Below are 57,671 nucleotides of genomic sequence, written 5' to 3'. Positions count from 1 at the left end.
TTATGTGATGGGGACGCGTGTGGTGTCTTCAGCAGATTTGAAAGAAGCTAATCCATTGGGTCTGCCTTTACCTGCACCGATTTCGAAGATATTAACTGAAGCGATTGAATTAGTATTTCCTGCAAAATGGGTAGAGCAGAAACCAAAATTGGTGACCGCCGCTCAGATAGAAGAGATCGAAAAAGTATCGGTTGCATCTTGATATAGCGTGAAGAGGGTGTTTTGACAAAACATGATGCTAGTCGCGTGCTTCTGTCGTGAATTGTCAATAAAATTGGTTTTTAATGTCAATATTTTTGCTGAATATCTCGCTAATTTAGACCAAGCCTTTTTGTTGCTTGATATTTATTCAAATTTATTGTTTTTCGTTTACCCTCTAGCGTTGTATAAACGCATTTCATATACCTTGCTGAGCAAGGTATTTTTTTGACTAAAATTTGCCGAATAAAAAACCTCTCAAGCAATCGCATTGAGAGGTTTGGATCTTGCTATTTTTTATTGCTCAAAGGCGCATTTCAATACCTTGCTCAGCTAAATATTTTTTCGCTTCAGGAATCGTATGTTGACCAAAGTGGAAAATGGAAGCGGCAAGTACAGCATCTGCGCCACCTTTCAAAATACCATCTGCCAAATGTTGTAAATTTCCTACACCACCTGAAGCAATCGTTGGAATCGTTACACGATCATTGATTTGACGCATTAAAGCGATGTCATAGCCTGCTTTGGTTCCATCGGCATCCATACTGGTAATCAGTAATTCACCTGCACCAAAGTCTGCCATTTTGACAGCCCATTCTATTGCATCAATACCTGTTGGCTTGCGTCCACCGTGGGTAAAGATTTCCCACTTATTTTCACCAGTTTTTTTCGCATCAATTGCAACCACGATACATTGAGCACCAAAACGTTGGGATGCTTCTTGAACAAATTCAGGGTTGAACACCGCTGCCGAGTTGATACTGACTTTGTCTGCACCGGCATTCAGGAGTAAACGGATATCTTCGACTTTACGTACACCACCGCCTACGGTTAAAGGGACAAAGACACTCTCAGCCATGCGCTCAACAGTACGGTAAGTCGTATCGCGTCCATGATGGGTAGCAGTAATATCTAAAAAGGTAATTTCATCGGCACCTTGTTCGTTATAACGACGTGCAACTTCGACAGGATCACCTGCATCACGAATATCAAGGAATTGAACGCCTTTGACGACTCGACCATTATCAACATCTAAGCAAGGGATAATACGTTTTGCGAGCATAAAATTTTCCAAAAAATCGCCAATAGAGAAAGGAGACCGACTCTGGTGCTACACCTTCATGGAGGGAAAGGGTATTCTATCAAACTTCACAGCTATTTTTTGCAGGTTTTCCATGTCGGTTTATACCCCGTTGAGTTTAGAAGATGTTCAAGCTTTTGCTGAACCTTATGGTTTGGTAGTGATTGACCTGATTCCAATCCAAGGCGGTATTCAAAACACCAACTATTTTTTGGTGGATCAAACTCAAAAACATTACGTTCTTACTGTTTTTGAAGAGCTTGATGCTGAAGGAGCTGGTGAGCTTGTTCCCGTACTAGACTGTTTGGGAGAGGCAGGGGTTGCCGTTGCTGTACCATTGAAACACCATGGTCAAGCCATTCATAGCATCGCAGATAAACCTGCACAAATTGCCCCACGCTTGATGGGTGAACATCCAGAAGAAGCAACATTATTACAAATCCAAGCGATTGCTCAGGCTCAAGCAAAAATTCATGTGGCGTTGAAAGATTTTCCTTTAAAGCGTGATTTTAATCGTAATCATCAGTATTGGTCAGATGTAGCAGAGCAACTTAGACCCAATATGAATGACGATGATCAATCCCTATTGGATCAAGTTTTTCAGCAATTTGCCAAAATTACACAGCAATATCCTGATCGTCCTGTCGGTTTTATTCATTCTGATCTATTTAGAGACAATACATTATTTGAAGGTGATCAATTACGAGGGATTCTTGATTTTTATGAGTTAAATCAAGATGAATTTTTATTTGATATTGCGATTAGTATCAATGATTTCTGTACTGCTTATCCAAACGCTCATATAGACCAAGCCAAGGCAGAGGCTTTCCTTGCAGCGTATCAAAGCATTCGTCAACTCACAGCTGATGAGCTAGCGTGTTTAAATATTTTCTTGGCAATGGCTGCATGTCGTTTCTGGAGTATGCGTCTCCAAGTTGCACAAAAAAATGCGGAACAGGGTCGTACTGGTGAAGACATTTCACAAAAAGACCCGATGGAAATGCGGATGATGCTGCAAGATCGTTTACAAAAAGTTCAAGCTTAAGGAAAAAGCATGCGAGACCAAGGTCGTTTAGTAGAATGGTTTGATGATAAAGGCTATGGTTTTATTCAACCGAATGATAAGCACAAAGATCGGGTCTTTTTACACATCAAGGACTTTGCTCGCACAGGTCCTCGACCTCTTGTAGGTTGTGCTTTGGAGTACTTGGTGATCTTAGATGAGAGTGGTCGTTATCGCGCTCAGCAAGTCAGTTATCTAAAAGCAGCCCAAGTATTTGAACATAAGCCGAAACCTTCAGCTGCGAAGCCTGCTAAACGTTGGACAGCGATGCAAATTGCCATTGTGATTTATATTGTATTCATGGTCATCGCGAGCTTTAGTAAATTATTACCGCCTTATACTTTATTGTTCGTCAGTTTGATGAATGTCTTGAGTTATTGGCTATATGCTCAAGACAAAGAGGCGGCACAATTGGGGAATCGCCGTATTCCTGAGCAAACCTTACATATCGTGGATTCGCTTGGAGGATGGTGTGCAGGTTGGTTAGCACAACAAAAACTGAGACATAAAACACAAAAACAACCGTTTCGTAAGATTTATTTCTGTACCATAGTCTTCCATATATTATTGATATGTTGGTTAATTTCTCCACTCAATGTGTTCTATTGAGGGAGTTCGTTTCTGGAGATAAATAAAATGAATTATTCCGTTGATCAAGACCCGAACCGTACTTTGACTTTGGTCCTTTACGTACTTTATATCATTGCGATTTTTACAGGTGGATTATTGGCAGTGATTGCCTTAATTATTAACTATGTAAAACGTAGCGATGTAAGAGGCTCTATTTTTGAAAGTCATTTTACTTGGCAGATTCGGACATTTTGGTGGTATCTCGCTTGGAATATCATTGCCTTTATTCCATTCTTCTTCTTGTTTTTTACAGGCGATAATCCGAATGCGTTTGCGGGTGTTGCATTATCAGGAACGGTTTTCTGTGTAGCGGTGATTTTCGCTGCTTGGGTTTGGATTGTATATCGTGCAATACGTGGGTTGATTGCTCTCAATGACAATAAACCTATGTATTCGTAAACGATGGGGTTGATCACTGTTATATGATGGTGATCAACTTTATTTTAAACCTGTATTTATATGCAAAATAGCAATGTTATCTAAGTAAATATTTACACATTAAAATTCAAATTTTTCAAATAATTTTCCACATGAGTGGGTGAGGGAGATAGATCAATATGAGTCATGCAGTTGATCAAAAAGCAAATCGTACATTGACCTATATTTTGTATATTTTTTATATTGTTGCATGTTTAACTGGTGGTGTGCTTGCTATCGTTGCTGTAGTGCTAAATTACATTAAGCGTAAAGATGTGAAAGGAACAATCTTAGAAAGTCATTTCAAATGGCAAATTCGCACGTTTTGGTGGTATCTCTTTTGGAATTTATCAGCATTATTCTTATTTGGATTCCTTTTGTGGTTTGGACATGATTCTCTGTCAGATAGTCTAGCCTCAGGTTTTTTTGGGGGTTTCTTGAGTGTTATTGCTTTTTCATTGGCTTGGGTCGTATACCGTGGGATTAATGGTTTACTGTGTTTATATGATAATGTTCCAATGTATAAATCAGTAGAATGAAATATGATCATAGAACATGTGCATTTAACAATTAAACCCAATCAAAGTCAGGCATTTGAGGCAGCATTTCAAAAAGCCAAAGCGATTATTTATCCGATGGTGGGATTAAATGCAGTACAGCTGATCAAAAATGTTCAAGATGATCATCGCTATATTCTGATGATATTTTGGGATCATATTGAAGATCACACAGAAGGGTTTAGAAAGTCTGCTGCTTATCAAGAATGAAAAGCTTTATTACATCCCTTCTATGATCCAATGCCAATCGTTGAATATTATCAACCTCAGATGCTACTGAAGAAGAATGAGCCGCCAATAAAAGAAAAGTAAGCTAAGCATCTTTATTGTTTTGAGGAGAGTTGAGGATTTTGAGTTTGAGCTCACTCACCAAAACACCTAATACCACCAGTAATCCGCCAAATAATGCGAGTAAGGGCAAACGCTCACCTGCAATTCTTCCAATCAAACCTGCCCAAACAGGTTCACCTGCATAAATGATCGCTGCACGACTTGGATCAACCATGCTTTGTGCCCAGTTCATAACAAACTGAATTAAAGCACTGGCGAGCCCCAATCCAGTTGCGATTAATAGGAGAGGCCATGAAAATGCTGGTAGCTGATGTTCACCAACCAAAGGCATACTAGCGAAAGAGAGTAGGGCGGCAACCATAAGTTGAATCACAGTAACGCGTCGTAAATTTACTCGTCCTGCAAAATAACCAATCAAAATAATCTCTAATGCAATCACTAAAGCACAGATCAGGGTAAGTACTTGTCCATAAGAGAGCGTGATATTGGAAAAACCATTTCCAGTCAGTAGGACTAAGCCTGTAAATGCTAATGCTGAGCCGATCCATGTCATGAGTGATGGTGATTTTTGAAAAATAACCCACATGAGAATAGGTACTAAAGGAACATAAAGCGCAGTAAGAAAAGCCGATTCGCTACTTAAAATACTTTGTAGACCAATCGTTTGTGTGCCATAACCAATCGCAATCATGATACCGATAGCAGTTCCAGCCAGCGTTTCTTTGAGCGTTAAACCCGACATGGATTTTAATGAAAGTAGGAAAATTACAGCCGCAGCAACTGCAAAACGACAACCGACAAAAAACATCGGTGTACTAAAGTTGAGTGCATATTGCACTGCTAGAAAAGTCCCACCCCAAATCATGGTGATAAAAATCAATGCAAATTGTGCTGCTCTAGGTGATTGCGAGAAAGCTGTCAAAACCAAATTCCAAATCAACGTGCAATATACTGCACATGTTGCATTAATTTATGCATTTGTGCAATATATTGCGCATAATTAAATGAGAGTGAAACTGCATGAATCATCCTGATGCGGTATTGCAATATGTAGGGCAGAATATTCGATTTTATCGAAACCAGCATCAACTGAGTCAGCAAGAGCTGGCAGAGCGGGCTGGCGTGAGTCGACGTACCATTGCATCTTTAGAAACAGGAATGGTAAATATTAGTCTGACCAAACTTGATGCAATCGCAAATGCTTTAGATGTGAATTTCAAGCAACTTGTGACAGCACCAGAGCTTGTGGATTCTGCGATCGTTAAGACTTTGGCATGGCAGGGCTCTCATCTTGAGAGTCAGGCAACTTTACAGGCATCCATCCCTGCACGTACTCAAGTCGAATTATGGACATGGACATTGGCTGTTGGAGAGACCTATGTTGCTGAACCTGATCAACAAGGGTGGCAGGAGTTGATCTATGTCATTGAAGGTGAACTGAGTCTAGAATTTGCTTCTGGAACACATTTAGTTGCAGCGGGTACATCGTTTTTATTTGATAGTTCTGTTCCTTACCGTTATAGCAATCAAGGTACTGACATACTTCGCTTTATTCGAAATGTGATTTATTGATCTGAAAAAGCCAAACATGAAAGTTTGGCTTTTTTATGTTTAATGGTGTTAGTGTGTTGAACTAAATTGCATCAAACTGATGTTTAGTATGTGTTCCATATTTATCAATCATGATTGAGCTGGCTTCATTCAACCCACGTACCGTGACATTGACCCCATTTCTTTGGAACTTATTCACCACAGAATCTAGCATTGCCACTGAAGTTACATCCCAAATATGTGAATGAGTTAAATCAATAATGACCTTAGAAATTGGTTCTTGGAAATTAAAACTCTGCATGAATTTTTCTGAGGAGCTGAAAAAGATTTGACCTTTTAAATCGTAGACTCGTGCATCATTTTCTATATAGCTTTCAACACGAATATCATTTTCTAATTTATTGGCAAGGAATAAAGCGGATAGTAATACACCTGTGAGTACACCGAGTGCCAAGTTATGGGTTGCTACAACTACAATAACAGTGACAATCATAACCACGTTACTACTTTTGGGATTAGATTTAAAACCTGTCAGTGATTTCCACTCAAATGTGCTAATCGAGACCATAATCATCACGGCAACCAATGCTGCCATAGGAATAACTTTGAGCCAGTCACTAATAAAGACGACTAAGATCAGCAAAAATACGCCTGCTGAAAATGTTGATAATCGGGTTAGACCACCTGATTTTACATTAATCATGGATTGACCAATCATGGCACACCCCGCCATCCCACCCATAAAACCAGATGCGATATTAGCTATCCCTTGACCTTTACATTCTTGGAATTTATCACTTGGCGTATCGGTCATTTCATCAATAATCGTGGCTGTCATCATGGATTCAAGTAAGCCCACGGCTGCGAGTGCAATCGAATAAGGTAAAATGATTTGTAGCGTTTCTAGGTTAAGAGGAATATCGGGTAATAAGAATACAGGCAGTGTATCTGGCAATTCACCCATATCTCCCACAGTGCGAATATCAATTCCGAAACCTACTGCGATCAGGCTAATAACGATAATACAGACCAAAGGAGAGGGAATAAGTTTTCCAATTTTAGGGAGTAAAGGGAAGAGATAAATAATGGCTAAACCCAAGCCAACTAATGCATATACATGCCATGTTACATTGATCAATTCAGGTAATTGCGCCATAAAAATGAGGATAGCAAGCGCGTTGACGAAGCCAATCACCACAGATTTAGAAACAAATCGCATGAGTTTTGCGAGTTTTAAATAGCCCGCCAGAATTTGCAGTACACCTGTTAATAATGTTGCTGCAAGTAGATATTGTAATCCATGTTCTTTCACCAGACTTGCCATGACCAAAGCCATTGCGCCAGTCGCTGCTGAAATCATGGCAGGACGCCCACCAACAAAAGAAATCACGACTGCAATACAGAAGGACGCATATAAACCAACTTTGGGATCAACCCCCGCGATGATAGAAAATGCAATCGCCTCAGGAATCAGCGCTAAGCCGACCACAAGACCCGCCAGCACATCGGCACGGATATTAGAGAACCATTGTTCTCGTACATTGGAAAACATAGAAATAGCCTATTTTTGAAAAATATTTTAAAGGCTAGTGATGTGATATAAAAATGCACACGACTACACCACATCACTAGACAGTGATGAGTTATTTACAAGAGGGGGCTGTAAAAACTAGGGTGGCGTAAGTGACATTATAGAATTGAAGATCGAGATAAAAATCAGGATGAGGATAACATTTAAGCGAAAAAAGCTCTAGCCATTATTCAAATCGCTAGAGCTAAACACAATTAAAGTGATTGTTCATCCAGTAAAAGTTGAGCTTCACGAAGGCTTAAAGTGCCCTCATAAATTGCTCGACCTGTGATAGCACCTAAAATACCTGATTGACCTTTCAAGTTGCGTACATCATCAAGATTGGTGACACCACCAGATGCAATAACAGGTAATCCTGAATATTGAGCTAAGTGAACAGTTTGCTCAACGTTGACACCTTGCATCATGCCATCACGTGCAATATCAGTGTAGACGATGCTAGATACACCAGCGTCAGCGAAACGTTTAGCAAGATCTGTCGCTTTAACATCAGTGACATTTGCCCAACCGTCAGTTGCAACCATGCCATTGATCGCATCGATACCAACAATAATATGACCTGCAAACTGTTTACATGCTTCTTCAACAAACTCAGGTTCTTTGACTGCTTTGGTACCGATAATGACAAACGATACGCCAGCATCTAAGTAGTGCTCGATGGTTTCAAGTGAACGGATGCCACCACCAATTTGGATTGGTAATTCAGGTTGTGCTCGCGCAATAGCTTCAACCACTGGTTTGTGAATTGGCGTACCAGCGAAAGCACCATTTAAATCAACTAAATGTAAACGACGTGCGCCTTCATCAACCCAATGTTGTGCAGTTGCCACAGGATCATCAGAGAAAACAGTATCGTCTTCCATGCGTCCTTGTTTTAAACGTACACATTTACCATCTTTCAGGTCAATTGCAGGGATGATTAGCATGCTTTCGCTCCTAGCTTCATCGTAAATTAAAATTGGCTACATATTAACAAAGTATTGATCAATCTCTAAGTCTTGGATTGAGAACCTGTGAGTATTTTTTCGATTTGTTGTTGAAGTGGTGACGTGAAACTTTGATGCTGGTAGAGATATTCAAAAATAATACGCGCGGCATAAGCATCTGCCGCAGCATAATTGATTTGTTGAGGGCTGAGTTGTTTAACAGACCAGTTAGAGGTGCTAATTTTTTTACTTTTAGGAAAATAACGCTGAAATAACAAAGCAATTGCCGTTTGTACACCGACTTGGGTGTTATATCCAAAATTTGAAAAGCATTTTGCTAAATCAATCAGACCGTTTGGATGAATCCCTTTGCGTCTAAAACCACTGGCATCATTTTTTAAACCAAAACCAACTTTGAGTTGTTGTTCATTTTCTAAAATAGGTTTTAAGAAAGCCAATATTTCTGGATTCACCTGAAAAAGATAAGCATTTTCTAAGCTAGACAACTGGATAAGGTGAGGGCCTGTTGATTTTTCACCGACTTTGAAGGTCGGTTTGGATTCTGTATCAAAGCCGAACACTTGCACAAATTTAAGCTCAGCTTCAATTTGTAAACACTGATTAAGTGTATGGATGACATAAATTCGATCTGGATTTAAGTTTTGAAATGCAGGGAAGGTGCGTATTTGTTCTTTGCTTAAAAGCGCAGTTTGTTGTTGCATTTCCATGAAATGAGCTCAAATCGTTTCACTCAGCTTAAACCGTTTTGATCAAATGAAAAAGCCAAGTTTTCCCACTTGGCTTTGAAAAATAGACTTGGTTTATTCTGCATATCTATTCATTTGTTCCATCTGGAGCTGTTGGCTTTTTTGAATATAGTTTTGGTAAGCAGGAATTGCGGATGCTGCTATGGCTAAAATGCAGAGTGGAAGGATAATAATGTATATCCAAGCTAAGACTTTTTCCCAACCCTGAGTAATACGAGGTGAGCCATAGTTATTTGTATTTTCATCACCCTTTGCACAACTCAAGTAAATAAAAAATAAGAAATTGATGAAAGGAATAATCATCACTAATGACAACCAACCTGTTTGATTTCGATCATGTAAACGGCGGATTGAGAAAATAAAGCTGAAGTAGATCATTGCAATATAAACAATGATAAAGAGTCCACCAAATACATACATCGATGAACTTGTCGTTGAAGGACTCAAAGCTGGAACAAAAAACGCTGCGATAATACCCAAAATGAATACGAAGACCACGAGTAACATATTCCAGCCTAAGTAAGAAAGTCTGCCAAAACGCCCATTTGCACTAAAACCTGAATCATTTGTTTGAAGCTGAGAAGACATATTATTTTCCTGTAGTCTCTGATTTTTAAATTTAATTTTGAAATTATCTGTTGTTTGATTTTTATTCAAAGTGTTTGCATGATATGCAAAAAATAATGAGAAATAAATAGATAAGGCAATTAAAAAAATAAAGCCAATTTAAAATTGGCTTTATTATCAGGAGCTAAACTTGTTCAAATGCTTAGATTTTCCATTCCACAAAGTTTTTTAACAACTGTAAACCAGCAGTATGACTTTTCTCTGGATGGAATTGGGTCGCGAATAAATTGTCTTTGTGAATCGCTGTGCAGAAGTTCACACCATAATCACAAGTTGCCGCTGTAACTGTAGAATCTTTTGGTTCGACATAGTAGCTATGTACGAAATAAAAACGAGCATCTTGCTCGATGTTGTTCCACATTGGATGACTTGGATCAAGTTGATGTACTTGGTTCCAACCCATGTGCGGAACTTTTAAATTCGGAATTTCAGGGAAGTGTTTGACCACACCCTCAAAAATACCCAAAGCTTCTACGCCACCATTCTCTTCAGAGCTTTGTAGCAATGCTTGCATGCCAACACAAATCGCGAGTACAGGTTTGTTAAAAGCCGCTTGACGAACGACTTCATCAATTCCTGCCTCATGCATGCCTTGCATACAGTCACGCATGGCACCTACGCCTGGGAACACGATTTTATCCGCTTGGGCAATCAGCTTAGGATCATTAGTCACATCAACTGTTGCACCTACATGCTCTAGCGCTTTGGCTGCTGAGTGTAAGTTGCCCATGCCATAATCAAGTAAAGCAATACGCGTCATTACAAGCTACCTTTCGTTGATGCAATCATGCCTTCGGCACGAGGATCAACCTCACACGCCATACGTAAAGCACGTGCCAAAGCTTTGAATACACTTTCGATCTGGTGATGGCTATTTTTGCCTTTTAAATTGTCGATATGTAAGGTCATCAACGCATGGTTGACAAAACCTTGGAAAAATTCTGAAAATAAATCGACATCGAATGTTCCGATACGGGCACGTGTGAATGGAATATCCATAAACAAGCCTGGACGACCAGAGAGATCAACGACAACACGCGAAAGTGCTTCATCGAGTGGTGCATAGAAATGACCGTAACGACGTAAGCCCTTTTTATCGCCTAAAGCTTGCGCAAAGGCTTGTCCCAAGGTGATTCCACAGTCTTCGACGGTATGGTGATCATCGATTTCCAAGTCACCATCGCAATGAATATCGATATCAAATAGACCATGGCGCTTGATTTGATCAATCATATGGTCTAAAAATGGAACTCCAGTGTTGAGTGTGCCTTGACCAGTACCATCGAGATTGAGACGAACTCGAATTTTTGTTTCGTTGGTATTTCTTACCACTTCACTGATACGTTGCGTCATGGACACGTTCCTCAAAAAACGTCAAAAATGATTGAATTAAAAACCAAAGTTTCGCTGTGACGAAAAAGTGACAGCATCATAGTTTGCTCAGGAGGGTTAATCAATGCCTATTACCGTACATGCTTACAGTTCACTAGAAAATCTAGGAATTCGTACCCAGCTAGAGCGACTTTATGACACCAGTCCAGAGTTTGGTGATGGGCAAGATGCAATGCAGCAACTTGAACAAGATCTACAGCAATATACCACAGTTTATACCGCTGAATTTAACACCAAAATTATAGGTGCAATCTGGGTCACAGGACAAGGTGAGAGCCGTGTTTTGGAATATATTGTTGTACATCCATCCAATCGCGGTCGCGGTGTGGCAGAACGCCTCGTTGAGGAAGTTTGCCGTATCGAAGAAGAGCAGGGCGTAAAACAGTTTGAACCTGGATGTGGCGCGATTCATCGTTGTCTATCACATCTTGGAAAAATCTAATCGCGAGCTAAATATGGGTTCTAATTGGAGTTAAATTAAACACTTAATCTAAAAATCCTTAAATTAACTTGACGGATTTTGACAAACATTGTTTAATACGCCCACTTTGGCGCGATAGCTCAGTAGGTAGAGCAACGGATTGAAAATCCGTGTGTCCCCAGTTCGATCCTGGGTCACGCCACCATAGATTCGAAATTTCAATCCCTGATCCCATCAGGGATTTTTTTTATCTGGACTTTTTTGCCTGAAAAATGGGCAATCAAATCAAAAGCTCAGGATAATTGTTGACTATTTGCTGTAGATGCGGCTTAATACACGCCATTGGCGCGATAGCTCAGTAGGTAGAGCAACGGATTGAAAATCCGTGTGTCCCCAGTTCGATCCTGGGTCACGCCACCATATTCAAAAACCCCAAACTAATGTTTGGGGTTTTTTTATGGGTTAAATTATGCGTAATTCATATTTAAGTCTTTCTAAGTTCTATATTAAAAACTCTTTATGAATAAAAAGAATATGCATCTCAATTTTACTTAGTTATATGAATAAAAGAAAAACAATATACTTGTGAATATATTATTTTTGTTGAAGATAAGTTATGCAAAAGTTTATCGGGGTAGCTCTTCCAGTTGTTCTTTTATCGGGTATAGCACAGCACGCATCTGCGACTACAGGCTATTTTATGCATGGTTATGGCGTGAAAGCCCAAGGTCAAGCTGGTGCCTCTATCGCTGCATTTAACGATGCGCTCACTATAGCGAGTAATCCATCAGGTTTGAGCTGGATTGATAGCCGTGTAGATGTTGGTGCGACCCTATTTAATCCTAAACGCTCTGCTGAGATTGAGGGGAACTTAGCCGGTGCCAATGGACAATACAGCGGTAATGGTCGTGAATACTTTGTACTGCCTGAATTTGCGATCAATAAGAAAGTAAATGATAGCGTTGCTTTAGGCTTAGCGATTTATGGCAATGGTGGTATGAATACGACCTATAAACGCAATCCTTATGCTGAATTTGGTAATACAGGCGAAGCGGGTGTTGATTTATCTCAGATATTTGTCTCTCCAACGGTTGCATGGCGCTATAGTGAAAATCAATCAATCGGGATTGCGACAAATTTTCTTTATCAACGTTTTGAAGCGAAAGGAATTTCTGGTTTTGCCCCATTTTCAAATGATGGAAAAAATCTAAGCAATAAAGGTAAAGACTCTGCTACAGGGATTGGGGTGCGAGTGGGCTGGAGTGCGAAATTAAATGATGTCGTTACTGTCGGAGCAAACTATGCGTCAAAAATTGATGCAGATAAATTTGATAAGTATCGCGGTTTATTTGCTGAATCGGGTGATTTTGATGTTCCTGAGAGTTACGGGATTGGAGCGAGCTTCAGGTTAACCCCTGCTTTGACTGTATTAGCGGATGTACAGCGAATCAATTATTCGGATGTTGATTCGGTCGGTAATCCTTTTAGTTTAGCTTCTGTGATGCAAGGGAATACTTTCGGATCAGAAAAGGGACAGGGTTTCGGTTGGAAAGATATTAACGTCTATAAGTTGGGAGCAAGCTATCAAGTCAATCCACAACTCACAGTGCGTGCTGGTTATAGCCATAATGATCAGCCTATCCCACAAGATCAGACTTTCTTAAATATTCTAGCACCAGGTGTGATTAAAGATCATATTAGTCTAGGCGCGACGTGGGATATTGACCGAGCGCAAGAGTTAAGTGTTGCCTATACCTATGGTTTAAAAGAAACCGTAAAAGGCAATCAGTCTATCCCGACAGCATTTGGTGGGGGTGAGGCAAATCTAGAAATGGATCAACATATCTTAGGTATATCTTACGGTGTGAAGTTCTAAATAGAAAAAGGCTGAATCAACAGATTCAGCCTTTTATTTGCTACAAAGGAAATTTAAGCTGTTTTAGCTAAAGAACCGTTCGATAGCATATGACCTGTTTCTTCAAAATTTGCATGCCATGACAATGCTTCACGAAGAATATGAGGCGTATGTCCACCACGCTCACATGAACGATCAAAATAATCGTTTAATGCTGCTTGGTAGAGTGGGTGTACACAATTATCGATAATCACACGTGCACGCTCACGCGGCGCTAAACCACGAAGGTCAGCCAAGCCTTGTTCTGTCACTAGAATATCAACATCATGTTCACAGTGATCAACATGGCTCACCATCGGCACGATCGAAGAAATATCTCCACCTTTTGCGATTGACTTGGTGACAAAGATTGCCAAGTGCGCATTACGTGCAAAATCACCTGATCCACCAATACCATTCATCATCTTGGTACCACAAACGTGAGTTGAGTTCACATTGCCATAAATATCAAATTCGAGGGCAGTGTTGATCCCAATAATACCTAAGCGACGCACAATTTCAGGGTGATTTGAAATTTCTTGTGGACGTAAGACTAATTTATCTTTGTAGTGCTCTAGATTGCCAAATACACGCTCGCCACACTGAGCTGAAAGTGTAATTGAGCTACCAGAAGCAAACTTCATTTTACCTGCATCGATCAACTCAAACGTACAGTCTTGAAGTACTTCAGAGTACATCACAAGATCTTCGAAGTTTGAATCTTTCAAACCAGTGAGAACAGCATTTGCAATAGAACCAATACCCGCTTGTAAAGGACCCAAGTTTTTCGCTAAACGACCAGCAGCAACTTCTTTCTCAAAAAATGCAATCAAATGATTCGCAATGCCTTGAGTCTCATCATCTGGCGCCGTCACTGTTGAAGGTGAGTCAGCTGTATCGTTGAACACGATACCGACGATTTTTGCAGGATCGATTGGAATCGCAGTAGAGCCGATACGATCATCCACTTGAGTTAAAGGCAGTGGCGTACGCGTTGGACGATAGGTTGGGATGTAAATATCGTGTAAGCCTTCAAAGTTTTCGCTGAGTGATGTGTTGATTTCTACAATCACTTTTTCAGCGAAAATTGCAAAGCTTGCCGAGTTACCAACGGATGTTGTTGGAACAATGTGACCATCTTCAGTGATTGCGACCGCTTCAATCACAGCTACATCTGGACGTTTGAGCTGCTGATTACGCATTTGTTCAACGGTTTCAGATAAATGTTGGTCAATAAACATCACTTCGCCGTTATTAATTGCACGACGTAAGGTATTGTCAACTTGGAATGGCATGCGGCGCGCAAGTACACCTGCTTCCGTCAGTTGTTTGTCTAAGTCATTTCCGAGACTTGCACCAGTAATTAACGTGATTTTTAACGGATTTTTTTTGGCTTGTTCAACCAGTGCTTGAGGAACGGCTTTCGCTTCTCCTGCACGAGTAAATCCGCTCATACCAACCGTCATATCATTTTCAATAAAGCGAGCAGCCTGTTCTGCACTCATCACTTTGTCGTGTAGAGACGCAAGGCGAATACGACTTAAAGACATCATCCATTCTCAATATTGCTTTTTCATTAGATATGGATTTTAGCGCTAAAAAAGCAAAAGGGAATTGGACTACGGCTAAGGTCTAATATGTGAAATAGAAGATGATTTGCGAGCAAAAATACGAGACATTTTTGATTGATCTTGTATTGAATTAGAAGTGTTCACTAAGTGTTTGTTTAATCTTGCTAATCGTATTTTTCTCAGTCTCTTCAACATGAGGAGTCACGATTGGTAAAGAGATCACAACTTCTAAACCACCTTGCTCACGATTGCGAATGCTAATTTTACCCTGATGAATATCCACAATACGTTTTACGATTGCAAGGCCAAGTCCGCTACCTTGAACAGTGCGCGCTGAATTACCACGTACAAAGGGTTGCATGAGTTCTTCAACTTGATCGGGTGGAATGCCTTCACCATGATCAGCAACAGTGATGAGGATGTGTTCGTCTACATGGCTTGCAGAAAGTTCAATCGGTTCGGCACCATAGCGTTTCGCATTATTGATTAAATTGGCGATCAGACGCTTTAAAGAGAGACTACGAGCAGGAATAGTAGGTAAATCCTGCATTTCAAAACGTATATCTAATGGTTTGAATTGAATGACAAGTTCTTGCAGCAACGTGTTGATATTGGTATCAGTGAGTTCTTCATCCGATCCATCACGCATGTACGAAATGAATTGGTTAAGAATCGCATCCATATCATCAACATCATAAATTAGACCTTCACGAAAGAATTCATCGGGTAGCATTTCTGCAGTGAGACGAATACGCGTCAATGGTGTGCGCAAATCGTGGGAAATCCCAGCCAACATAATTTGACGGTCTCGCTCAGTTTGTTCAAGCGTATAAACCATATGGTTAAAAGCTTGGTTCACCTGACGAATTTCTAAAGGCCCGTGATTAGTATCTAAATAAGGTGCTTTACCTGTTTTACTATAACTATTGGCGGCATTTTGTAATCGACGCAATGGACGATTCATTTGGCGAACCAAGGTTAGAATAATAATTGAAGATAAGATCGGTACACCAAACAACCATGTTGCAATCAGTTCAACACTGTAATTGGTATAGGTTTTTAGTGGTTCACGCACCCAGTTACCATTCATCTCTGGAGTTTGAATCCAGATACGAGGAATTGGTTTAAATTTAAAATAAACGGTGACGTTATCAACACCTAACTCTTTGGCAAGTTTGGCTTCGATTTCATCAGTAAATAATTCAGCTAGAAATTTGTCTTCAATCTTTGGAAATTCTTTCGGATCAGTGATGTATTCGATACCAATACGGTTTTTTAACCATGTATCAATATCGACTTCTGTATCACGATGCAAAATTCGAATATCAGGATTATTGACCAGCTCTAATTCAATAGCGAGATAGCGTGCGTGTTGTTGTAACTCTGGCAAATACAAAGTTCGCCAGAAGAACCACAAAGACATAAATAAGCTGAAGAATACGGTGAATAGTACCAAAATAGTGGTACGCATCGCAGTGGAACGTGGTTTGATCTTATCTAAAAAACGTTCCCACTTGGTACGTGGTCGTTCAGAGTAAGATACAAACTCAGTAAAAGCTTGAGGGTCAATGGGTTCCAGTTTCAACGTTGAAATTCCTGAACTTACTCAGCACCATCTGGAACAAAAACATAGCCTACACCCCAAACGGTTTGAATATAGCGAGCGCGGGCAGGATTGTCTTCGATTAAACGGCGTAAACGAGACACTTGAACATCAATCGAACGTTCCATTGCACCCCATTCACGACCACGTGCTAAATTCATCAATTTATCACGGGTCAAAGGTTCACGTGGATGCTGAACCAGTGCTTTTAATACAGCAAATTCACCAGTCGTCAAAGTCACGACTTGACCTTCACGAGTAAGTGTGCGAGTTGAAAGATCTAGCGACCATGGGCCAAAGCTAACGACTTCAACTTGTTGACTCGGTGCACCCGGTACTTCACGCACTTGGCGACGTAACACAGCACGAATACGAGCTAAAAGTTCATTTGGGTTAAATGGTTTCGGTAAATAATCGTCTGCGCCAGCTTCCAAACCTGCAATGCGATCAGAGTCACTTCCACGTGCCGTCAACATGATAATTGGAGTATCAATATTAGATTGGCGTAATCTGCGACAAATACTTAAGCCATCTTCGACAGGAAGCATGAAATCAAGAACGATCAACGAAAACAATTCACGTTGTAATAAACGATCCATTTGTGTCGCGTCATGAGCAGTTTTGACTACAAAACCTTTATCTTCTAAAAATCGTTGCAAAAGCGTACGCAAACGCACATCGTCATCGACCACTAAAATGCGTTCGACTCGGTCTGTCTCATGGTGTACGGTTTCCGTCGATTCAGCAGGTACAACTAAACTCATGATGTGCTCCTTTATCGTTTATTGTCATCGTAATTATGCAATGTCAGGCAGTATACGATTCATTGCACAGGTTTGGCTATGTTATAAAGCAACAAATATTGCCAATAAAATCAAGAGATAGATACCAAACATATACAGGTAAAATTATGACAATCAATCTATTTTTCAATATTTAGCTGAAAAAATCTTGGGATTTTAGAAACATTGATCAATTTGCATAATCTACTCGTAAAATTTTCAAAAAAACAATGGTGGATTTTATAGCCGTGGACTTTATAATCAGTGCTTTTAGAATTAACCCTTGTGGAATCAATCACGATGACTGACTTAGTTCAGCAGTTGGCAAATGAACTTGCCGTACGTCCAAACCAAGTAGAAGCTGCTATTCGTTTAATTGATGAAGGCGCCAGTGTTCCCTTTATTGCACGTTACCGTAAAGAAGTCACGCAAGGCTTAGACGATACTCAATTGCGTCAACTCGACACACGTTTGGCTTACCTACGTGATTTGTACGAACGTCGTGAGAAAGTGATTCAATCTTTACAAGAACAAGATAAGTTAAGTGATGATTTACTTGCACGTGTAAATGCGGCTGAAACCAAGAATGCATTAGAAGAAATTTATGCGCCGTATCGTCCAAAACGCACAAGCAAATCTTTCAAAGCGAAAGAAGCCGGTTTAGGGCCGATTGCAGAAAAGATTTTTGCTGAACAAGTTGATCCTACAGAAGCATTATCAGGCTTCAGCCATGAAGATTACCCAGATCTTGAAAGTCAGTTGGATGCGATTCAGCATATTTTAATTGATGATTGGGCGCAAAATATTGCGTTAACCACTGAATTAAAACAAACTTTTTCTAAAACTGCTGTGCTAAAGAGTGCTGTGGCATCTGAAGAGAAAAAAGAAGTTGGTAAGAAATTCCGTGATTACTTTGAGTTCTCTGAAAACTTAAACAAAGTTCCTTCACACCGTTTGTTAGCGATGCTACGTGGTCGTCAAGAAAATGTATTAGGTTTAAAAGTGGATGGTGAAGATGATGCACCATTGGCGCGTATTGAAACTGAGTACAACTTAGACCAAGTACAACCACAGAGTCGTCAAGATTATTTAAAGCAAACTGCAAAATTATTCTGGTTAGGTAAGATTCGTCCACAGATTGAACACTCATTGCTAACAGATAAGCGTCTATCTGCTGAAGCTGAAGCAATGGATGTATTTGCAGAGAACTTGCGTCATTTACTTCTATCTGCACCAGCAGGTGGTCGTGTTACTTTAGGTGTTGATCCTGGTATTCGTACAGGGGTAAAACTGGCAGTGATTAGTAAAGCTGGTGATGTCCTTGCACACAGCACGATCTATCCATTTGCACCGAAAGAAGATAAAGAAGGTTCGATTGCGGAGCTTGCGCGTTTATGCAGAGAGTTCCACGTGGAACTTATTGCGATTGGTAATGGAACAGCAAGCCGTGAAACAGAAGCTGTTGTTGCTGAAATGATGGCGGCAAATACGGATCTGAAATTAACACGTATCACTGTAAGTGAAGCAGGTGCATCTGTTTATTCTGCAAGTGAATTGGCTGCACAAGAACTTCCAGAACTTGATGTATCTATTCGTGGTGCGGTTTCAATCGCTCGTCGTTTACAAGATCCATTAGCAGAGCTTGTAAAGATTGATCCAAAATCAATTGGTGTAGGTCAGTACCAACACGATGTAAACCAAACAGGTTTAGCAAAAACACTAGATGCAGTTGTTGAAGACTGTGTGAACGCGGTGGGTGTGGATGTCAATACAGCATCTCCAGCGATCTTGGCTTATATCGCAGGTTTAAACAAAGCGATTGCACAACAAATCGTTGAATATCGTAAAGAAAACGGACGTTTTGATAATCGTCAAGCATTGAAGAAAGTTCCACGTTTAGGCGAGCGTACTTTTGAACAATCAGCTGGTTTCTTACGTGTTCAAGATGGTTCTGAGCCATTAGATGCATCTGCTGTTCACCCTGAAAGTTATGGCTTGGTTGAGAAAATTGTTGCCGCAAAAGCAACAACTGTAAAAGACATCATTGGTAATACAGAAATTATTCGCCAAGTAAAAGCAGAAGAGTTTGTCGATGACAAATTCGGTTTGCCGACGATTCAAGACGTTTTAGCAGAATTGGAAAAACCAGGTCGTGACCCTCGTCCTGAGTTCCGTACAGCGAAGTTCCGTGAAGACATTACCGAAGTTGCACAACTCACTGAAGGTATGCAGCTTGAAGGCGTTGTAACCAATGTAACCAACTTCGGTGCATTCGTGGACGTAGGTGTACACCAAGATGGTTTAGTGCATATCTCTGAACTTGCAAATGAATTCGTTTCTGACCCACACAAAGTCGTGAAACCAGGTCAGATCGTGCAAGTTCGTGTGATGCAAGTTGATGTTGAACGTAATCGTGTGAACTTGAGTATGCGTGCTGAAGGTTCTGCGCCTATTAAAGCACCACGTCAGCAGCAGCGTCCACAGCAAGAGCGTACTGAACGTTCAGAACGTAAGCCTCAAGGTCAACGTCCTCCACGTAAAGAGGGCGACTTTAAGCGTCCGCAAAATAACAAGCCAAAAGCTGAAAAACCACAAGAGCAAAAAATCGGTGGTTTAGGTGCTTTGTTATTACAAGCAGGGATTAAAGGCTCTAAATAAGCTAATCTGTTAAAAAAACCTTCCTTCGAGAAGGTTTTTTTGTTTGTGGTTAGAAATGATTTAATAAAGTTGTAAATAGATTATGAAATATAAAACAGCAATTTTGTTCTATAAATCTATCTAAATCGCGTTAACCTGAAATGATGCATACATGCCTTAGGAGGTCGTGATGTCACGCAGACCTCGTGAACAAGTCGATTATTTACACCTCGAAGAACTCGGTGGTTTAGAAATGTTGAAAGCCAGTTACTTTCAGCAGGAGTTCTCGCGACATGTTCATGAAGGATTTTGTATCGGTGTGATTGAAGAGGGTGCGCAACGTTTTTATCGTACAGGGGGCAATCATGTTGCGCCGCAAGGCGATATTATTTTGGTGAATGCTGATGAAGTACATACAGGATCATCTGCGGTAGAAACAGGCTGGCGTTATCGAGCAATTTATCCAACTCCAGAAATTCTCCATGAACTGACGCGTGATCTCACGACTATTCATGGCACAGCGCCGTGGTTTAGAGAAGCCGTGTTGCATGACGAAGGTTTGGCACAGCAATTACGATTACTATTTGATTTGTTAGAACAACCGAGCAATACCTTGCTCAAACAAACCTTGTTCTTATCTACGATTGCTTGGCTAATCTCAAAATATAGCCAAACAAAACAGCATGCCACTGACCTCAGTAATGCAAAACAGCGTATTTTAAATATTAAAGAATTAATGGCGAGTATGCCTGAGCAAGAGTTTTCACTCATCGAATTGGCTGAAATGGCGAATCTGAGCCAGTGGCATTTTTTACGTCAATTTAAAAAGCATGTTGGACTCTCACCACATGCGTGGTTGATCCAAGCGCGATTACAGAAATCACAAAAATTATTGAGACAGGGTTTGAACTTATCAGAAGTTTCACAGCAATGTGGTTTCTCAGATCAAAGTCATTTTAGTCGGCATTTTCGTCAAACATTTGGTATTACGCCAGGCGGTTATATTGCTTATCTCAAATAAAAAACAGCAATTTTATACAAGCTTGGATGATCTAGATTTGGCATAGTCATTGGGTTTTTAATTAATGATTGTGATGTAGATGTTAGCTGAAAACATAGATCATACCCCGATGACCGAATCACGGGCATTTTTAAATGGAGTGATCAAAATACTTCCATTGTGTTTTGCCGTATTACCTTGGGGCTTGTTGGCAGGTTCGATGGCGATTCAAGCAGGCCTTACAACCATGCAAGCCATTGCAATGTCTGCACTTGTCTTTGCGGGTGCAGCACAGTTGATGACCTTGGGTCTAGTGATGGCGGGTACACCTGCGTTAACGATCATTATTTCAGTTTTTCTGATTACTACACAGCATTATTTATATGCTTTGTATTTGCGAGAAGATATCTCCAAACAACCCTTAAAAAATCGTTTGATGCTGGGTTTTTTGCTGACGGATGAGTTGTTTGCGGTGAGTATTAAAAAGCAACAACATTATATTCATTATCTACTTGGTGCTGGACTTTGTTTTTATTTGTGTTGGGTACTGTTTAGCGCTTGTGGTGTATTCCTTGCTTCTGCAGTCCCTAATTTAGATCAATACCATCTCGATTTTTCCATCGTGGCAACTTTTATTGCAATCGTAGTTCCATTTATTAAAAACTTAAATACTTTGGTTGGTGTGCTTGTTTCAGTCACATTAACGGTGGTTTTTTTAAGTCTAGGGATTAAAAGTGCGGCAATCATGGCTGGAGTGATCGGGATGTTTGCTGCGACTTGTTTACAGAATTTTCGGGAGCGTAAAGTATGACTTGGTTTATCCTGATTATTCTGGCACTAGTTGTATTTATGAATCGCTATATATTGCTTGAACCTAATCTTCCTTTGCGACTGCCGAAATGGTTTCAACAATCTTTGCAGTATTCTGCTCCATGTTTATTGACTGCAATTGCCACCCCAATCGTGTTTATGGATGAGCATGGTGCATTTCGTGAGAGCTTACTCAATCCTTATTTTCTCGCCACAATTTTGACGATTTTGATTGCTTGTGTAGTTCGTCATACCTTGTTAACAATTATATTAAGTTTGGCATGCTTTTATGGTTTGGTATTTTGGTTGAATTAGTTGATTTCTGGAACGTTTATTATCCTGAGTTGACATCTAAACAGAATACTTATAAAAATTAGAGTAATTACTCTAATTTTATTGGTGAGTCAAATGCAAATCGGTCGACAGGTATGGATGGTTCAAACTTCAGGTGATTTATCCTTAACAGATCGTATGAGATTGTTAAGTCATAGTTTGCTGCCTGTACTTCAGCAAAGTGTAAAAATGTATGCATTTGCAAGCAGTATGACCAAAGCTCCAAAAATATTACAGATAGATGATTTGCATTTGCCTGATAGTGTCGAGATCAAACACGCAATTGAAAAGATGCAGTCCTGTAGCTCAATTGCCTTACAAAATCATTGTTTGAGGACTTGGTATTACGCCGTTGCATTTTCCAAGCTTCAAAAGCTAAAAACGGATGAGGAGTTATTGGCAGTTTCATGTTTGTTGCATGATTTGGGAATGACTGAGCAGCATTACCAACACCATGCAAACTGTCGCTGCTTTGCAGGACATGGCGCTTATGCAGCCAAAGATTGGTCAATACAACGTGGTTGGCAAATACCACGTGCTGATCAATTATTTGATGCGATCAGTATGCATATGAATCCATTCGTGGCGCTTGAGGATGGTGTAGAAGCTCATTTACTACAACAAGCAGCCAGTTGTGATGTGATAGGCAGCCGTGGTTTTGAGTTCTCTACTACATTCAGAACACAGTTAAATCAACAATATCCACGTTTAGATTTTAATCAACATATGATTGAATTCATCCAACATGAAGCTCAAGCTCGTCCGAAATCACGTACTGCGATGGTGGTACAAAGTGGGTTTAAATATTTAGTTAAATTTAATCCTTATCTTGATCAATAAAAGTAAAAAACCACTTTTAGTAGAACAAAAGTGGCTGATTTAATGGACTAAATTTTATCAATGGTCATGTTCTAAATATTCAGGTTTTTTCGGTAATGCCCAACTACAGAAGAAACAAATGATCAACATGATAATGACATATACGAAGAATGTATTTTCAATGCCTGCATCTTTGAATAACAGTGCAACAGAAGGTGCAGAACCACCAAATAGTGCATTACCCACCGCATAGGAGAAACCAACACCTAATGCGCGTACATGAGGCGGGAACATTTCTGCTTTGACCAAACCACTAATTGAAGTGTAGAAGCTCAACAACATCATCAAGAAAATGAGCAATAAGGTAATAATCACAGGCGAGTCTGCAAAACTACGCATTCCTGTCACCATCACGGGATAGATGAAAATAGCACTCAATAGACTAAAAGCGAGCATAGAGGCACGACGGCCAATTCGATCAGACAACATTCCAAAAAAAGGTTGAGCGATCATAAAAACAAATAAAGCAGTGGTCATGATAAACCCCACTGTTTTGCCATCCATGCCAATATTGGTTAGGTAGGTCTTTGAATATACAGTCACTACATAAAATGTCAGTGAACCTGCTGAGGTATAACCCACCACCAATAAGAAAGTTTTCCAATGTTGCTTTAATAGTGCAATTAAGCTTCCCGATTCTTCACGTTCAGCATCTTCATTTGATAAGGTTTCTTCTAAACGGCTACGTGCAGCCAATGAAAGCAATGCAGCGACACCGCCAATCACGAAGGGAATACGCCATCCCCCATCATTTAATTGTTGTTCGGTCATGAAGCCCAGTAAGATGACCCCAAGTAAGCTTGCGAGTAGTTGGCCTCCTGACAAGGTGACGTATTGAAAAGAAGCAAAAAAACCACGCTGACCTTTTAAACCCAGTTCACTCATATAGGTGGCAACTGCACCATATTCACCACCTACAGATAACCCCTGTAATAAGCGAACCATCAGTAATAAAAATGGAGCGAGCATGCCGACTTGATCATAGGTTGGTAGGGCAGCAAAAAGAAATGAGCTGAGTGCCATCAGGCAAATCGAGATCACCATCGATTTTTTACGACCATGCCGATCAGCAATTCGTCCAAATAACCAGCTACCAATTGGACGCATAAAGAAACTCGCTGCAAACACCCCCCAAACATAAATGGCTTTGGTCGTGGGTTCCATATCTGGAGCGGTTAATGCATGAGTAAAATAAGCAGCAAAAACGGCATAGATATAAAAATCAAACCATTCCACTAAATTCCCTGATGCTGCACCAACGATGCCTTTAATACGGCTCGTTCTTTCTTCCTTGCTATATGTCTGACTCATATCTGATCCTTTCTACACTAAGCAAGATTCTGTTACTGAATCTTTACCGTTTGTTATATACCGCTAAAAAAGCATGAAAATGACACTATTTTGTATGCTTTTTATGACTGTATTTTTAGATGGTGAGAAAGACCTGAGAGTTCTGTAAGGCTTTAGCAGTAAGAATATAGTGATAATTAAAATAGTAATTTTTTAAAAAACAATTACTTTAATTGTGGAATAGAACAATCCCTTCGCAAAGGACACGGTTCACCTTGAGTGAATTGGCTCAGCATGTTTCGAATTTGTTGGAGTTGAAAGATTTTTTCATCTATCGCCGCGAGTTTTTCTTGAAAGATATTTTGCATTTGATGCGCAGGTATTTCTTGTTCTGAGGTCATTTCTAAAATTTGTTTAATTTCATTGAGTGAGAATCCCAAATTTTTTGCCGTTCGAATTAATAACAGTTGTTGCAAAGTTTGCTCTGGATAGTCTTTGTAGCCATTAGCGCAAGTAACTGATTGTATAAGCGCCATTTTCTCATAAAAACGAATAGTATCCTTACTTAATTCGCTATGTTTAGATAATTGTCCAATCAACATAATAAGACCTTTTTATTTTTGAGTTTTTATAAAAATACCCTTGACCTTTGAGTGTACTCCATCCTTTAGCCTATTCCTACAACGACAAAAAAGAGTCATTCAAATGAAACAAACAACTTTAAAAGTAGAGCAATCTTTACAAGTCGCATTTGTTGCTGGTGCTACAGGATTTGTTGGGCGGTTTTTGATTGCCGAATTGTTACAACAAGGACATCAAGTTTTTGCATTGCTCCGTAATAAAGCTCAGCAGCAAAGACAGCTCGAAGATTGGCTGAGAAATCGAAATATAAATTTAGAGCGTTTTCAGTGTGTGCAAGGTGATGTGACGCAAGTTGATTTGGGCATAGAGAGCAGCACTTGGGAACAATTGCAGCAAGTGAATACTTTGTACAACAGTAGTGCATTGTTTGCTTGGGATTTAAGTATGCGACATGCGCGCAAGGTTAATGTTGAAGGGGCGCTGAATTTACTTTCAAGTCTGAATAAATACTGCAAATTAGAACGTGCCATCCACGTTTCAGGGTACATGTTGACGATTCACTCGCATTTACAACAAGCGGGAATTTGTCTCGATCAACCTGAAACCACTGATTGGAATAGGGTTTATCAACAATTGGGTGCGTATGAGGCATCCAAAATTGAAGCTCATTATGCATGGATGAGATTGGCAGAAGAATTAAAGATCGATTGGACCATCATTCATCCAGCAACTGTCGTGGGCGATGCGCTTACGGGAGAAATTCCTGACAATCAACCGATTGCCCAAATGGTGGATTTATTAAAGCGGAAAAAAATGGGTGCAATACCTGCTACACCTCAACATTATTTGCCACTGGTGACAGTAGATTACTTGGTGAAAGTCATGGCACTTGCTGCAACCGAGAACAGTTTAGCCCAACGTGAACTGTTGGTAGCTCATCAACAACGTTTTGTTTTAGCTGAGATGTTTAATATCATCGCTACACAAGTTAATCAGCAAGCACCTACACGCTATGTGCCTTTAGCTGTCTTAAGAGTGATACTAAAATGGAAATGGCTGGCTCAGAAGTTAGAGATATCTAAGGAAATGTTAGATTTTATTCGAACTGAGCCACTGAATACGACTTCATTGTCTCAACTGATTCAAAAGTGGAATATACATGAAACTGATCTGAAATTGGCTTTAGAAAAAACCAGTCGTTGGGTCGGACAACAGCCGAAATCTGCTTAGATAATCAACACCCTGTGGATAAGTCTGGATTTATACACATTGTATTTTTGTACATAAAAAAGCCTCCGTAGAGGAGGCTTTTCAAATTATCGCAGATTACCAGTGTTCGCCTGGGAATAAGCGCGCATAAGCACGTTGGATTAGATTTAATTTCTCTTGCTTACCCACTGATGCTGTCGAGCTAGGGAATAAATTAAAGCCAATCGACATCAAGATATTGTTGATATCAGGTGCAATTGCATAGGTGATTGAAGCTAGTCGACCCAAGTGTGTCGCAATTTTCTTCGGACGTTTCACAATAGCATAAGCAATTAGGTCAGCTGCTTCTTCAGGTGAAAGAGTCGGTACATATTTATAGATCTTAGTCGGTGCAATCATTGGCGTACGGACTAAAGGCATATAAATCGAAGTAATTGCAATTTTATGAGAATGCACTTCAGCAGATAAACAACGGCTGAAAGCATCTAATGCAGCTTTAGAAGCAACATAAGCTGAGAAGCGAGTTGCATTGGCAAGTACACCGATTGAGCTGATATTGATGATTTGACCATCTTTACGTTGCATCATGTGCGGTAATACATTGAGTACTAAACGAACTGCGCCAAAATAATTCAGTTGCATAGTACGTTCAAAATCATGGAAACGATCAATTGATTCATGCACAGCACGACGAATTGAGCGGCCTGCATTGTTGATCAGAATATCAATATGATCAACTGAGGCAAGGATTTCTTTCGAAACCGCATCAATTGATTCCATGTCATTTAAATCACACGGAAATACCGATGCTTTTCCTCCGTTTGCTTCGATCTCTGCTTTTACTTCATCCAAAGTTTCTTTGGTACGAGCGAGCAATAAGACATGCGCACCAGCTTGAGCGAGGTGTTTTGAAACCGTTAAACCAATACCACTTGAAGCACCAGTGACAATGATTGTTTTACCGTCGACTTTTTGATTAAAAAGTTTTTTGAGTTTTGCGTTCATGTACGTTACCTACATTAATCAAGCTGTTGTTTGCAATGCTTTCTTATTGCGATTAAACACTGCACTTTATTTTGGTGTAATATTAACCGATATTTTAGGTTTGTCCAGTTTAAATATTTGAAACATAATAATTTTTTAGAGTAAAAGCTCTAAAACAAGATATTGTAATACTTGAAAAAGAACAAATATTTAATGGATTTTGTATAAAAAATAAGCCCCAATTATGGGGCTTATTCTTTTGCTTATAAATTATACTTGTGCAAGAGCTTGTTCGAGGTCGGCAATCAGGTCATCAATATGCTCAATACCAACAGATAAACGAACGAGATCTTCACTCACGCCTGCAGATTGAAGTTCTTCTGCATTCAATTGGCGATGAGTTGTAGTTGCTGGATGGCAGGCCAGACTTTTGGCATCCCCAATATTCACCAGACGTGTAAATAGCTGTAATGCATCGATAAAACGAGTACCGCCTTCTAAGCCATCTTGTACGCCAAAAGAAAGAATCGCAGAAGGTTTACCTTTCACATACTTTTGTGCCAAATGATGCTGTGGATGGTCACTTAAACCTGCATAATTGACCCATTTTACTTTTGGATGTTGTTTCAGATATTCGGCAACTTTCAGGGCATTTTCGGTATGACGTTCCATACGTAGGTTTAGGGTTTCTAATCCTTGTAAAATCAAAAATACACTGAGTGGGCTAATTGCAGCGCCAGTATTACGTAATGGAACGACCCGCGCACGTGCGATATAGGCGGCTTCACCTAATACTTCGACATAATTCACGCCGTGGTAGCTTGGATCAGGAGTATTTAAAGTTTTAAAACGTTCAGGATATTTACCCCAAGGGAATTTCCCACTATCCACAATAATGCCGCCAATGCTGTTGCCATGACCACCGATATATTTAGTGAGTGAATGAATTACGATATCGGCACCAAACTCAAATGGTTTGAGTAGAGCAGGTGTTGCCACTGTGTTATCAACAATGACAGGTACACCATATTCATGGGCGATTTTGGCAATTGCTTCGAGGTCAATAATATTACCAAGTGGATTACCAATCGACTCAACGAAAACTAACTTAGTTTTGTCGTCAATGATTGAACGTAGTGCTTCTGGGTTTTGATAATCAAAAAAACGAACTTCGATGCCTTGCTTAGGCAGAGTATGAGCAAATAAGTTGTAAGTACCACCGTATAAAGTAGATACGGATGCAATATTATCTCCAGCTTCAGCAATCGTTTGAATCGAATAGGTAATTGCTGCCATTCCTGATGCTAGTGCCAAAGCGCCAATCCCGCCTTCCAGTGCAGCGATACGTTGCTCAAGTACTGCTGTGGTGGGATTCATGATTCGAGTATAAATATTGCCTTGAACTTTTAAATCAAATAAATCGGCACCATGTTGAGTGTTATCAAAGGCATAAGATGTTGTTTGATAAATTGGAACAGCCACTGCTTTGGTGGTTGCTTCTGGTGAATATCCCGCATGAATGGCTAAAGTTTCATCTTTGTATGTCATGGTTACATCATCTTCGTGAGTTAAATAATCAGCGAGTGTAGCCTAAAACTTATCCAAAATGGTGCATAAATTATGCGATTTATAGCGTTTTTATTCATATCTATAGCAAGATGTGGCTGCATAAGACTTGGTGTATTTGTTTAATGAAATTGCGTAATGTCTTGAAAAAGAAAATGCTTTTAATTGGCACAAACAAAATCTAACTTAACTTCATGTTGATTGGGTTTTCAGCGTATAATACGTGCGATTATTTTTCGCTTTTTGCGATGTATTGGTTTTTCAATTGAGGAGTCCTGCGTGGCCCAATATATTTATACGATGAACCGAGTGTCGAAGATGGTTCCGCCTAAGCGCGAAATCTTAAAAGACATCTCTTTATCATTTTTCCCAGGTGCAAAAATTGGTGTGCTTGGTTTAAACGGTGCAGGTAAGTCTACCTTGCTCCGTATTATGGCGGGCGTAGATAAAGATTTCTCTGGTGAAGCTCGTGCACAACCTGGAATCAAAATCGGTTACTTAGAACAAGAACCGCCACTTGATCCTACTAAAGATGTTCGCGGAAACGTTGAAGATGGCGTACGTGAGGCACTTGATGCTCTAGAACGTCTTGATCAAGTTTTTGCTGAATACGCTGATCCTGATGCTGATTTTGATGCACTTGCAAAAGAGCAAGAAAAGTTAGAATCAATTATTCATGCTTGGGATGCACATAATCTCAATAATCAACTTGAGATTGCTGCTGACGCATTAAATCTTCCTGCTTGGGATGCTGATGTTACTAAACTCTCAGGTGGTGAGCGCCGTCGTGTAGCATTGTGTCGTTTATTGCTTTCTAAGCCAGACATGTTGCTTCTAGACGAACCAACGAACCATTTGGATGCTGAATCAGTTACTTGGTTAGAGCGTTTCTTAAAAGATTTCCCTGGTACTATCGTTGCGATTACGCATGACCGTTATTTCTTAGATAACGTGGCTGAGTGGATTCTTGAACTTGACCGTGGACATGGTATTCCTTATCAAGGTAACTATTCTTCTTGGTTAGAGCAAAAGAATGCGCGTTTAGAGCAAGAACAGAAACAAGAAGAATCTTTTGCTAAAGCATTGAAAAAAGAACTTGAATGGGTTCGTTCAAATGCGAAAGGTCAGCAAAAGAAAAACAAAGCGCGTATGGAACGTTTTGAAGAGCTTAACTCTAAAGAATTCCAACAGCGTAATGAAACGTCTGAAATCTACATTCCACCTGGTCCACGTCTAGGTAATAAGGTTGTAGAAGTTGAAGGCATCAGTAAATCGTTTGATGGTCGCGTATTGTACGAGAACTTAAGCTTTACTGTACCGCCTACAGCGATTGTCGGTATCGTTGGTCCAAACGGTGCAGGTAAGACGACGTTATTCCGTATGATGACTGGTGAGCAGCAACCTGATACAGGTACTGTGACATTAGGTGATTCGGTTAAAGTCGCTTATGTTGGTCAGATCCGTGACACCCTAGACAACAATAAAACTGTTTGGGAAGAAGTTTCTGGTGGTTTAGATATCTTAAAAATTGGTGATTACGAAATTGCATCACGTGCATATATCGGTCGCTTTAACTTTAAAGGTCAAGATCAGCAGAAACGCGTAGGTGAATTGTCTGGTGGTGAACGTAACCGTTTACAACTTGCCAAGATCCTTCAAATGGGCGCTAACGTAATCCTACTGGATGAGCCATCAAACGATTTGGATATCGAAACTTTACGTGCACTAGAGGATGCTATTTTGGTATTCCCTGGTACGGTAATGGTAGTATCGCATGACCGTTGGTTCCTTGACCGTATTGCAACGCATATCTTATCGTTCGAAAACGAACAACCAGAATTCTATACTGGTAACTATGCAGAATACGAAGCATATCGTCAGTCACGTTTAGGTGAAGATGCGGCTCAAAAACGTACCAAATACAAAAAAATTAGCGGTTAATTTCTGCTAATAAAAAAACCAGCCTCAGGGCTGGTTTTTTACAACTTATGAAAATGCTATTTCACTAAAAGCATTATATAAATAGGCTCTCGCTTTAGGATGACCTAATGAAACAGCCCTATCCAGCCAATATTGCGCTTTCCTATAATCTTTGTCTAACCCCAAGTCACCATGTAAATAACTTTCACCTAATTTAAAAGCTGCTTCTGCATCGCCTCTTAATGCTGCTCGCAAATAATACCAAACTGCATTTCGGTCGTTGGAGGACTGTTTTAGAGATTGTAACGTTTGATGTTCATGTGTTGCTAATCTCTCAAAGTAATGTGCTTTACTTATCTCAGACTTTGCATCAGGAAGATCTTGGTGATCTATAAGGTTTACTATAAAAGAGTGAGCCGATTGTTTGAGTTGTTTGATATTCATATTGGCCTCCCACTTTTGTGTCTTTTTTATACTATAAAGCTTTTTTACTAAAATGTTGTAATTTTATTTATTTCATCAGTTTGATTCTAAATTAATTAAAATTTTGACGAATGGTTTTTTATTACAATGTAATTTTATTACATCAAGCTTACTTGATATAGTCTACATATTATTTGAACATTTGATATAAAAGTGCGCCATTCTAGTATATTTATGACCGTCTTACTTAGCTTATTCATATTCCAAAGTATTTGGAACGTGGCGGCTGCGTATTGTGCTCATGAACAGACGATAGAACCACTTACTATAACAACTCATTTTGGTCATCACGACATTGACAAATCTTCAAAGAATCAAGATGCTTTCGCAATTACTGAACAAGATTCTGATCCAGTTTTGACAGTCAATCATCATAATCATTTACCTTCGTGTTTTCAGCTTGCCGTGTTCAATCAACAAAATGATGTTGAGTATATTTTATCTCAAATATATGAATTAAAACAAAAATATACTTGGCTGAACTTCTATCAATCCCCTGATTTGTTTATTTCAGACCCACCTCCTGTCTTTACCCTGCTATAGGTGGGGTAGCCGAAAAATAACCCACCAGAAATAGGTCTATTTCAAAGGGTTATATTATGCTTAATTATTTATGTAAAAAATACTCTAAATATATGGGTGGGATTTTCTTTATATTAAAGAAACCTTCATTGAATTTAGTTTATTCGTTGTTTCTAGTTGATTATTACAATGGTAAATATCACTTTGTATATGATAGGTATTTACCAAATGGTTTATTTAATAATGCTATTAGGGTTGTTGTTTTAAATGCATTCAAATATCAAGTGAATAATATATTTTTCAAAAAATTAAAATATTTGATTTTTGGAGGTATTTATTCATGAGTTATTTACTTTCATCTAAAATTAGAACGCTAAGTTCAAGATTTATCGGTTTTTTCCTTCTAATAATAGTTGCATTAAGTTTAAGCAAATGGCATTTTCATGCTTCATTAATCGGGTATTTTTTATGGTTGATGGGGTGGTTATTTGTAGGTGTTGGAGCAATGGGGAGGATTTGGTGCAGCATTTATATTTCAGGGTATAAAAATAATAAATTGGTAATGGAGGGTCCATATTCATTATGTCGCAATCCATTATATCTATTTAGTTATTTAGGTGGTGTGGGGATCATGTTTTTAACTGAAACATTTTTATTCCCATTGATATTCACTGTTTATTTTCTGATTTATTACCACTATGTGATTAGCCAAGAAGAAAAATTTTTGAGCAAGAAATATGGGATGAAGTATTTAGCGTATATGGATCGCATTCCTCGGTTTATTCCGAGTTTTAAAAAGTATACAGAACCTGAATGCTATCAGATTTCGCCTAAACATTTTCGGATTTTCTTGGTGCAGGTAGTCTGGTTTTTTTGGATTGCAGCACTGGTTCAATTATTTGAAAAGCTTCGGCTTTTAGGTGTGATCCCATCTATTTTTAGGTGGTTTTAAGCAACTGTTTTTTAGTTTTATTTTGGTCTTGGTAAGAGTTATCTAAGCTTCAGAGCTTACTCAAACTAAGGCTGTTTATCTGATTTGGTTATTGGCGTTTTTCCAATAATTGATGAATTTTTTGAATAGGGTCTGAATTATGTTATCTAAAGTTAATCTAAAGTTATGTGCCTTAGTTTTCTGTCTTTTTGCTGGCACAGCGCACGCTGATGGCGGCTTGATGTTCTTGGAAAAGAATTTACAAGCGCAAAAGGAAACGAAAACCAAGCAAGTCAATCATGGTGAGCAGTTAAGTGCTCAACAAAAATAAGATTGAACATGAATTTAGTAATTAAAGGTCAGCAATGTTGGTTTTTATTTAAACTGACCGAAATGTAATTTTATTACACTGACCTTACTTGCTATAGTTCATCTGTGCAATTTTTATCTAAAAGAGTAACCTTTGCAGCGTTCTAGTATTTTTATTACCGTCTTGCTCAGTTTGTTCATGTTTCAAAGTCTTTGGAACGTGGCGGCTGCGTATTGTGGACATGAAAATATCAATACGACAAATAGCAGCGTGGTTACGCACTTTGGTCATCATGTTCCAGAAAGTTCTATTGCATCGACTCATTATTCAGTGGTTTCCGATCAGGAAGCCTCTGATTTACCGATGTCTTTGAATTTACAGGATCACCATGATCATTGTTTTCATGTTGTGATGATTGAAGCACAGCAGCAACTTGATGAACCTTTGCTTAGAGTCAAAGAATTTAAGCAGAATTATATTTGGTCGAATTCCTACCAATCCCCGCATTTATCTAGATTAAACCCACCGCCGCTTTTTACCCCGCTATAGGTGGGGTAGCCGAAAAATAGCCCACCGCAATTTTCCTTTATTTGCGGGGCTTCATTATGTCTTCCAGTTTTAATCAGCGTAGTAATACGCATAGGTCGTATGCACTAAAACCAACTGCTTATGCGTTTTCATCAAAATGTTCAGTACTTTTGCTAACACTGGCAATGGTGATTTCTAATCAATCTGTGCAAGCAGAGTCATTGTTGGATGCCAATCAGTCACCCAATCGTGCTATGCAAAGAAATGCTAGTTTTGATCAGATCCTTGAACAGATTCGTAGCTATCAAGCGAATCAGTCGAGTTGGCAAACACAACAACAGATGGCGAGTGCACAGCTCAAACAAAGTGCTTTATGGGCCAATCCAAGTATTTCAGTGGAACAAACAGGCTTACAAAGTAATAAAGATCAAGAGCTCGCAATTGGTGTTTCACAACCTTTGGATCTTTTTGGTCAGCGTCGCGCAGCACAGAAAGTCGCTCAACTTTCGGCAACTCAAGTTGATTTAGAACAGCAACGTTACAATGCAGAGCTTGATTTGATTGTGCAATACGCATGGTCGCAAGTGGCGTTATTCCAATTAGAAAAGTCATTGATCGCAGAACAGTTGCAAGTGAGTCAGCAAAATTTAGATGCCACTTTAAAACGCTATCAGGCAGGTAGTATTGCTCAAGTTGATGTCGAACGTGTGCGTATGGCTCATTTAGAGAATCAGCGTATTTTTCAGCAGGCTGATTTACAGCTGCAAGTCGCACAGAAACAATTAGCCAGTTTCTGGGGCAGTGATGCGAATCAATTTATGATTGCACCAACTGTCAATGAGCTTTGGGCAAGAGCCACAGCTGTGAAGACTGATGAACAAAACATTGAGAATTTGTTTGAGCGTAGTTTGCAATTAGAAACGCAACGTCAACAAGCCAATATCGAGCAGCTCAAAGCAAAATCTCGTCCTCAGCCGATTATGACCTTAGGGGTGAATCGGACTCGATCAGCAGATCAAAACACTGAAAATCAAATTCGTTTAGGCGTTGAGATTCCTCTTAATATTTTTAATCCACAAAAATACGCTATTCAGATTGCAGAGGCCAAACAAACACTGATTCAACAGCAACAGCGTTTCTACCGTCAACAAAATCAGATGGATATCGATGTTCGTCTTGCAGAATTACGTGGCTTACACATGCAATTTAAACAACTGAATGATCAGCAGGTGCCCTTGGCAACCCAAGTTCAGCAAAAAACCTTAGAAGGTTTTCGTCTTGGTAAATTTGCTGTGACTGACGTGCAGCAAGCGACCACCCAATTACAAGATGTTCGCTTGCGTAAAGTACAACTCCTTAAACAAGCATGGCAGTTGAGTGTAGAAGTTCAAAGTGCGCGTATGGGTCTTCCTGTCGAGCAAATCACAGCCAAAGATGCACTGATGCAATTGAATCAACGTGTTTGGCAACAAAGTAATTCATTTCCAAACCAATTAGGAGAATAAACATGGGCAACACATTAAAAACACGTTCTCAATGGGTTTGGATTAGCATCATTATTGTTGTCACAGGAATACTTGCTGGAGCTGTGTTATGGGGTTCAAAAGCTGAAACCACAGAGAATGCAGAGCAAGAGCATGCCCATCAAGAAAATGAAAAAGAAGGTGCTGAAGGTGAAAAAGAGCAGGCGGAAGACGAGGAAAAACTCACTCTGACCAATGAGCAAATGCAACAGCAAAACGTTAAACTTGCTCAAGTTGCTTTGGGTGCAGTCAATCAAGTTCAGACCTTTCCAGCAAAAATAATGGTCAATACGGATCGACAAGCACACGTTTCGCCGAGTTTTGCAGGGCGAGTGGAGTCTGTGTATGTTGAATTGGGCCAGCAAGTCAAACTTGGTCAAGCTCTAGCAAATTTGTTGGTACCCGATTTAGTCGATCAACAAGCCAATTTACAAATTGCGCAAACAAATTTGGATTTGGCAAAACAAGATTATGAACGTGAACGCAGTTTGTGGTCGCAGGGAATTTCTGCAAAACAAGATTATCAGCGTGCTTATAATGCCTATCGCCAAGCGCAAATTCAGGTGCAAGCCGCTCGCTCACGTTTAACAGCTTTTGGTGCAGGTTCGAATTCTAGTGGTCGTTACACTTTGACAGCACCGATTAATGGTGTGATCAGTAATAAAGATATTGTGATTGGGGAAAATGTCCAACTTGCAGATCAGTTGTTCACTATTGTTCAACTCGATCAACTTTGGTTGGAATTTGTTATGCCAACAGTGGCGAACGTTAATGTTCAGCCAAATCAACAAATTCGCTTCAAATCTTTGCAAACGGGCAATCAATTTAACGCACAAGTTCAAAGTCTTACGACTGAAGCCGATGCACAAACAGGGCGTTTACAAGTGCGTGCAAAAGTTTTGTCAAATGCAGCCGAATTACGTCCAAATTTGATGGTGAACGTAGAGCTACAAGCAGGCTCAAAACAGTCAGCCATCCGCGTCAGTGCACAGGCGATTCAACAGGTTGAAGGTAAAGATACCGTTTTTGTTGCAAAAGCAAATCAAAACAAAGGCTTTGATTTTGTTGCAGTACCTGTGCAAGTTGGACAGCGTACCCAAGATGGACAATGGGTTGAAATCACCCAAGGTTTAACGGCAGGTCAATCTTATGTCGCTGAAGGTAGCTTCTTGCTGAAATCAGAGCTTGAGAAAGGAGAGGCTGCACATGGACACTAATTCCTCTCAATTGCCGAAGCCAGAGGGTTTATTTGATCGCATTATTCAATTTGCGATCCGTAATGCGATTTGGGTCATGTTGTTTGTAATGACGTGGATTGCGGTTGGGGTATGGAGTTATCAAAAACTGCCGATAGATGCAGTGCCTGATATCACCAATACCCAAGTGCAAATTAATACCCAAGCCAATGGCTATACAGCTCTGGAAGTCGAACAGCGGATTACTTATCCGATTGAAACTGCCATGGCAGGGATTCCAAACTTAGAGCAAACCCGTTCGATTTCACGTTATGGTTTATCGCAAGTCACTATTATTTTCAAAGATGGCACTGATATTTACTGGGCGAGACAGTTAATTAATCAACGTTTGCAAGAAGCCGATGGGCAGTTGCCAGATGCAGTTGATCCACTCATGTCACCTGTTTCTACGGGCTTGGGCGAAATTTACCAGTGGGTGATTAAAGCTAAACCTGATGCCAAAAAAGAAGATGGTACGCCATATACTGCTATGGATTTGCGCGAGATCCAAGACTGGATTGTGCGTCCGCAATTGCAGCGAGTGAAAGGTGTTGCTGAAATCAATAGTATTGGCGGTTATAACAAAACCTATATCGTTTCTCCTGATTTAAAACGTTTGCAGCAGCTTCAAATTTCACTGACAGAGTTTCAAACAGCTCTACAGGAAAATAATGAAAACCGTGGTGCGGGATTTATTGAGGAAAATGGTCAGCAGCTTACTGTCCGTGTTCCAGGCATGTTGAGCACTGTTGAAGATATCCAAAATATTACCGTAAGTGTCAAAAATGGTTTACCCATACGTGTAGCCGATATTGCAACGGTTGCGATTGGGCATGATTTACGTACGGGTGCTGCAACCTATAATGGCGAAGAAACGGTATTAGGTATCGCCATGATGATGATGGGCGAAAACAGTCGTACCGTTGCCCAAGCGGTAGATGCAAAAATCCAAGAAATTCAGCCGACTTTGCCAAAAGGGGTTGAAATTGAAACGGTTTATGATCGTACCAGTTTAGTCAATAAAGCCATTAAAACTGTTCAAAAGAACTTAGTTGAAGGTGCGATCCTCGTCATCGTGATTCTCTTTGTTTTCTTAGGTAATTTCCGTGCGGCTTTAATTACGGCCTGTGTCATTCCGCTTTCGATGTTGTTTACCTTAACAGGAATGGCTGAGCAAAATATTAGTGCCAATTTGATGAGTCTAGGCGCATTGGACTTCGGGATTATTGTTGATGGTGCAGTGGTGATTGTCGAAAACTGTATTCGACGGCTCGCAGAAGCACAACATCATGCAGGTCGATTATTAACACGTCGTGAGCGCTTTAAAGAAGTATTCCTTGCAGCCAAACAAGCACGTAAGCCGTTACTGTTTGGACAGGCGATTATTATTGTTGTGTACTTGCCGATTTTTGCATTAACAGGTGTAGAAGCAAAAATGTTCCATCCAATGGCGATGACCGTGGTGATGGCATTGCTTGGCGCCATGATCTTATCGGTGACTTTTGTTCCAGCGGCTGTGGCGTTATTTATTACAGGTGAGGTGAAAGAAAAAGAATCTCGTTGGATGCAAGCGCTGAAAAGAAAATATCAACAAATCCTAGATTGGGCATATCAATTTAAGATGGTGGTAGTGACTTTAGCGGTGAGTATTTTAGTTTTGACTGGTGTATTGACCACGCAAATTGGTAGTGAGTTTGCGCCACAATTGAGTGAAGGGGATTTTGCTTTACAGCAAATGCGCTCTCCAAGCACAGGTTTGGAACAATCTTTAAGAATGCAGGAAAATACTGAAAAACTAATCTTAAAGAATTTCTCAGAAGTTAAAGCTGTTTTTGCTCGAACAGGTACGGCTGAAGTTGCAACGGATGTAATGCCACCCAATATTTCCGATGCGGTGATTTTATTAAAACCACGTGATCAATGGGAAGATCCAAAAGAAACCATTGATGAATTACGAACACGGATGCAGGCATTTCTGGAAAATATTCCAGGTAACAATAGTGAGTTTTCACAACCGATTGAGCTTCGTTTTAATGAGTTGATTTCGGGTGTACGTAGTGATGTTGGTATCAAAGTTTTTGGCGATGATATGGAGGTACTCAATACACAAGCACAAGCAATTGCTCAGAAAGTACAAAAGATCTCAGGTGCAACAGCGGTCAAAGTTGAACAAACCAGTGGTTTACCTGTATTGAATGTGGATATCGATCATGCACTTGCAGCGCAATATGGCTTATCTGTGAAATCGATTCAAGATGTTGTTGCAGCGAGTGTTGGTGGTCAGAATGTCGGTCAGATTTTACAAGGTGACCGCCGTTTTGATTTTGAAATCCGTTTACCTGATAGTCAACGTACAGCACAAAGCCTTGCTCAACTACCAATCCAATTGCCTAATGGTGGTTTGATTCAGTTGCAAGATATTGCCAAGGTGGAAACCATTTCAGGTATGAATCAGGTCGGACGTGAAAATGGTAAACGTCGTGTCATTGTGACTGCCAATGTAGAAGGGCGTGATTTGGGTTCATTTGTCCAAGAGTTACAAGCAACCCTTAAACAACAACCTTTGCCTGCGGGATATTGGTTGGAATATGGTGGGCAGTTTGAGAATTTGGCTTCTGCTGCAGCACGTATGCAGATCGTGATTCCACTCGCGTTAATTACCATCTTTGTTTTATTGATGGCTGTGTTCCATAACTTTAAAGAAAGTTTATTGGTCTTTAGCGGCGTGCCATTCGCATTGTCTGGTGGTTTGGTTGCACTTTGGCTTCGAGATATTCCACTGTCAATGTCGGCAGGTGTGGGATTCATCGCACTGTCAGGTGTCGCTGTATTGAATGGTCTTGTGATGCTGAGTTTTATTAAAGAACTTCGTGAGCAGTTTGATGTGCATAAAGCTACATGGCAGGGAGCAATCTTAAGATTACGTCCTGTATTAATGACGGCTTTTGTTGCTTCGCTTGGCTTTATTCCAATGGCAATTGCGACTGGTACTGGTGCAGAGGTGCAACGTCCTTTAGCAACTGTGGTGATTGGTGGGATTATTTCATCAACTTTACTGACCTTGCTCATTTTACCAATCGTTTATCGTTGGATGAATGAGATGAAATCCAGCAAAAGTCAGGAAAGCACCATTTAATCTATTTATGTTATCTTCTTAGTAAAGCATTTTATTAAGAAGAAACTAAACCAGCCAAAGCATTTCAACTTTGGCTGACTTGTAAAACCCCTATGGGTTTTACGCCGATAATGATAAGGAGTCCAACATGAGTGGACATCAAGGGCATGATCATAGTCATGCTGTAGTTACTGAAGGCAACGCAAAAAAATTGACGATTGCGTTGGTGCTGACAACAACATTTTTAATCGTCGAAGTTATTGCGGGTTTAATTACACAAAGTTTGGCATTGCTGTCCGATGCAGCGCATATGTTTACTGATGCGGCAGCACTCGCGATTGCTTTGGCTGCGATTAAAATCGCTAAACGTCCAGCAGATAATAAACGCACATTTGGTTATCAGCGTTTTGAAATCTTGGCGGCGTTATTTAATGCTTCCATGCTATTTTTTGTTGCAATCTATATCCTTTACGAAGCTTATCAACGATTTACACAACCTCCTGAGATTCAGAGTGTAGGCATGCTTATCGTTGCGTCTTTGGGTCTTGTCATTAATCTTATTTCCATGAAGATTTTGATGTCGAGTGCAACCGAAAGTTTGAATATGAAAGGCGCTTATTTGGAAGTGTTAAGTGATGCGCTTGGCTCAGTTGGTGTGATGATTGGTGCGGTCATTATTTACTACACCAATTGGTATTGGGTTGATACGATTATTGCCGTTGCAATTGGGTTTTGGGTGTTACCAAGAACTTGGATTTTGCTTCGTCAAAGTATCAATATTCTCCTTGAAGGTGTACCTGAAGAAGTGGATATTGAAAAACTGCGTAACGACTTATTGGCGTTACAGGGTGTTGAGAGTATTCATCAACTTAAGGTTTGGGCGATTACCTCAAAGAATATTCATCTGACCGTACATTTATTTGCACCAAATGCTGATCGTAAGCAATTACATCAAGCTGCGACCGAAATGTTGGCACATGAACATGGTATAGCTGAGGTGACATTACAAATTGAAGATGATGCTGAAATGAACTGCCAGCATACGCATCAACATGCCGAACAAGAACATTCACATCAGCATTGAGCTGATGTGAACTTTTCTATTTTTTAAATTAATTCTGCCATTCGTGGTTACAATCACGACATTTCCAATGCTTTTGCGCTTGCATAAAGGCTTGCATTGAAATTTTAAAATCTGGAAGATCACGCCAAAATAGAACACCTGCAATTACACACACAGCAAATACAGCAACTGTCGCAATTTGTAAGCCTTGTCCTGCACCGTTTCCAAAAATCCACATCCCAATACTAATTAAGACAAGGATCAGTAAAATAAAGATCGCTGGAACTAATAATACTAAGCTTTTAGGTACATTGGGACGAGGGCTATTTGCACCCTGACTGACAGGCATAATTTTCACGCTTTGACATTTAGGGCAACGGTATTGCATAGATTTATCCTATAGGGTTTTGCTTATTTTAGCGAAAATTGTGAAAAAGCTAAAATGTTGTGGCTATGAAATTGTTTTATTTACTGATTCAGTTGTAGGTATGCCAATTCTAGAACAGTTTGGGTAATTAGATTGATATATTTTGCACTTCGTCTAAAGCTATTCGCTAAGCAGTATTCAGCCATGCTAATTTGAGTTGAAGAGTTACCGAATAGTTATTCGAAGAATACGTATGTTATCGACTAAAATTCTAAAATTACGTTTATCACGCATTCAAAAAGGTAAAGAGCATCTTTCCACTCATGATAAATTGATGTTGGTGAGTATGGAGAGTCCAGACCTGAGTGCTAACTTTTTGCTGCGCTTATTTAAGATGTCTTTGCCCAAGCAATGGAAGTTTCATTCAGAGACTGAGGAAGATGTCCTGTATACACGTCAACTCATTCAGTTGATCGAGAACGAATTTATCCCTGCCTATGAGTTTCATGCCCGAAAACATGCTTGGTATGAACAATGTCTAGAGTATCAGCTTAATTTTTTAGTGACTGAACCTAATCAGCAACAAATTAATCATTATTTAAGGCAATTGGATCAATGTTTGGATCAACAGCCAAAATTGGATTTATTGAGATATTTTTACCAGCAATATCCTACAGTTCAGCACGCTACAGCATTAGCTAAATCATATGCTGGAGCCGCCGAATATTCAAAGGCGATCGAATTGTATGAATGGGCAGCACAACAATCAACACAACGTAATGAAGTTGCCTTTTATAGTTACATCGAGTGTCTCATTCATCGAAACCAGTCTGAGTACAAAAAAGGTATTAGCGATGTTGAGCATGCGATTGATTTATTGTGTCGGTTTGAAAAGCCAATAGATCAAAAGAGCTATAACAAAATATTAGACCAATCAATTTCGAGGTTACTACCATCTGCGATCTTGGAATCACGAAGTGCAGAAACCAATGTATTTGCAGATGTTGGGCGTGGTTTAAACTCACTAGGTAAAACTTTAGGAGGAATTTTTGGAGCAAAAGACTTAAATATTCCTTTGAGTAAAGATGTGATAGCCAGTGCACCCCAACTGCTCAGTACAGATCAAATTATAACGAGTTTAGAGCGGACTGCTACGCTGCAACAATCCTTTAGACGATGGATTGGAGAAGAGCAGTTTCAGCACTATTTAAATCATGATGCAGGATTATTGACTAAATTTTGGTTAGAAATGGAAGCTGATCCTGCATCAATCGAGACATTATCTGATCCTTTTTCTCGACTACAGCTGCTCGAACAATTGGCTTCTTCAACACGTCGTCTAGGAGAGCTGCTTGATTTAGCAGATATTCAACTTATTTTAGATCAAGGGACCAATGCATATTTCGGTGAGTTCCGTTTGAATAAGCAACATCCTGATCGAGAGCAGCTGTTTGTGCAACGTGAGAAAATTGTAGATGAGATGGCTCAATTTGCACATTGGTTTTATGAGCATATCCTCACGGTATATTGTGATCAGCAATTGAAGCTCTTTGAGCAAATACAACAAACATTGTTGAAACAACCGATTGAGCAAGCTTTGTGGAGTGCGCTGTTTGCTTACCAATTTGAGCGACAGAGTCGAGCACAAAGATTGATGGAATGGATGCAAGCAAAGCTTGAGAAAACAAATGATTTTGAAAACATACAAGCGGCATGGGTTGCTTTAAGAGAAAGTCGATCATTTAGCGATAACGACATTCCAAGCAAAATAGCCACGATACAACAGGAGCTTGCACAATATAAGGCTTTATTGGAGCAGCAGAAACAGCAGATCGATCAGGATGAATTGAATATCGTTCATAAAGATGAGGAGTAGAATTTAGACGCCATCTAGGGCTAAATGTTGATCAGGATTATTTATTTCTGTGCAACAAAAATACGCAAATTGCTCTAGATAGCATGCTAATCTACTTAAAAACGTCTAATAAGTTCAGAAAGCAGATCGCAGCTCATTCGTATTGAGCCAGTAAAAAAGGGAAGAGGGAGAGCATCTTGAATCGACAAGATGATAAAAAGGCGATGTTTGATATTATGCCTGCAGACAATGAAGTGAATGCGAAACCATCTTTATCACGTCGGCTAATCAATAAGACATTACAACATGCACAAGATGCAGTTGAATTTGCTAGTGATACCTCGCGAAATATCGCAGTTGTGGCGGATGCGGCATTAGATGCATTGGATCATGTTACACATCATACGAAACGTGGTGTGGAAGGTGTACGCAATACTGTGCGAGACATGGTTTCGGAAACCAGTGAAGCTGCTCGTCAGGTTGCATTGGCCATGGCTAGAGCATCTTTAGGCAAAAGTAGCTTAACGCTTTATTTACCTGAAATGTTGCTCAATAATCAAATTCGTAAACGCATTGACCGTACCGAAATCGACGATATCAAAATCGAATGCGGTAATGATCGTTTTCATATCGAATTGGATGGGCACTATCGTCGTTTTTTGTATCGTCTGTCGCTTGAATTCAATGTTTTAGAGTGTCGGATAGGACAAGAAAAATATTTACGCTTGCGTCAGGTCGATGAGCATCTTGATTTGCAAGTTCGTCATGGTGGAACTTTAACGAATTGGGCAACACGTCGTGTCGGCAACGTGAGTTTTGAGCTGATTAACTCCCTACCGATTCCATTTCTGATTAATCATTTGGTTCGCGATATACCTGGTATTCAAAAAGAGGGACATCGCTTGTGGTATATCGACCTTGAAGAAGCTGGATTTATTGATTTCATTAATAACCGTTCATGGATGGTCGATAAATTATTGAGTTTGACTGACTTTAGTATTTTGCCGGGATTAAACATTTTGCAAGAAAGTCGAGAGTTGGTTCAGCAATTAGTAGATCAATTCGAGATTCGAGGCTTGCGTGTACAATCAGGTCGTTTAGAAGTACAAGTTGGGATTGGAAGCGAATAATAAAAAAGCCACTGTCGATGCAGTGGCTTTTTAGAATTTGGCGTCCCTACGGGGATTCGAACCCCGGTTACCGCCGTGAAAGGGCGATGTCCTAGGCCTCTAGACGATAGGGACTTATATGAGGCATACATCTGAAAACAATAATAAATATTGGCGTCCCTACGGGGATTCGAACCCCGGTTACCGCCGTGAAAGGGCGATGTCCTAGGCCTCTAGACGATAGGGACGTTTCAGAGGTGGGCGTATATTAGGGTGAATTAGGTGGGGTGTCAAACACTTTTCTAAAGAAAAATTAAAAAAAATAAATGAATGTTTAAAAATAAAGCGCATTGTGGAATAAATAATCAAAAATAAGGATTTAAGAGATAAAATGCGATTTAGATGATGATTTTTATACCTAAATAAAAAATGCAGCTTATTTAAGCTGCATTTTTGTTTGTCGTCTTATTTTTGATCACGATAAAAGACGTAGTGACTTAAGTAACATGCCGCAATGAATAATAAACAACCAATAAAGCCCGCCTGCATTTCAGGATCTGCTGCCATACTTAAACCAGTAATGAAACAGAACACAAAACCTAAAATAGGAACGATAGGATAAAGAGGAGCAGCAAATTTTAAATCTTTTGCTGTGTATCCAGCTTTATACCATTGGCGTCTAAAATTAAATTGACTCCAGCAGATACTCATCCACACGATCACCATCGTAAATGCAGCGATTCCAAGTAGATTTTTAAAGATCGTTTCAGGTGCAAAATGTTCAGATAATAATCCTGGTAGAGCACCAAACATCGTCACGATAAGTGCAATAATTGGCGTGCCACTTTTAGACAGTTTAGAAAAAACTCTCGGTAATTGACGTTGATCAGACAAAGACCACATCATACGAGAGGCTGCATACAAACCTGAGTTTGCTGCAGAAAGAAGGGCAGTGATAATGACAAATCGAATAATGTCATCTGCGTAAGGAATGCCAATATAGTTGAATACGGTAACAAAAGGACTGCTACTGACACCTTCACCACCCAATCCTGCAATTTGGAATGGTAATAATGCGCTGATTACAATAATTGTACCAACAAAGAAAATTAGCAGACGCCAAATTGCCGCATTAATAGCTTTAGGTACATTCACCGCAGGATCTTTTGTTTCACCAGCAGCGACACCGATCAGTTCTGTACCTGAAAAGGCAAAATTCACAATTAACATCGTGGTGAAAATTGGTAAAAGACCTTCTGGGAACCAACCGTGAGCAGTTAAGTTGTGAAATAAAGGTGCTGATTCAGAACCTTTAAATGGGATTAAACCAAAAATTGCCAGCAGACCAAGAAGAATAAAGGCAATTACTGTAACAACTTTTACTAAAGCCAGCCAAAATTCTGATTCAGCAAAAATGCGTGTTGAACTCATGTTGAGTCCAAAAATAGTTACGGCAAAGATAATCGTCCATATCCACATAGAAATATGAGGAAACCATTCTTGCATTAGTAGTGCTGCGGCAGTAAATTCTGTGCCTAATGTTGCTGTCCATGTCAGCCAGTAGACCCATGAGATCATATAACCTGTGCCTGGACCAATATATTTTTGAGCGTATGCGCCAAATGATCCTGCGACAGGCATATGTACTGCAAGTTCACCTAAGCACAACATCACCATATAGGCGATCAATCCACCCAAAACGTAGGCGATAATTGCACCTATTGGTCCAGTTTGGGCGATTACTTCACCAGAACCCAAAAACAAGCCCGTACCAATTGCACCGCCAAGAGATAGCATGACTAAATGGCGCGTGCTCATCGAACGTTTTAATGTTTTTGATTCTGAATTCGAATTTGAGTTGGAAGATTGCATACGACAATTTGTCCACGCATAGAGAAGCGGCTATTTTATGGAAAATTATGAAATGTGCAATCTGAATAAGAGAAAGATTGAGAGAAAAATATAATTATTAGATAAAAGAATTTGGCGTCCCTACGGGGATTCGAACCCCGGTTACCGCCGTGAAAGGGCGATGTCCTAGGCCTCTAGACGATAGGGACAGATGAGGCAACACAAAATGTTTGGTGGAGCCAAGCAGGATCGAACTGCTGACCTCTACAATGCCATTGTAGCGCTCTACCAACTGAGCTATGACCCCAGTTTGTGTGAGCGCAATATTAGGTGGATTACGCTCACACGTCAATGATTAAACGGACTTAAGTCTCACTATTTGCATCATTTTTCGGCAATTTTAGTGATTCATTTAACTTTTCCCACACTTTCAGTTCTTTCTTGCTAGGCGCACCTACGATCTCTAGAGCATGGCGTAGTCGAGCAAAAGTTAAATCTGGACCCAAAGTCACCATTGCTTGCATTACAGGCGTAGAACTTGTTGAGCCTGCTATTGCGATAAAGAAAGCAGGCATGAAATCACGTAGTTTGATTTCCATTTGATTTGCCAAATCCATCAAAATTTGACTGACAGTTTCATTGTTCCATGTGAACTGGCTTTCTAAGCGCCAAATCGCAAATTGCAGGCTTTGACGAACTTGTTCTTCTGTCAATTTCTTGCTTTCAAACTGCTCTTTGTTGATTTGAGGCATATGGTTAAAATAGAAACCTGCCCAATTAACAGCTTCAGACAAAAGATTAATACGTGGTTGAATCGCCGCTGCAATATCTTCAAGTGTTTGGCGATCAGACTTCCATGTCAACAAACGATCGAGGAGTTGTCCTGGTGTTAATGATTTGATCCATTGACCATTAAGCCAATTGAGTTTTTCTACATCAAAAATTGGTCCGCCAAGTGAAACACGCTGCACATCAAAGTTTTCAATCATGTCTTGTAGTGTAAAGACTTCGCGTTCGTCAGGCATAGACCAACCCATGCGCCCTAAATAGTTGAGCAACGCCTCTGGCAATACACCAATGTCACGATAGTAGTTGATAGATGTTGGATTTTTACGTTTAGAGAGCTTTGACTTGTCTGGATTACGAAGTAAAGGCATGTGACAAAGCGTTGGCATGTCCCAACCAAAGTATTGGTAAAGCAATTGGTGCTTAGGTGCAGATGGTAGCCATTCCTCACCACGTAAAACGTGAGTGATTTCCATTAAATGGTCATCAACAACATTTGCAAGGTGGTAGGTTGGTAAGCCATCAGTTTTCAATAGCACTTGCATGTCTACTTGTGCCCAAGGAATTTCAACTTCACCACGTAATAGGTCATTGATTTTACAGACACCCTCTTCTGGAACTTTCATGCGAATGACATGAGGTTCACCAGCTGCAAGACGACGTTGTACTTCTTCTTGAGTTAATTTTAAGCCACGTCCATCATATTTAGGTGTTTCACCACGTGCTTGTTGTTCAGCACGCATTTGGTCGAGTTCTTCTGCTGTCGCAAAACAGTAAAAAGCATGACCTTTTTCCACTAATTCAAGTGCGTATTGTTTGTAGATACCCATACGTTCTGATTGGCGATACGGTGCATGTGGTCCACCAACATCAGGACCTTCTGACCAGTTAAGTCCAAGCCAACGTAAAGAATCTAAAATCATTTTTTCAGATTCTGGGGTTGAACGAAGTTGATCCGTATCTTCGATGCGTAAAATAAACTCACCGCCATGCTGTTTCGCAAAGCATAGGTTAAAGAGAGCGATATATGCAGTTCCTACATGAGGGAAACCAGTAGGAGAGGGAGCAATACGAGTACGGACTTTCATAAGTGATCGAATTTAAAATTAGAATTGAAACTATTATAACGAAAAAGCCTAGTCACGGAATGACTAGGCGCATTTAAACATGTTAGGGGTTACATATTTAAAGAATTAAGAATTATGCGGTTGGAAAATGGTTTGGACAAAGCGTGAAAAACGTTCGTGCTGTGTAGCAAAGAAGTTTTGCGTTGGTGTTGTACGAATCGTATTCAACATTTTAAGTTCATCATTGCTCGACGGGATCATCGATGTATTACGTTTTTGCTGATCTAGTGCTTTGACAATTAAAGAAGAAGATTTGTCTACAGTTTTTATGTTGTTGCTTTCTTTGATAGCAGCAGTGTGTCCCATTTGTACTGAACAAGCTAAAAATAGGCTTAAGCATATCATTTTTTTCAATTTTAATGCTCGCATTGCTAACATTCCCTTATTACTTCCGAGTCTACAAGACTAACTAAACAACTATACTATTGCTTTAATGATACGATTCAAACATAAATCTTAATAAAAAAGTAGAACTACGTCACACTTTTCACAAAAAAGATAAGCTTCCAGTAAATTTCTACTCAATATTTATAGCCTTGTGGCTAGTTTGTTTGCAAGTCAAATTTAGCAAGCAAATATGTAGAAAACGTGAAGAACGTTCAATTTTAAATAAGCTAATACGATTCCTCATCTAGATGTATGGATCAAAATGATTTAGATTAAAAACTGAATAATAAAGAAGAAAACATTATAACTGATTGATTGTAAAATATATTTATTAAAATATAGTGCTATAAATAGTAAAAATAAGGTTGTTATAAATATGAAGCGTGTATTCACATCAGTTGCATTTATATTTGGATTATGGGGGAGTGCCCATGCAGCAACTTCTTTCTTGAATGTGTCTTATGATCCAACACGTGAATTTTATCAAGAATATAATCAAGCTTTTGGCAAATACTGGAAAAGTAAAACAGGGCAGGAAGTCGAATTTAAGCAATCACATGGTGGATCGGGCAAGCAAGCACGCTCTGTGATTGATGGCTTACAGGCCGATGTTGTAACTTTGGCATTAGCTAATGATATCGATGAGATTGCGAATGCAGGATTAATTCGTAAAGATTGGCAGAAACAGTTTAAAAATAATTCTGCACCTTATACCTCAACTGTTGTTTTTTTAGTCCGAAAGGGTAATCCCAAAAATATTCGTGATTGGAATGATTTGACCCGAGAAGGAGTCGAAATCATCACTCCAAATCCTAAAACTGGTGGTGCTTCACGTTGGATTTATTTATCTGCTTGGGGATATGCTTTAAAACAGCCAAATGGAAATGATGCCAAAGCTCGTGAGTTGGTAAAAAAACTTTATCAAAATGTCAAAGTTTTAGACTCTGGTGCTCGAGGCTCATTAACAACCTTCGCAGAGCGTGGAATTGGAGATGTATTGTTATCATGGGAAAATGAAGCACTTTTAGCGACACAAGGGTTAGGCAAAGACAAATTCGAAATTGTTTATCCATCTATTTCGATCTTGGCGGAACCTTCAGTTGCGATCGTTGATAAAACGGTGGAAAAGGATGGTAATCGTAATTTGGCGCGTGGATATCTCAATTTCCTTTATTCACCCCTAGGACAAGAGTTAGCTGCAAAACATTATTTCCGCCCGAGAAATCCACAGGTCGCTACGAAATATGCAAAACAGTTTCCAAAGATCAAATTATTTAATATTCAGGATGTGTTTGGAGGTTGGGCAAAGGCGCAAAAAACTCATTTTGTGAATGGGGCGATTTTTGATCAGATTTATGCTGAGAAACCTTAGCTCAATAAAGTTATATCAGCTCTCTAGTTAGTCGTGAAAAGCAAATATGTCGTGTATTTGCTTTTTTATTGGATGAAAAATGACAAGAAAACGGTTTTATCTATGGAAAGTTAAGAATTCTCTACAAAAAGTCGTTTGGTACTAGCATAAAACAAGGTGATAATGTGCAGTTACATTTTTAGCTGTTGATTCATTTCTTATGTCGCATATTTCTGTCTTACTTCATGAAACCGTTGATGGCGTATTGGCAGGTCGCGATACTGGCATTTATGTTGATGCCACGTTCGGTCGAGGTGGTCATACTAAACTTTTGCTTTCTAAATTAGATCAAAATGCACGAGTTTATGCATTTGATAAAGATCCTCAAGCGCTAGAAGTTGCTGCGCAATTAGAACAAGAAGATCCACGTTTTAAAATTATTCATGCCAGTTTTGCTGATCTTCAATCTGAATTAGCGAATATTGGGATTACTGAAGTCGATGGCGTTATGGCAGATCTTGGAGTCTCTTCTCCTCAGTTAGATCAAGCAGAGCGTGGCTTCAGTTTTATGCAAAATGGACCATTGGATATGCGTATGGATAATTCAAAGGGTCCTACAGCAGCCGAGTGGTTACTAGAAATTGAAGAAGAAAAATTAGCGAATATTATTTATCAATATGGTGAAGAGCGTTATAGCCGCCGTATTGCTAAAGCGATTAAACAAGCAGGAGAGCTTACAACTACTGCACAATTAGCCGAATTGGTGAAAACTGCGCATCCTAAATGGGAGAAGCATAAGCATCCTGCAACACGGACTTTTCAGGCAATCCGTATCGCAATTAACAAAGAACTAGAAGATATTGAGATATTTTTGCCGCAAGCTGTAGAATTACTCAAACCTAAAGGACAGTTGGCTGTGATTAGCTTCCATTCTTTAGAAGACCGCTTAATTAAGCAGTTTATCCAAAAAGAATCTACTTTAGCGGAGGATACGGGCTGGGGTATGCCTCAAGCTCAGATTGATACCCGTCGTTTGAAGAAGGTTTCTCGAATTCGTGCGAGTGAAGCAGAAGTAAAAGCAAATCCTCGTTCGCGTAGTGCTTGGTTGCGCGTGGCAGAGCGCTTAGAAAAGAAAGGCTAACAATGAACAACAAAAATGATGACGAAGTTGTATCGAACACCAAAAAAGGTCTAAAAAAAGTTGTTGTTTATGCGGTGTTAGTTGCATCAGTATTTATCAGCGCCATGATGGTGGTATTTCAGGTGTTCGAATATCGACATGATTATCGTGACCTGAGTGCTTATATGCGTGAAAGAGACGATTTAAATGCTGAATGGGGGCGTTTGCTGATCGAGCAACAAACCTTTGGTGCAACTGCACAGATTGGTTCACGTGCAGTAACGCAATTGCGTATGTTTTCACCTCCAGCTGCGCAAACCGTTGTGATTTCTTTACCTATGACTACAAAGCAAGATAAATAAGGCATGCTGTATGGCAGATAAGCGAAGTAAACCAATACGTAAAAAACAGCAGTCTATCTCAGAAAAGCCAACTTTAGCTTTGGATATGTGGCGCTTTTACCTGCTTTGGGGAACGGTGCTACTGTGCTTTGTTGTCTTGGTTGCGCGTGCATTTTATGTGCAGGTCGTTAATAAAGACTTTTTACAAAATAAAGCCAATGCAAATATTTTGCGGACTGAACGCCTAGAGGCAATGCGAGGTGTAATTAGTGATCGTCATGGTGTGCCTTTGGCGATTAGCACACCCATCATGAAAATTGTGATTGATCCACGTGATTATTGGGAGGCGAAGCATCTTTATGATGAAATTACAGCTGAACTCCAAAAAGACCCAACTAATCGTAAACTCAAACGCCAGCTACCTGATAAAAACTTAAATTTAGACGAATTAGCAGACGCTGTTGGTATTGATCGTAAAGATTTAAGAAAGCAGATGAATGATCGACCTCGTTCACGCTATTTAGTTCTACAAAAAGAAATTCCGCCTCAACAAGCTGATTTAATTGTTAAACGTAACTTTCAGGGTGTTTATGCTGAGAAAAGTTATAAGCGTTACTATCCACAACCTCAACCCAATGCGCAAATTATTGGTTTAACCAATAGTGAAGGTAAAGGGATTGAAGGCTTAGAGATGCAATTGAATAAGCAATTATCTGGAATGGACGGTGAGCAGAAAATCATCCGTGATAAAAAAGGTAATCGCTTAAAAGTTTCAGAAGTTATCAAAGAAGTTGAGTCAGGTGAAAATATCACACTAAGCATCGACTCTCGCCTACAGTACATCATGTATCGAGAATTGACTGCAGCAGGTGTTGCCAATAATGCACGTTCTGCGACGGCAATCGCTGTAGATGTAAAAACGGGTGAAATCTTGGCAATGACCAGTTGGCCGTCTTATAACCCGAATGATAAAAATGGTTTAGCCAATAAAGATGCGATGCGTAACCGTGGTGCGATCGATATGTTCGAACCGGGTTCAACGATGAAACCTTTTACGGTTGCCGCAGCATTAGAAAGTGGTAAATACACACCAAATACGATTGTAAATACTGCGCCAGGAACCATGCGTTTAGGTTGGCATACCATTCGTGATACCCATAATTATGGTGCTTTAACACTGACAGGTATTATTGTTAAATCTTCTAACGTTGGTTCCGCAAAATTAGCGCTATCTCTGCCTAAAGACGCTCTACCTTCATTCTTCCGTCGTGTTGGATTTGGTCATCGTTCTGACGTTAAATTCCCTGGTGAGAGTGCTGGTTTACTTTATTCTGGAGATAAATTAAATCCTTCTCAATTAGGAACCATGGCTTATGGTTACGGATTGAATGCGACTATTTTGCAGTTAGCTCAAGGCTATGCAATGTTGGCAAATCATGGGGTTGAAATGCCACTCAGTCTGCGTAAGTTAGATAAAGCACCTGAAGGAAAACAGGTGCTTGATCCTAAAATTGCAGATCAAGTTTTGTTGATGTTAGAGCAGGTGACGATGCCAGGTGGTACTGCATTACAAGCCAACATTCCAGGATATCGTGTTGGTGGTAAAACAGGTACAGCACATAAATTACGTGCAGACCGTAAAGGCTATTCCAATAATGAATATCGTGCCTTGTTTGCAGGTGTTGCACCAGTCAGTGATCCTCGGCTTGCTATGATTATTGTCGTTGAGAATCCACAGGGACGCTATTATGGTGGTCTTGTAGCTGCTCCTGTTTTTGCTCGAATCATGCAAGAGTCATTGCGCTTATTAAATGTTCCTTTAGATAAACCTCTTGATACTCCTCAAAATCCAATCCGTAGGTAGATTATGTCGATTACTTTTCAGCAGATACACCCAGTTAATATCGATGCGGTTTGGGTTTTACAGCCATTCAATGGCTTTTGTTTGGATAGCCGCAAGGTCGCCTCTGGGCAGATCTTTATCGCACTAAATAGCTATAGCCAGCCTGAAAAGACCATTGAGTTTGCCCAAAAAGCTCTAGATTCAGGTGCGTTGGCTGTGATTAGCGAAAGTGCTTTAGGCTTAAAGAATGAGTGGGTGTGTCCCCAAGTACGTTATCTGATGGGTGAATGGCAAAAGCAGTATCTACAAGCGTGTGAGCCTGTACAAGCATTACGGGGCGTTGCTGTAACGGGAACAAATGGCAAAACAACAATTTCACGTTTGGTGGCTGAGTTAATTAGTTCTCAAGGTTTAGGGTGTGCTGTTATGGGGACGACGGGTAATGGGATTTTACCTAATCTCACACCATCAACACATACGACCTTGGATGCCTTACAGTTGCAAACTGCATTACATGATTATGCGCAGCAAGGTGCGAAATTTGTTGCGCTTGAAGCGAGTTCTCATGGTTTAGAGCAAGGTCGTTTAAATGGTTGTGATATCGAAATTGCCGTATACAGTAATTTGAGTCGAGATCATTTGGATTACCATGGCACTTTAGAAGCTTATGCCGAAGCTAAAGCATTGCTATTTAAATTTGCTACTTTAAAAGCGGTCGTGATTAATCTAGATGATCAATATGCTTCTATTATGTTAAAAGCAGCAAAAAACAACCCTTCACAACCTAAAATTCTAACTTATTCTTTAACTCAAACTTCTGCTGATTATCATATTGCTGATTTACAGTATCGTCTGAGTGGGGCAAGTTTCACGCTGATCAGCCCTGTTGGAAGTTATGCGGTAAATAGTCCACTGCTGGGTCAGTTCAATGTTGAAAATCTTTTAGCTAGCTTAATTGCTGCGGAGTATGCAGGTTTTGATCTTGCTGACTTAGTGAAATTTGTACCCGAACTAAAAGGCGCACCTGGTCGTATGCAGGTGATCCAAGACCATGAACGTTTATTTGTGGTGGATTATGCGCATACACCTGATGCTTTGATTCAAGTGTTGACCACTTTGAAACGCCACGTCACAGGTCAACTTTGGGTTGTTTTTGGTTGTGGTGGAGACAGAGATCGAGGAAAGCGCCCACTGATGACACAGGCAGCCCTTGATCATGCCAATCCAGTGGTGCTGACTTCAGATAATCCTCGAACTGAGAATCCAGAACAAATTTTTGCTGATATGAAGCATGGTGTTGATTTTGATGGTCATCAAATAGATGAAATTCATGATCGCCGTGAGGCAATTAAATTTGTGGTCAAGCAAGCACAGGCAGGCGATATTGTTGTGATTGCGGGTAAAGGACATGAAAATTATCAAGAAATCGATGGTGTAAGACATTGGTTTGATGATGTGGTTGAAGTACAGTCAGCAATCGCTGCACAATCACATGTTTTAGATTCAGCTTATCCTGCGCAATAGGGAATATTATGCATACCTCCACAACCAGTACAGTTCCATTAGAGCCTTGGACTCCAGAACAATTACAAGAAGCAACTCAAGGTGAATGGCTTCATGGCAATATTCCTCAAGGTGCAATAAAGCGGATTTTGACGGATTCACGACATGCAGAAGTTGGTGATGTATTTCTTGCGCTGAAAGGTGAGCGTTTTGATGCTCATGATTTTGTGGCTCAGGTTGCGACTCAAGGCTGTCAAATTGCGATTGTAGAACGTCCTATAGATGTTGATATTGCGCAATTGGTTGTTAAAGATACACGTTTAGCCTTGGGTGATCTAGGAGCCTATCGTCGTAAACAGAATGCACATCTGAAAGTGATCGCATTGACTGGAAGTAGTGGTAAGACAACAACTAAGGAAATGCTCGGGAGTATTCTCTCTCGTTTGGCACCGACGTTGATTACACGTGGTAATTTAAATAACGATTTGGGCGTTCCAATGATGTTGCTTGAATTGCGTAAAGAACATCAATACGCGGTTATGGAATTAGGTGCCAGTCACCAAGGTGAGATTGATTATACGTCTAATTTGGTTCAACCTCATGTCGCAGGAATCCTAAATATTGGTACTGCACATTTAGGTGAATTTGGAGGGCGTGAAGGAATCTGTCGTGCTAAATCTGAGATCTATGCGCACATTTTACCTCAAGGAGTAGCGATCGTTCCTGCTGCTGATGATTTTACTGCCAACATTAGAAATAGTGCTCAAGCACACTCAAATTTAAGCTTTGGTCAAGGTGGTGATGTTTACGCGACTGAGATCGAATTAAAGCCTCAATCTGTTCGATTTAATTTACATACCCCACAAGGTCAGCGTGTAGTTAATTTACCTTTTGCTGGTGAGCATAATGTTCAAAATGCAACGGCGGCTACAGCCTTTGCTTTGGCAATTGGTATCGAACTAGATGATATCGTAGAGGGTTTGGAACAGGCTCAGGGTGCGAAAGGGCGTTTGAATTTTATTCAACATCAAAACCATTTGTTCATCGATGACACTTATAATGCGAATCCTACTTCAATGCGTGCTGCTGCCCAAGTGCTTTTGCAACAACAAGGCCTCAAGGTCATGGTCATGGGTGATATCGGTGAGTTAGGTGATAGTAGTTGGCAAGAGCATCATGATTTAGGTCGCGATTTAGCTGCTTTAGCCTTGGATCAAATTGTTGTAGTGGGTGAATATGCAAATGCCGCATTACAAGGTTCATCCCACTCAGAAAAATTACACGCCTTTGCGACACAAGCAGAAGCTTTACCATTTTTAATTCAGTTAATTCAAACACATCAACCCCAGTCAATGAGTTTCCTCTTTAAAGGGTCTCGTTTTACCCACATGGAAACGTTGATGGCTGATTTGATGGAGAAAATCTAAATGTTGTTATGGTTATTTGAGCAACTGGCGGGCTATAACAGCTCATTTCAGGTTGTTCGTTATTTAACATTACGCTCGTTATTGAGCGTGTTAACTGCGCTTATGATTGGTTTGGTTTTAGGACCAATCATGATACGCAAGCTACAAGCTTTGAAATATGGTCAGGCAGTTAGCTCGTTTGCTCCAGAAAACCATGCTAAAAAAATGGGTACGCCAACGATGGGGGGAATCCTGATTCTGCTTTCAATTGGAATTAGTACGCTATTGTGGGCTGATCTTTCAAATCCTTATGTTTGGATTGTCCTAGGTGTCATGGTTGTTTTTGGTGCTGTTGGTTGGGCTGATGACTGGATTAAAATCCGTTATAAAGATAACGCTGGTTTGCCTGCTCGTAAGAAGTTCTTTTGGACTTCGGTAGCATCTTTAGGAGCAGGTGTTGCGTTGTATGTTATTGCAAAGCAACAAGATAGTGTTGTGCATACAGCAAATATGCTGGATTTGCTTATTCCATTCTTTAAGAATCTTTCGATCCCACTTTCAGTTGTTCCTTTTGGATTAGCATTCATCGTATTTACTTATTTGGTCATCAATGGAGCGTCGAATGCCGTCAATCTAACTGATGGTTTAGATGGATTAGCGATTATGCCAGTTGTTATGGTTGCTGCAGGTTTAGGCGTGTTTGCTTATTTGTCAGGTGATATTCGTTTTGCCAATTATTTGCATATTCCGTATGTAAAATATACTTCAGAGCTCGTGGTGATCTGTTCAGCAATGATCGGTGCTGGCTTAGCTTTCCTTTGGTATAATGCACACCCTGCACAAGTCTTTATGGGTGATGTAGGAGCATTAGCACTAGGTGCAATGTTGGGTACAATCGCTGTGATGGTTCGACAAGAAATTGTTTTTGCTATTATGGGTGGTGTTTTCGTAATGGAAGCTGTTTCAGTTTTCTTACAAATCGGATCCTTACGCATGCGGAATAAGCGTGTGTTCTTGATGGCACCTTTACACCATCATTATGAAAAGCAAGGTTGGAAAGAAACGCAAGTTGTTATCCGTTTCTGGATTATTACGATTTTCCTCGTTGTATTAGGGTTGATGACGTTAAAATTACGTTAAGCGAAAATTCACAAAAAAGCTGGTGGATACCGGCTTTTTTTTTGGAGAAAATAAATGAGTTTGCTGATGTGTCCTGTCTGTCGACACTCATTGGATTTGGTTGAAAACTCATGGCAATGTGAAAATGGACATCATTATGATGTTGCTAAGCAAGGCTATGTCAATTTGCATGTGGTACAGCATAAACATAGTAAAAGCCCAGGGGATACAGCAGAATCAGTTTTGGCTAGACGTGAATTCTTGCAAAAAGGTTTTTATGCACCTCTTCAAAACGCTGTTGTTGAGTTGCTACAAACATTGCAGCCCAGTTCTATTTTGGATATTGGGTGTGGTGAAGGCTATTACACAAGTGCAATGCAAGGTTGTGCAAAAGTCTGTATCGGTGTTGATATTGCAAAAACAGCAGTACAACGAGCTGCAAAACTGAATAATAAAGTCACATGGGTTGTTGGCACAGGTGCTACATTGCCAGTGAGGGACTCTGTAATTGATTTTTGTAGCAGTCTTTTTAGTCCCATCCCGCAAAGTGAAATTGGGCGGGTATTAAAACCAGAAGGATATTTGATTGTAGTAACGCCTGCACCGAAGCACTTGTTTGCATTGCGAGAAGCATTATTTGAACAAGTGAATTTGCATGAACCACAAAAATTCGTCGATCAGTTAAATGATGAATTTGATTTAAAGCAAGCACAGGTTATAGAAGCGTCACTGCGATTGGAACAACAAGATTTGAAGAATCTTATTGCGATGACTCCTTATGCTTATAAGGCAAATCCTGAGCGTAGAGCACAATTAGAGCAACAAAATGAATTTGAGGTTACGGCTGCTTTTCAGATTTATTTATTTCAGAAAAGAAAGAAGCCATCAAATTGATGGCTTCGAATGAATTATTGTATTTGATTAATTAGGTTTTCAATTCCATCCCTTTCCTTTTTAGGCGCGGGGTTTTGTGAATCATTATTCATTGGAGGTGGTTGTCTATTTGCTGGAACAATAATTTGTTCTTCACCAGAGGAATTTGTTCCTGGTAAATCAGAAAAATCATTCTCAACAGAGCGTGTTTGTGGTGTCGGTTCTGGGCGATACAATGGTCGAGCCAATGGTGGAGCGGCACGATACTCTTTTTTATCTTCAGTTGATTGGATCTGTAGTTTATCGCGTGAAATTGGATCTTTAACATTTTTATCTAAATGTACCCATGAC

At 39.9% G+C, this 57,671-nt stretch carries 53 protein-coding genes, 6 tRNA genes and 2 pseudogenes (1 of these 61 running past the window's edge); 36 read left to right on the top strand and 25 right to left on the bottom strand.

The genetic code is table 11. The features are described 5' to 3' along the window. Positions 1 to 202 carry the 3' end of a sterol desaturase family protein gene (locus A2003_RS11305; protein ID WP_286687378.1) on the top strand. Its footprint begins 446 nt before the window's first position, so only the last 202 of its 648 coding nucleotides appear in the window; the start codon falls outside the window, past its left edge; its stop codon occupies positions 200 to 202. 300 nt (positions 203 to 502) lie between these two features. Here the strand turns inward: A2003_RS11305 and hisF are convergent, their stop codons facing one another. After that, positions 503 to 1,261: an imidazole glycerol phosphate synthase subunit HisF gene (gene hisF / locus A2003_RS11300; RefSeq protein WP_004812244.1), complete on the bottom strand. Its 759-nt coding sequence runs from the start codon at positions 1,259 to 1,261 to the stop codon at positions 503 to 505. Positions 1,262 to 1,373: 112 nt separating this feature from the next. On the opposite strand from hisF, the gene A2003_RS11295 reads away from it, so the two are divergent. From A2003_RS11295 to A2003_RS11275, 5 genes and pseudogenes are all read left to right on the top strand, one after another. Further along, the gene (locus tag A2003_RS11295) at positions 1,374 to 2,324 is read left to right on the top strand and encodes a homoserine kinase (protein WP_286687377.1); all 951 of its coding nucleotides are present in this window, start codon (positions 1,374 to 1,376) and stop codon (positions 2,322 to 2,324) included. A 9-nt stretch (positions 2,325 to 2,333) separates the two neighbouring features. After that, positions 2,334 to 2,951, top strand: a complete 618-nt coding sequence (locus A2003_RS11290; protein WP_204379181.1) for a DUF1294 domain-containing protein — start codon at positions 2,334 to 2,336, stop codon at positions 2,949 to 2,951. A gap of 27 nt (positions 2,952 to 2,978) precedes the next feature. After that, the gene (locus A2003_RS11285) at positions 2,979 to 3,371 is read left to right on the top strand and encodes a DUF4870 family protein (protein WP_151790107.1); all 393 of its coding nucleotides are present in this window, start codon (positions 2,979 to 2,981) and stop codon (positions 3,369 to 3,371) included. Between the two features lie 158 nt (positions 3,372 to 3,529). Next, complete coding sequence (locus tag A2003_RS11280; RefSeq protein ID WP_286687376.1) at positions 3,530 to 3,928, top strand: DUF4870 family protein; 399 nt, start codon at positions 3,530 to 3,532, stop codon at positions 3,926 to 3,928. A gap of 3 nt (positions 3,929 to 3,931) precedes the next feature. Continuing rightward, a pseudogene (locus A2003_RS11275) lies at positions 3,932 to 4,258 on the top strand (antibiotic biosynthesis monooxygenase family protein). Position 4,259: 1 nt separating this feature from the next. Here A2003_RS11275 and A2003_RS11270 read toward each other — a convergent pair. Next, positions 4,260 to 5,102 (bottom strand): DMT family transporter, encoded by an 843-nt coding sequence (locus A2003_RS11270; RefSeq protein ID WP_234857326.1) that lies wholly within the window; start codon positions 5,100 to 5,102, stop codon positions 4,260 to 4,262. 155 nt (positions 5,103 to 5,257) lie between these two features. On the opposite strand from A2003_RS11270, the gene A2003_RS11265 reads away from it, so the two are divergent. Further along, positions 5,258 to 5,809, top strand: coding sequence for a helix-turn-helix domain-containing protein (locus A2003_RS11265; RefSeq protein WP_125272614.1), 552 nt, complete (start codon positions 5,258 to 5,260; stop codon positions 5,807 to 5,809). A gap of 61 nt (positions 5,810 to 5,870) precedes the next feature. Here the strand turns inward: A2003_RS11265 and A2003_RS11260 are convergent, their stop codons facing one another. The 6 genes from A2003_RS11260 to hisB all read right to left on the bottom strand — a co-directional run bounded on the left by A2003_RS11260 (position 5,871) and on the right by hisB (position 11,052). Beyond that, on the bottom strand, positions 5,871 to 7,340 hold the full coding sequence (locus A2003_RS11260; RefSeq protein ID WP_270900101.1) for a SulP family inorganic anion transporter: 1,470 nt from the start codon (positions 7,338 to 7,340) through the stop codon (positions 5,871 to 5,873). A 233-nt stretch (positions 7,341 to 7,573) separates the two neighbouring features. Beyond that, on the bottom strand, positions 7,574 to 8,305 hold the full coding sequence (gene hisA, locus A2003_RS11255) for a 1-(5-phosphoribosyl)-5-[(5-phosphoribosylamino)methylideneamino]imidazole-4-carboxamide isomerase (protein WP_004909768.1): 732 nt from the start codon (positions 8,303 to 8,305) through the stop codon (positions 7,574 to 7,576). Between the two features lie 65 nt (positions 8,306 to 8,370). Then, positions 8,371 to 9,033, bottom strand: coding sequence for a 3'-5' exonuclease (locus A2003_RS11250; protein ID WP_112987026.1), 663 nt, complete (start codon positions 9,031 to 9,033; stop codon positions 8,371 to 8,373). A gap of 93 nt (positions 9,034 to 9,126) precedes the next feature. Continuing rightward, complete coding sequence (locus tag A2003_RS11245) at positions 9,127 to 9,660, bottom strand: DUF805 domain-containing protein (RefSeq protein WP_004964695.1); 534 nt, start codon at positions 9,658 to 9,660, stop codon at positions 9,127 to 9,129. 181 nt (positions 9,661 to 9,841) lie between these two features. After that, positions 9,842 to 10,459 (bottom strand): imidazole glycerol phosphate synthase subunit HisH, encoded by a 618-nt coding sequence (hisH, locus tag A2003_RS11240; protein WP_004909763.1) that lies wholly within the window; start codon positions 10,457 to 10,459, stop codon positions 9,842 to 9,844. Further along, positions 10,459 to 11,052 carry an imidazoleglycerol-phosphate dehydratase HisB gene (gene hisB, locus A2003_RS11235; RefSeq protein ID WP_004877928.1) on the bottom strand — a complete coding sequence of 198 codons (594 nt, stop codon included), beginning with the start codon at positions 11,050 to 11,052 and terminating at the stop codon, positions 10,459 to 10,461. The genes hisH and hisB overlap by 1 nt, the downstream gene beginning before the upstream one ends. A gap of 103 nt (positions 11,053 to 11,155) precedes the next feature. Between hisB and A2003_RS11230 the strand changes: the two genes are divergently transcribed. From A2003_RS11230 to A2003_RS11215, 4 genes are all read left to right on the top strand, one after another. Continuing rightward, positions 11,156 to 11,533, top strand: coding sequence for a GNAT family N-acetyltransferase (locus A2003_RS11230; RefSeq protein ID WP_004909759.1), 378 nt, complete (start codon positions 11,156 to 11,158; stop codon positions 11,531 to 11,533). A gap of 108 nt (positions 11,534 to 11,641) precedes the next feature. Beyond that, positions 11,642 to 11,717, top strand: a tRNA-Phe gene (locus A2003_RS11225). A 139-nt stretch (positions 11,718 to 11,856) separates the two neighbouring features. Then, a tRNA-Phe gene (locus A2003_RS11220) sits at positions 11,857 to 11,932 on the top strand. 196 nt (positions 11,933 to 12,128) lie between these two features. Beyond that, the gene (locus A2003_RS11215) at positions 12,129 to 13,388 is read left to right on the top strand and encodes an OmpP1/FadL family transporter (RefSeq protein WP_249570948.1); all 1,260 of its coding nucleotides are present in this window, start codon (positions 12,129 to 12,131) and stop codon (positions 13,386 to 13,388) included. A 53-nt stretch (positions 13,389 to 13,441) separates the two neighbouring features. On the opposite strand, the gene scpC is transcribed toward A2003_RS11215, so the two are convergent. From scpC to ompR, 3 genes are all read right to left on the bottom strand, one after another. After that, entirely contained in the window at positions 13,442 to 14,956 is a 1,515-nt protein-coding gene (gene scpC, locus A2003_RS11210) for a succinyl-CoA:acetate CoA-transferase ScpC (protein ID WP_004964686.1), read from the bottom strand. Positions 14,957 to 15,107: 151 nt separating this feature from the next. After that, positions 15,108 to 16,562, bottom strand: a complete 1,455-nt coding sequence (locus A2003_RS11205; RefSeq protein WP_286687375.1) for an ATP-binding protein — start codon at positions 16,560 to 16,562, stop codon at positions 15,108 to 15,110. A gap of 17 nt (positions 16,563 to 16,579) precedes the next feature. Continuing rightward, positions 16,580 to 17,344: an osmolarity response regulator transcription factor OmpR gene (ompR, locus tag A2003_RS11200; RefSeq protein ID WP_004657337.1), complete on the bottom strand. Its 765-nt coding sequence runs from the start codon at positions 17,342 to 17,344 to the stop codon at positions 16,580 to 16,582. Between the two features lie 318 nt (positions 17,345 to 17,662). On the opposite strand from ompR, the gene A2003_RS11195 reads away from it, so the two are divergent. From A2003_RS11195 to A2003_RS11175, 5 genes are all read left to right on the top strand, one after another. Continuing rightward, positions 17,663 to 20,020: a Tex family protein gene (locus A2003_RS11195; RefSeq protein ID WP_286687374.1), complete on the top strand. Its 2,358-nt coding sequence runs from the start codon at positions 17,663 to 17,665 to the stop codon at positions 20,018 to 20,020. Between the two features lie 169 nt (positions 20,021 to 20,189). Continuing rightward, entirely contained in the window at positions 20,190 to 21,020 is an 831-nt protein-coding gene (locus A2003_RS11190; RefSeq protein WP_125299689.1) for an AraC family transcriptional regulator, read from the top strand. 79 nt (positions 21,021 to 21,099) lie between these two features. Further along, complete coding sequence (locus A2003_RS11185; protein WP_199955487.1) at positions 21,100 to 21,810, top strand: AzlC family ABC transporter permease; 711 nt, start codon at positions 21,100 to 21,102, stop codon at positions 21,808 to 21,810. Next, a complete protein-coding gene (locus A2003_RS11180; protein ID WP_151760303.1) occupies positions 21,807 to 22,124 on the top strand; it encodes an AzlD domain-containing protein in 318 nt (105 codons plus the stop codon). The genes A2003_RS11185 and A2003_RS11180 overlap by 4 nt, the downstream gene beginning before the upstream one ends. 93 nt (positions 22,125 to 22,217) lie before the next feature. After that, the gene (locus A2003_RS11175) at positions 22,218 to 22,982 is read left to right on the top strand and encodes an HD domain-containing protein (protein WP_286687373.1); all 765 of its coding nucleotides are present in this window, start codon (positions 22,218 to 22,220) and stop codon (positions 22,980 to 22,982) included. A 57-nt stretch (positions 22,983 to 23,039) separates the two neighbouring features. Here A2003_RS11175 and A2003_RS11170 read toward each other — a convergent pair whose 3' ends face one another. Together A2003_RS11170 and A2003_RS11165 are read right to left on the bottom strand one after the other, a co-directional pair. Beyond that, positions 23,040 to 24,332 carry an MFS transporter gene (locus A2003_RS11170; RefSeq protein ID WP_004951479.1) on the bottom strand — a complete coding sequence of 431 codons (1,293 nt, stop codon included), beginning with the start codon at positions 24,330 to 24,332 and terminating at the stop codon, positions 23,040 to 23,042. A 203-nt stretch (positions 24,333 to 24,535) separates the two neighbouring features. Then, the gene (locus A2003_RS11165; protein WP_004909736.1) at positions 24,536 to 24,913 is read right to left on the bottom strand and encodes a MerR family DNA-binding protein; all 378 of its coding nucleotides are present in this window, start codon (positions 24,911 to 24,913) and stop codon (positions 24,536 to 24,538) included. A gap of 103 nt (positions 24,914 to 25,016) precedes the next feature. Between A2003_RS11165 and A2003_RS11160 the strand changes: the two genes are divergently transcribed. Further along, positions 25,017 to 26,123, top strand: coding sequence for an SDR family oxidoreductase (locus tag A2003_RS11160; protein WP_151711318.1), 1,107 nt, complete (start codon positions 25,017 to 25,019; stop codon positions 26,121 to 26,123). A gap of 96 nt (positions 26,124 to 26,219) precedes the next feature. Here A2003_RS11160 and A2003_RS11155 read toward each other — a convergent pair whose 3' ends face one another. Both A2003_RS11155 and A2003_RS11150 read right to left on the bottom strand, forming a co-directional pair. Beyond that, positions 26,220 to 27,107, bottom strand: coding sequence for an SDR family NAD(P)-dependent oxidoreductase (locus tag A2003_RS11155; RefSeq protein ID WP_004951483.1), 888 nt, complete (start codon positions 27,105 to 27,107; stop codon positions 26,220 to 26,222). Between the two features lie 249 nt (positions 27,108 to 27,356). After that, entirely contained in the window at positions 27,357 to 28,634 is a 1,278-nt protein-coding gene (locus tag A2003_RS11150; protein ID WP_286687372.1) for an O-acetylhomoserine aminocarboxypropyltransferase/cysteine synthase family protein, read from the bottom strand. 297 nt (positions 28,635 to 28,931) lie between these two features. Between A2003_RS11150 and ettA the strand changes: the two genes are divergently transcribed. After that, positions 28,932 to 30,593, top strand: a complete 1,662-nt coding sequence (ettA, locus tag A2003_RS11145; RefSeq protein ID WP_004909725.1) for an energy-dependent translational throttle protein EttA — start codon at positions 28,932 to 28,934, stop codon at positions 30,591 to 30,593. A 45-nt stretch (positions 30,594 to 30,638) separates the two neighbouring features. Here ettA and A2003_RS11140 read toward each other — a convergent pair whose 3' ends face one another. Continuing rightward, entirely contained in the window at positions 30,639 to 31,016 is a 378-nt protein-coding gene (locus tag A2003_RS11140; protein WP_042891757.1) for an SEL1-like repeat protein, read from the bottom strand. Between the two features lie 192 nt (positions 31,017 to 31,208). Here A2003_RS11140 and A2003_RS11135 point away from each other — a divergent pair, with 192 nt between their 5' ends. From A2003_RS11135 to A2003_RS11100, 8 genes are all read left to right on the top strand, one after another. Beyond that, positions 31,209 to 31,598, top strand: a complete 390-nt coding sequence (locus A2003_RS11135) for a cation efflux protein, CzcI-like (RefSeq protein WP_353743766.1) — start codon at positions 31,209 to 31,211, stop codon at positions 31,596 to 31,598. Between the two features lie 319 nt (positions 31,599 to 31,917). Beyond that, entirely contained in the window at positions 31,918 to 32,529 is a 612-nt protein-coding gene (locus A2003_RS11130) for a methyltransferase family protein (protein ID WP_004951496.1), read from the top strand. A 139-nt stretch (positions 32,530 to 32,668) separates the two neighbouring features. Continuing rightward, positions 32,669 to 32,839, top strand: a complete 171-nt coding sequence (locus tag A2003_RS11125) for a hypothetical protein (protein WP_171493165.1) — start codon at positions 32,669 to 32,671, stop codon at positions 32,837 to 32,839. Positions 32,840 to 32,971: 132 nt separating this feature from the next. Next, the gene (locus tag A2003_RS11120; protein WP_286687371.1) at positions 32,972 to 33,367 is read left to right on the top strand and encodes a cation efflux protein, CzcI-like; all 396 of its coding nucleotides are present in this window, start codon (positions 32,972 to 32,974) and stop codon (positions 33,365 to 33,367) included. Positions 33,368 to 33,423: 56 nt separating this feature from the next. Next, positions 33,424 to 34,851 (top strand): TolC family protein, encoded by a 1,428-nt coding sequence (locus tag A2003_RS11115; protein ID WP_286687370.1) that lies wholly within the window; start codon positions 33,424 to 33,426, stop codon positions 34,849 to 34,851. Positions 34,852 to 34,853: 2 nt separating this feature from the next. Then, positions 34,854 to 36,086, top strand: a complete 1,233-nt coding sequence (locus A2003_RS11110; protein WP_286687369.1) for an efflux RND transporter periplasmic adaptor subunit — start codon at positions 34,854 to 34,856, stop codon at positions 36,084 to 36,086. Further along, on the top strand, positions 36,076 to 39,240 hold the full coding sequence (locus tag A2003_RS11105) for an efflux RND transporter permease subunit (protein WP_234856573.1): 3,165 nt from the start codon (positions 36,076 to 36,078) through the stop codon (positions 39,238 to 39,240). The genes A2003_RS11110 and A2003_RS11105 overlap by 11 nt, the downstream gene beginning before the upstream one ends. 127 nt (positions 39,241 to 39,367) lie before the next feature. Continuing rightward, on the top strand, positions 39,368 to 40,303 hold the full coding sequence (locus tag A2003_RS11100) for a cation diffusion facilitator family transporter (protein WP_286687368.1): 936 nt from the start codon (positions 39,368 to 39,370) through the stop codon (positions 40,301 to 40,303). Between the two features lie 28 nt (positions 40,304 to 40,331). On the opposite strand, the gene A2003_RS11095 is transcribed toward A2003_RS11100, so the two are convergent. Beyond that, positions 40,332 to 40,670 (bottom strand): hypothetical protein, encoded by a 339-nt coding sequence (locus tag A2003_RS11095; protein WP_004909706.1) that lies wholly within the window; start codon positions 40,668 to 40,670, stop codon positions 40,332 to 40,334. Positions 40,671 to 40,902: 232 nt separating this feature from the next. On the opposite strand from A2003_RS11095, the gene A2003_RS11090 reads away from it, so the two are divergent. Both A2003_RS11090 and A2003_RS11085 read left to right on the top strand, forming a co-directional pair. Beyond that, positions 40,903 to 42,525 carry a hypothetical protein gene (locus A2003_RS11090; RefSeq protein WP_286687367.1) on the top strand — a complete coding sequence of 541 codons (1,623 nt, stop codon included), beginning with the start codon at positions 40,903 to 40,905 and terminating at the stop codon, positions 42,523 to 42,525. A 176-nt stretch (positions 42,526 to 42,701) separates the two neighbouring features. Beyond that, entirely contained in the window at positions 42,702 to 43,634 is a 933-nt protein-coding gene (locus tag A2003_RS11085) for a hypothetical protein (RefSeq protein WP_502685961.1), read from the top strand. Positions 43,635 to 43,672: 38 nt separating this feature from the next. Here A2003_RS11085 and A2003_RS11080 read toward each other — a convergent pair. From A2003_RS11080 to A2003_RS11050, 7 genes are all read right to left on the bottom strand, one after another. Continuing rightward, positions 43,673 to 43,748: transfer RNA gene (locus A2003_RS11080), tRNA-Glu, on the bottom strand. A 37-nt stretch (positions 43,749 to 43,785) separates the two neighbouring features. Then, positions 43,786 to 43,861: transfer RNA gene (locus A2003_RS11075), tRNA-Glu, on the bottom strand. Positions 43,862 to 44,078: 217 nt separating this feature from the next. Continuing rightward, positions 44,079 to 45,485, bottom strand: a complete 1,407-nt coding sequence (locus A2003_RS11070; protein ID WP_004909664.1) for an amino acid permease — start codon at positions 45,483 to 45,485, stop codon at positions 44,079 to 44,081. 112 nt (positions 45,486 to 45,597) lie between these two features. Next, a tRNA-Glu gene (locus tag A2003_RS11065) sits at positions 45,598 to 45,673 on the bottom strand. 22 nt (positions 45,674 to 45,695) lie between these two features. Then, positions 45,696 to 45,771, bottom strand: a tRNA-Ala gene (locus tag A2003_RS11060). A gap of 58 nt (positions 45,772 to 45,829) precedes the next feature. Then, a complete protein-coding gene (gene gltX, locus A2003_RS11055; RefSeq protein WP_087539649.1) occupies positions 45,830 to 47,338 on the bottom strand; it encodes a glutamate--tRNA ligase in 1,509 nt (502 codons plus the stop codon). 105 nt (positions 47,339 to 47,443) lie between these two features. Further along, positions 47,444 to 47,683, bottom strand: a complete 240-nt coding sequence (locus tag A2003_RS11050) for a DUF4179 domain-containing protein (protein WP_436668766.1) — start codon at positions 47,681 to 47,683, stop codon at positions 47,444 to 47,446. A gap of 457 nt (positions 47,684 to 48,140) precedes the next feature. On the opposite strand from A2003_RS11050, the gene A2003_RS11045 reads away from it, so the two are divergent. The 8 genes from A2003_RS11045 to A2003_RS11010 all read left to right on the top strand — a co-directional run bounded on the left by A2003_RS11045 (position 48,141) and on the right by A2003_RS11010 (position 57,341). Continuing rightward, positions 48,141 to 49,136 (top strand): sulfate ABC transporter substrate-binding protein, encoded by a 996-nt coding sequence (locus tag A2003_RS11045; protein ID WP_286687365.1) that lies wholly within the window; start codon positions 48,141 to 48,143, stop codon positions 49,134 to 49,136. A 199-nt stretch (positions 49,137 to 49,335) separates the two neighbouring features. Next, on the top strand, positions 49,336 to 50,256 hold the full coding sequence (rsmH, locus tag A2003_RS11040) for a 16S rRNA (cytosine(1402)-N(4))-methyltransferase RsmH (protein WP_039046934.1): 921 nt from the start codon (positions 49,336 to 49,338) through the stop codon (positions 50,254 to 50,256). Positions 50,257 to 50,258: 2 nt separating this feature from the next. Further along, on the top strand, positions 50,259 to 50,597 hold the full coding sequence (ftsL, locus tag A2003_RS11035; RefSeq protein WP_004951532.1) for a cell division protein FtsL: 339 nt from the start codon (positions 50,259 to 50,261) through the stop codon (positions 50,595 to 50,597). A 10-nt stretch (positions 50,598 to 50,607) separates the two neighbouring features. Then, positions 50,608 to 52,440: a penicillin-binding protein PBP3 gene (gene ftsI / locus A2003_RS11030; RefSeq protein ID WP_004964619.1), complete on the top strand. Its 1,833-nt coding sequence runs from the start codon at positions 50,608 to 50,610 to the stop codon at positions 52,438 to 52,440. A gap of 3 nt (positions 52,441 to 52,443) precedes the next feature. Beyond that, the gene (locus A2003_RS11025) at positions 52,444 to 53,943 is read left to right on the top strand and encodes a UDP-N-acetylmuramoyl-L-alanyl-D-glutamate--2,6-diaminopimelate ligase (RefSeq protein ID WP_286687364.1); all 1,500 of its coding nucleotides are present in this window, start codon (positions 52,444 to 52,446) and stop codon (positions 53,941 to 53,943) included. An 8-nt stretch (positions 53,944 to 53,951) separates the two neighbouring features. Beyond that, the gene (locus tag A2003_RS11020; protein ID WP_262579052.1) at positions 53,952 to 55,349 is read left to right on the top strand and encodes a UDP-N-acetylmuramoyl-tripeptide--D-alanyl-D-alanine ligase; all 1,398 of its coding nucleotides are present in this window, start codon (positions 53,952 to 53,954) and stop codon (positions 55,347 to 55,349) included. Next, a complete protein-coding gene (gene mraY / locus A2003_RS11015) occupies positions 55,350 to 56,468 on the top strand; it encodes a phospho-N-acetylmuramoyl-pentapeptide-transferase (RefSeq protein WP_004909640.1) in 1,119 nt (372 codons plus the stop codon). A 54-nt stretch (positions 56,469 to 56,522) separates the two neighbouring features. Further along, positions 56,523 to 57,341 (top strand): putative RNA methyltransferase, encoded by an 819-nt coding sequence (locus A2003_RS11010; RefSeq protein WP_286687363.1) that lies wholly within the window; start codon positions 56,523 to 56,525, stop codon positions 57,339 to 57,341. A gap of 14 nt (positions 57,342 to 57,355) precedes the next feature. Here A2003_RS11010 and A2003_RS11005 read toward each other — a convergent pair. After that, positions 57,356 to 57,671, bottom strand: a pseudogene (locus A2003_RS11005) (penicillin-binding protein); the annotation flags it as partial.

This window comes from Acinetobacter sp. GWC1_38_13 (assembly GCF_001767535.1).
In the GTDB taxonomy this organism is placed as follows: Bacteria; Pseudomonadota; Gammaproteobacteria; order Pseudomonadales; family Moraxellaceae; genus Acinetobacter; species Acinetobacter junii.
The sequence above is the reverse complement of the archived record's forward strand: the minus strand, read 5'-3'. Positions and strand labels throughout refer to the sequence as shown.

Excerpts from the sequence above, each read along its gene's own strand:
- hisF (WP_004812244.1), bottom strand. The coding sequence starts at position 1,261 with ATGCTCGCAAAACGTATTATCCCTTGCTTAGATGTTGATAATGGTCGA.
- A2003_RS11295 (WP_286687377.1), top strand. The coding sequence starts at position 1,374 with ATGTCGGTTTATACCCCGTTGAGTTTAGAAGATGTTCAAGCTTTTGCT.
- A2003_RS11290 (WP_204379181.1), top strand. The coding sequence starts at position 2,334 with ATGCGAGACCAAGGTCGTTTAGTAGAATGGTTTGATGATAAAGGCTAT.
- A2003_RS11285 (WP_151790107.1), top strand. The coding sequence starts at position 2,979 with ATGAATTATTCCGTTGATCAAGACCCGAACCGTACTTTGACTTTGGTC.
- A2003_RS11280 (WP_286687376.1), top strand. The coding sequence starts at position 3,530 with ATGAGTCATGCAGTTGATCAAAAAGCAAATCGTACATTGACCTATATT.
- A2003_RS11270 (WP_234857326.1), bottom strand. The coding sequence starts at position 5,102 with ATGATTTGGGGTGGGACTTTTCTAGCAGTGCAATATGCACTCAACTTT.
- A2003_RS11265 (WP_125272614.1), top strand. The coding sequence starts at position 5,258 with ATGAATCATCCTGATGCGGTATTGCAATATGTAGGGCAGAATATTCGA.
- A2003_RS11260 (WP_270900101.1), bottom strand. The coding sequence starts at position 7,340 with ATGTTTTCCAATGTACGAGAACAATGGTTCTCTAATATCCGTGCCGAT.
- hisA (WP_004909768.1), bottom strand. The coding sequence starts at position 8,305 with ATGCTAATCATCCCTGCAATTGACCTGAAAGATGGTAAATGTGTACGT.
- A2003_RS11250 (WP_112987026.1), bottom strand. The coding sequence starts at position 9,033 with ATGGAAATGCAACAACAAACTGCGCTTTTAAGCAAAGAACAAATACGC.
- A2003_RS11245 (WP_004964695.1), bottom strand. The coding sequence starts at position 9,660 with ATGTCTTCTCAGCTTCAAACAAATGATTCAGGTTTTAGTGCAAATGGG.
- hisH (WP_004909763.1), bottom strand. The coding sequence starts at position 10,459 with ATGACGCGTATTGCTTTACTTGATTATGGCATGGGCAACTTACACTCA.
- hisB (WP_004877928.1), bottom strand. The coding sequence starts at position 11,052 with ATGACGCAACGTATCAGTGAAGTGGTAAGAAATACCAACGAAACAAAA.
- A2003_RS11230 (WP_004909759.1), top strand. The coding sequence starts at position 11,156 with ATGCCTATTACCGTACATGCTTACAGTTCACTAGAAAATCTAGGAATT.
- A2003_RS11215 (WP_249570948.1), top strand. The coding sequence starts at position 12,129 with ATGCAAAAGTTTATCGGGGTAGCTCTTCCAGTTGTTCTTTTATCGGGT.
- scpC (WP_004964686.1), bottom strand. The coding sequence starts at position 14,956 with ATGTCTTTAAGTCGTATTCGCCTTGCGTCTCTACACGACAAAGTGATG.
- ompR (WP_004657337.1), bottom strand. The coding sequence starts at position 17,344 with ATGAGTTTAGTTGTACCTGCTGAATCGACGGAAACCGTACACCATGAG.
- A2003_RS11195 (WP_286687374.1), top strand. The coding sequence starts at position 17,663 with ATGACTGACTTAGTTCAGCAGTTGGCAAATGAACTTGCCGTACGTCCA.
- A2003_RS11190 (WP_125299689.1), top strand. The coding sequence starts at position 20,190 with ATGTCACGCAGACCTCGTGAACAAGTCGATTATTTACACCTCGAAGAA.
- A2003_RS11185 (WP_199955487.1), top strand. The coding sequence starts at position 21,100 with ATGTTAGCTGAAAACATAGATCATACCCCGATGACCGAATCACGGGCA.
- A2003_RS11180 (WP_151760303.1), top strand. The coding sequence starts at position 21,807 with ATGACTTGGTTTATCCTGATTATTCTGGCACTAGTTGTATTTATGAAT.
- A2003_RS11175 (WP_286687373.1), top strand. The coding sequence starts at position 22,218 with ATGCAAATCGGTCGACAGGTATGGATGGTTCAAACTTCAGGTGATTTA.
- A2003_RS11170 (WP_004951479.1), bottom strand. The coding sequence starts at position 24,332 with ATGAGTCAGACATATAGCAAGGAAGAAAGAACGAGCCGTATTAAAGGC.
- A2003_RS11165 (WP_004909736.1), bottom strand. The coding sequence starts at position 24,913 with ATGTTGATTGGACAATTATCTAAACATAGCGAATTAAGTAAGGATACT.
- A2003_RS11160 (WP_151711318.1), top strand. The coding sequence starts at position 25,017 with ATGAAACAAACAACTTTAAAAGTAGAGCAATCTTTACAAGTCGCATTT.
- A2003_RS11155 (WP_004951483.1), bottom strand. The coding sequence starts at position 27,107 with ATGAACGCAAAACTCAAAAAACTTTTTAATCAAAAAGTCGACGGTAAA.
- A2003_RS11150 (WP_286687372.1), bottom strand. The coding sequence starts at position 28,634 with ATGACATACAAAGATGAAACTTTAGCCATTCATGCGGGATATTCACCA.
- A2003_RS11140 (WP_042891757.1), bottom strand. The coding sequence starts at position 31,016 with ATGAATATCAAACAACTCAAACAATCGGCTCACTCTTTTATAGTAAAC.
- A2003_RS11130 (WP_004951496.1), top strand. The coding sequence starts at position 31,918 with ATGAGTTATTTACTTTCATCTAAAATTAGAACGCTAAGTTCAAGATTT.
- A2003_RS11125 (WP_171493165.1), top strand. The coding sequence starts at position 32,669 with ATGTTATCTAAAGTTAATCTAAAGTTATGTGCCTTAGTTTTCTGTCTT.
- A2003_RS11115 (WP_286687370.1), top strand. The coding sequence starts at position 33,424 with ATGTCTTCCAGTTTTAATCAGCGTAGTAATACGCATAGGTCGTATGCA.
- A2003_RS11110 (WP_286687369.1), top strand. The coding sequence starts at position 34,854 with ATGGGCAACACATTAAAAACACGTTCTCAATGGGTTTGGATTAGCATC.
- A2003_RS11105 (WP_234856573.1), top strand. The coding sequence starts at position 36,076 with ATGGACACTAATTCCTCTCAATTGCCGAAGCCAGAGGGTTTATTTGAT.
- A2003_RS11100 (WP_286687368.1), top strand. The coding sequence starts at position 39,368 with ATGAGTGGACATCAAGGGCATGATCATAGTCATGCTGTAGTTACTGAA.
- A2003_RS11095 (WP_004909706.1), bottom strand. The coding sequence starts at position 40,670 with ATGCAATACCGTTGCCCTAAATGTCAAAGCGTGAAAATTATGCCTGTC.
- A2003_RS11090 (WP_286687367.1), top strand. The coding sequence starts at position 40,903 with ATGTTATCGACTAAAATTCTAAAATTACGTTTATCACGCATTCAAAAA.
- A2003_RS11070 (WP_004909664.1), bottom strand. The coding sequence starts at position 45,485 with ATGCAATCTTCCAACTCAAATTCGAATTCAGAATCAAAAACATTAAAA.
- gltX (WP_087539649.1), bottom strand. The coding sequence starts at position 47,338 with ATGAAAGTCCGTACTCGTATTGCTCCCTCTCCTACTGGTTTCCCTCAT.
- A2003_RS11050 (WP_436668766.1), bottom strand. The coding sequence starts at position 47,683 with ATGGGACACACTGCTGCTATCAAAGAAAGCAACAACATAAAAACTGTA.
- A2003_RS11045 (WP_286687365.1), top strand. The coding sequence starts at position 48,141 with ATGAAGCGTGTATTCACATCAGTTGCATTTATATTTGGATTATGGGGG.
- rsmH (WP_039046934.1), top strand. The coding sequence starts at position 49,336 with ATGTCGCATATTTCTGTCTTACTTCATGAAACCGTTGATGGCGTATTG.
- ftsL (WP_004951532.1), top strand. The coding sequence starts at position 50,259 with ATGAACAACAAAAATGATGACGAAGTTGTATCGAACACCAAAAAAGGT.
- ftsI (WP_004964619.1), top strand. The coding sequence starts at position 50,608 with ATGGCAGATAAGCGAAGTAAACCAATACGTAAAAAACAGCAGTCTATC.
- A2003_RS11025 (WP_286687364.1), top strand. The coding sequence starts at position 52,444 with ATGTCGATTACTTTTCAGCAGATACACCCAGTTAATATCGATGCGGTT.
- A2003_RS11020 (WP_262579052.1), top strand. The coding sequence starts at position 53,952 with ATGCATACCTCCACAACCAGTACAGTTCCATTAGAGCCTTGGACTCCA.
- mraY (WP_004909640.1), top strand. The coding sequence starts at position 55,350 with ATGTTGTTATGGTTATTTGAGCAACTGGCGGGCTATAACAGCTCATTT.
- A2003_RS11010 (WP_286687363.1), top strand. The coding sequence starts at position 56,523 with ATGAGTTTGCTGATGTGTCCTGTCTGTCGACACTCATTGGATTTGGTT.